Origin of the sequence: Pseudomonas parafulva (assembly GCF_002021815.1) — a bacterium.
Taxonomy (GTDB): Bacteria; Pseudomonadota; Gammaproteobacteria; order Pseudomonadales; family Pseudomonadaceae; genus Aquipseudomonas; species Aquipseudomonas parafulva_B.
In genome coordinates this window covers 2,328,557-2,385,475 of sequence record NZ_CP019952.1, presented here as the reverse complement: position 1 = coordinate 2,385,475, position 56,919 = coordinate 2,328,557, and the positions used below count along the sequence as shown (strand labels likewise).

Here is a 56,919-nt window from a genome sequence, read left to right as displayed (position 1 = left end):
CTCGAGGACGTTGAGCACAGCGCCCAGATGGCCCGTTTCGTTCAGCTGGAGGATGACCCTGAGCAACTTTCAGCCCGACGCGTGCGCCTCCCCAAACCCAAGCCTGAGGCGTTCTGATGCAAGGTGCCTACATCTACATGGAGCATCCCGAGAGCGGCCAAGTAGTCACCCTCAGCCGCCTGAGCCTAAGGGCAGACTGGGCGAATCCGTCTACGCACCCGAATACGTGGCGCAGGGCGGATGGGTACCAGACCCGATCCACTACCCGCTGCGTGCCTGCGCTTCGCGATCACTATGCCACCTTCCTCGCGGGTGCGGACCTGGACAGCGCATGCGCAGCGGCGAGCAGTGATCGGATGCTCAGTTGATTTTGCAGCGGGGTCTTTGCGGCAATCAGACCATAAGGGCCAACAGCGCGGCGGCCAAGGCTGGCGGCATGATCAGCAGACCCAGGCGCAGGAATTGCCAGGCGCTGACAGACTCGCCTTCACGTCGAATCGCCACCAGCCAGAGCATGGTTGCAAGGGACCCGGTAATGGACAGGTTCGGGCCCAGGTCGACGCCGATCAGCAACGCGGCGGTGGTTTGCCGAGGCAGGTGGGCGATATCAACCATTGAGCCGGCAATCAGCCCAGTCGGTAGGTTGTTCATCAAGTTGCTTGCCACGGCCACACCGACCCCAGCGGTCCAGCTCGCAGCGGCCTGAGACCGCTGCTCCACAGTCATGAGCATGTGCGCCAAGTGTTCGATCACGCCTGTCTGGGCCACAGCTTCGACCAATACGAACAGGCCCGCAACCAATGGCAGTACACTCCAGGCCACGTGTCGCATAACGGGCATCGGGCTGCGCCGTTGGCGCAAATGAATCAGCGCGGTGGTCGCGACACCAGCGCTGAAGGTAGGCAGGCCCAAGGGTACGTCCAGTGCCGAAGCACCCAATAACACGCAAGCAGTCAGCGCAATACCCCATGCACACAGATGGGCACCGGCTGAAAGAGGCTGTGTTTGCACAGTCATGGCAAGCGGTTGGCAGATCTGGCGGCGTTGGGTAATACGCAACATGAGATAGGTCGCCATGATGGCTGCCAAGGAAGGCAAAGTGAACTGCCTGAGCCAGTCCCACAAGGGCGGCATCTGGCTGCCGAAAACCACCAGGTTGGCAGGATTGGAAATGGGCAGGACAAAGCTTGCGGCATTGGCGATGAACGCACAGATGAACAGATAGGGCAGGGGCTCAGCCTTGGCGGCCTTGCAGGCTGCATACACTGCCGGGGTAAGCACCACGGCAGTGGCATCGTTCGAGAGAAAGACGGTCACCAGAGTGCCGACCAGGAAAACCAGATTGAACAGGCGCTGGCCAGAGCCCCGGGCATGTCCTACGGCGTAGCGGGCTACCCAATCGAAAAGGCCTTCCTGACGGGCCACTTCGGCCAGCACCATCATGCCAATTAGAAACAGGTAAACGTCGCCGCCCTTGGCCACGGCGGCCAAAGCGTTCATCGGCGCAATCAGCCCAAACAGCACGAGTGCGATGGCGCCACCCAGCGCCCAGATAAATTCCGGCACCTTGAAGGGTCGGAGTATGACGCCGGCGGTGGCCAGGGCCGAGACAATCCAGATGATCAATGAGGTTTGGCTCAGGTGCATGAAGGGTTCAGTTTCCGGCGGCTGACGGTATTGAGGAGGAGGGCGCATCGCCCTGACGCGGGTGGGTTTCGGGCAGGGCTACCAACACAAGCACGAAGGCGCAGGCTGCGATGCCGGCCAGCGTCAGGAACGCTGCATTATAGCCCGCCGCTTGGACGACGAACCCCGCCAGACCAGGGCTTAGCGCTGCACCTAGCCCGAACACGGCGGTAAGCGCCCCAAGGCTCACGTTGAACCGCCCGGTGCCCTCGGTGAGGTCCTTGACGATGATCGGGAACAAAGCCCCGAAAATGCCGGCGCCAATGCCGTCGAGTAACTGCACGCCTACAAGCCAGAAGGGATTGTCCGACAAGGTGTAGAGGGCGCCGCGCAGTGGGAGTATCAGGAACCCCACGAGCATGAACGGCTTGCGCCCCCATTGTTCGGCACGCGCCCCGACCAACAGCGCCATGGGTACCATGACCAGCTGCGCTGCCACGATGCAGGCCGAGGTCAGCGGCGTGGCCAGGCGCAGGTCGACCTGGGAGAGCTTCTGGCTTACCAATGGCAGCATGGCCGCATTGGCTAGGTGGAACAAGGCGCAACAAATCGCGAAGAGCAGCAAGGTGCGGTTATGCAAAAGCAGCGCAAAGCCAGCCGGATTGTCTTGATCGTTCGGGCCATGGGCCAGACCGCGAGCCACGTGGTGGTCGATGGCGGCGCCCGGCACCCATGCTACCGCGATGACGCTGGCCACGGTCAAGACAGCCATCAAATAGAACACCACTACTGGGCCATAAAGGTAGGCGAGCCCACCGGCTAGTAGTGCAGAGAACGCATTGCCAGCATGGTTGAAGGTTTCATTGCGCCCTACGCGTCGCGTGAACGCCTTCGGTCCGGTCAGCCCCAGCGAGATGGCAGCGATCGCCGGCGCGAACACGGAGCCGGCCAGCGCGCTTACAGTTTGGGTAACAGCCACCCAGGTAAATGATGTGATGAAAGGCAACAGCACACAGCTCCCGGTTACCAGGACTGCCGCTATGACCACTACGGCGCGCTTGGCGGGCGTACGGTCAATCAGGGCACCGGCGGGCGTCTGGGCGAGCAGGGCAGTAACACCGGCAATCGTCATGACCAGCCCTATGCTTGCGGGCTGCCATTGATGAACGGCAAGTAGGTAGATGGCGAGGTACGGTCCAAGTCCGTCACGTACATCGGCGAGGAAGAAGTTCAACCAGTCAAGCGAGCGATACGGGGCGGATTGCCTAGGGTTTTCCAAGGACGTGCTCTCGAGAGGGCCACGCAGCCATCTCGCTGGCGTGGGCCGGGGGATGGACGGCAGGCGAGTACTGATGCTGGGGTGTCATTGGCAAAGACTGTGCTTTGCGATAATAGGTTCCAGAGGCGGATTTGAGTTGTCTGGGGTGAAGGCCAAGAATCAGTGAGGGATGAAATAACAGGCCTGGTCATCAGGGCATCATCAGATGAGAACTTGGCAAGGTAGGGCTGGATATACAACGATACGGAGTAATAAATTATAACTAAACTAAATGAATATTTAGTGTAGTTATCACCTGTAGTTATATTAGTTTAGGGCAGGAGGCGCCCTAACCATACGGTTAGTCCTCCAGATTCTGGATCTTCAACGACGTGATCGACTACCTCGAACCCGTTGATGCGCAACTGATCGGCGTATTCCTTGGCATTTAGACTCGCGTGATACAGCGTTTCGCCTTCGAATGTACCCAAGGCCTCACCGTAAGAAGGCCCACTCGTGAACATGAGCAACGCCCCTGGAGCCGCGTGACGACGGAAAACCGGGAACATCCCGCGCTGATCAGAGGGTTTGAGATGGAAGAAGCTGTTCCAAGCAATGATCGCGTCAAATTGGCGTCCCAATGCAAGCGCGCGCATGTCTGCGTGAATCCATTGCTGTTCAGGAAACTGTGCACTGCAAAGGGTCAGCATCTGGTTGGAGGAATCTACACCCACAATGCGAGCGCCGATTCCGACCAGATATCGCGCCACAGGTTGGCCAGAGCCGCAGCCCAGATCTAAAACAGTTGCTGACGGCCTCAACAAGGCCCCGAAACGCTCAATCCATTTGCGATCGGTGAAGTGATTGGCACGTTTTTGGTGCCAGGTGAATGCATGGCGATCGTAGAGGTCGATGATGTGGTCAGCTGATAGATGGTGGGACATGGGAAGAGAGTTTCCGTGAGCGGTCTACAGAAGGACGCTGTATGCGGTTCGTGGGTTCGAATGTACCCCAGGGTGGTATCGAACTGGAAATACCTAGATGCGCATAATGTGTATTATGTTAAATAGTAGGTAAGCTTGTTGGACTGAGCGTGTCACCAGCCCCCGGAAACAGACTTCGCCTGATTAGACCATATACCCCTCGAATCAACCCGTTACGTTCCATACCTCCAGTACCTCCTCAGCTTCACCAGCCCACCATCCCTGATCGCCCGGTTTGAAAACCATAATCCAGCAGCTAGGGATCCCATCCGAAATTTAATCGTCTAGTTGAGCCAGCGCTCTCGGGCTACAGTTGAAACTGAAGTTTCACTGAACTGAACTGAACCGACGACTGCCCCATTTTAGTCTTCTCCTGTCATACCGGTGCTGTGCTCGACGATCGGCGCCATCGCGTAAGCCAGCGCTCAGGACAGCCCAAGCCTATTGACTATTGATCCCCGCGCCTCAAGCGGCCTGAATCTGATTCCGCATCCGTCAACATCCTTCGGCGTCTACAATTTACATCCATGCGCTGGCACTCCACGGCCGAGCTCTGGCATCTCGTCTATGCAGCCTGGGCCAGGCTGCCAGATCAGAACGCCTGCAGGCAGCCGCAGCCGGTGATCCGACCACGTTGCGTGCTTAGTGGCCTTAGCGTGTTTACGGTCACCGCCACGATCAACGACGTCCGCGCACGGCTCGGTACCCTAGAACCCGCACTGGAAGCATTCCAAGCCTGGCGCCTCGGCATCGACTTTCTGGCCAAGCAGTGCCAACGGCCGGAATTCACCCCAAGGCACTATAAAGTCGCATGCCCGATACTCGAGACGATGCGAGAGAAACAGAGACTCGTGAAGCGCTCTCAGGAGCAAGTGTTCTGAGGGAGATAAGGTACTTGTTTAGCCCGACTGATCAATAACCTGGAAAGCACTGTGAAAACAGAACCCTAAAGGCGCGATCTCACTTCAGTTCCAGCCCATAAAGAGCTTGATACCGTCCCATGTACCGCCCGTGAAGACGCCTTTTTTCCACCATCCTGACCTATTCAGCTCAACATGGTGAATGAGGGACACGATGTCAGGGGACAATTGTCGGCTAGCCATCGTGACTGTTCCTTTTCGCGAATACTGCGCGCAGCTGTTGTTCCTTCACACAAGCTCCCTTGAACTAAGCCTTCGATTATTGTTTTCGCATACATCGTTTTCACATTCGAGAGATGGTAAGCGGGGTCATCGGGCCGGGCAGTAACAGAAAATTGCCGCCTGTAAAACGTCAGACACCAGAATAAAGCTGTATATCCATACAGATAAGAGATTCACACCGTAAAAAGGCTCCCCTCCTTCAGCAGAAGCACTCCGTAGTCATAGCTCGAAGCCTTCGATGCCCTGAAGCCCAATGATTCCGGACGCTCCAGGCATTTATAAAGATTTTGTGCTGATACGAGCGCCCTCCTCCAAGGCGTCTTTGGAAGCCGTTCTGTACGCTGGCAAAACTAACGCTGTATGTGCGTACAGGGTATCCGTCATGTATTGCGAAGCCTAGATGACTGCGCCGGGAGCAGATTACTGATGAGGCCACCGCTCACCATACGCTCTCATTCCGGTGATTCAGGCATGATGGTAGATTGCCACTCTTGTAATCGGACTAGGCTCTGTCTGAAATCCCAAGAAACTGAAATGTGGCCGCGGAACAGCCTGGGTTCGGTACAGTCGCCGACCATCAACGGAAAGGAATTCTGTGATGGCAAAGCGTTATGAGCTCTCTGATGAAGCATGGGAGGTGGTCGCCGACCTCTTTACGGCAGTCCACGTCAGGGGCAGGCCCCGCAGCAGTGATCGCTTGATGCTCGATGGTGTTCTCTGGGTGCTCTGCTCAGGAGCAGCCTGGCGAGATATGCCCGAGCGTTTCGGGTCTTGGGCGACTGTCTATTACCGCTTCCGAGTCTGGCGAAACCGCGGAACGTTCGATCAGATGCTCAGACGATTGCACCTCAGACTCAATGACAAAGGCTTGATCGATCTCCACACCTGGATGATCGATTCGACCGCTGTTAGAGCAACCCGTGCTTCATCTGGAGCGCGGAAAAAAGGGGGCCTGACGAGCCTGCCGATCACGCTCTAGGCCGAAGTCGTGGCGGCCTGACAACCAAAATCCACATGCTCTGCGATGCCAACGGGATACCGTTGCGCTTTCTCCTCTCTGGCGGTCAAGCCAGTGACATCAGCTACGCACAACCACTGCTGGACGAGGTCAGCATTCCATCGAGCCGACGTGGCCGTCCGCGCAAGCGCTGTAAGTGGCTACTTGCCGACAAGGGCTACGACGCCGAAGCGCTACGCCGCTACTGCGACCAATATCGAATGCAGCCCGTCATCCCGTTGCGCTCGATGAAGCGCAAGCCCAAGCCTGGCTTACCCAGACTGTTCGACCGGCCCAAATACCGACAGCGCAACATCATCGAACGCATGTTTGGCTGGTTGAAAGAGAACCGCCGGATCGTCACGCGCTTCGACAAGCTCGCAAAAAGTTACGCCGCGATGGTTTCGCTGGCTTGTGTCCTGTGGTGTATGCGACGGCTTTTTTCAGACAGAGCCTAGGTGATACCGCATGCAAGTGGCCCATGAGTAACCTGCATGCAGGGGAGCATTGACCTTACTGACGACATCCTTCGAGGATGACCGTTTTCGACCCATGGCGGCCATTCGCGGAGGCCAATAAACGGCCTATTGCCCCCCTTCGACCCTATCGCTCGATAGGTGATCATGGCGCACTTCGATACAGATATGGCCTAGTTCGAAGCTACCATCTTGGCCCTGTGGGGCTATTCCAAGCGTTGCTACAGTGGGCTCCAACAACCATCCACCCACTACGAGCAACTACCCCATGAACAACCGCCTTGATTACTTCAAACTGTCTCCCCAAGCGTCCAACAAACTGGTGGAGCTCACCCTGCAACTGAGCAAGAAGCCGCTACTGGCCGATCTTGCCCACCTGATCATGTTGCGCGCTTCGCAGCTCAACGGCTGTTCGTTCTGCGTGGATATGCATGTGAAAGAGGCCAAGATCCATGGCGAGCGCGAGCTGCGTCTTCACCACGTGGCCGTCTGGCGTGAGTCACAGCTGTTTTCGCCAGCAGAGCGGGCGGCGCTGGAGTGGACTGAAGCCCTGACCCAACTGCCGCCTCATGGTATCTCCAACAGCCTGTATGCGAGGGCGCGTGAGCAGTTTTCCGAGCAGGAGCTGTCGGATTTGTCGTTCCTAATCGTCGCCATCAATGGCTGGAATCGCCTCAATGTGGCTTTCCAGGCGATCCCGGGCTCGTCCGATGAACTCTTCGGCCTGAACAAGGCCAACCTCAACTGAGTAACTTGCTGATCAACGCGCCAAGCTGCTCGCCTGGAGCAGTCGTGGCGCAGTTGGTAAAACTCAGGAGCAGACCTGACTGACGCTGCGATGAGGCAGCCCAGCGCGACAACGCTTGTACCGACATGCCCCTCGCCAGCACCTGCTCGGCCAGGGCGATGTCGCTTACGTCCTCCGGTAAACGCAGTACCAGGTGCATACCGCCTGGCGAGCGTTCCACCTGCATACCCTTCGGCAAACTCCGCTCCAGTGCTTCGATGGTCAATGCCCGTCGCTCGTTGTAGAGGCGGCGCATGCGTTGGATATGCCGAGCGAAGTGTCCCTCGGCAACGAACTCCGCCACCAAAGCCTGGGTAATTGACGGTGACCCGGCAGCAAACAAGGCCCGTCCGACGCGCTCGAACGCTGCCACCTGCGCCTGCGGCACCACCAGATAAGCCAGGCGAATACCGGGAAACAGCACCTTGCTGAAGGTGCCGGCATACAGCACGCGCCCATGGCGATCCAAGCTGGCCAGCGCTGGAAGTGGACGGCTGACGTAGCGGTACTCGCCGTCGTAATCGTCCTCGACAATCCAGCCACCGGTGCGGGCAGCCCAATCGAGTAGCAGTTGGCGGCGTGGCAGTGACAGTGCCATCGACAGCGGGCTCTGATGCCCTGGTGTCACCATGACAACCTGAGCAGCCCGAGAACCCGCGATGGCGTGTTCTACGTTCATGCCTTCTGCATCAACCGGCACCGCTTCCAGGTCCAGGCCGAACTGGCGAAGCACCTGGCGCGTAGTGGGATAGCCCGGGTCTTCCACCCAGGCGCACTCGCCTGGCTGCAACAGGGTATGTGCGACTAAGGACAGGCTATTGCGCCAACCGCTGGTGATAAACACCTGATGGGCACCGCAATCGATACCTCGGGACACCTGCAGATACGAAGCAATGGCGCTGCGCAACGCTGCCAGGCCGTGGGGTGCTGGATAGTCCAGATCTCCCAGACGCATCCCACGGAGATACCGAGCACCGAGACGCGCCCATATCTTGCGCGGAAATGCATCCAGCGCCGGCACCCCCATCTGGAACGGCAACAGCTGCGGTGGACGCCAGAGCGAATCAGGCGCGTCTTCGATCACTTGGCTGCTGACTGGCAATACGGTAGCCGCTGACACAGGCTTCTGCAGTTCAGGATTGATTACGGTGCCTTTCTGCCCGAGCGCCAGGAGGTACCCTTCGCTGGCCATCAGCGAATAGGCCAGTTCGACGGTGCCACGTGCCACCCCCAGATCCTTAGCCATGGCGCGCGCCGACGGCAAGCGGTCACCGGGTGACAACGTGCCAGCGGCAACGGCAGCCAGCACGCGGTCGTACAGTTGACGATACAGGGGCAAGGCGGACTGCTCTTCCAAGGGAGCAAAAGGCGGCTTGGGGGAGGTCATCATGGCCTAGTTCATATCCCATTTCTTGGCTCAATCAAGTGGGTCAATGGTAGTCCAATATAGCGCCATCACCTACTGATGAGGGCAACTACCATGAAATTCCCTTTGCACAACTTCATACCCAGCGTGCTCGACCTGGCCGACACCGCCCTGCGTCCCTTGGACAGCACCCATGACCTGTGCAGCGCATTCCCGGTAATGCAGCAATTGCGCCCTCATCTGATGAGCGAAGCCGACTTCGTCAGCCGCATCGAGCGTATGCGCCTTGAAGGCTATCGCTTGATCGGCGCTTATGACGCAGGCGTTCTTGTAGCACTGGCTGGTTACCGCTTTCAGGAAAACCTGGTCTACGGCGCATTCCTGTATGTCGATGACCTTGTAACCGCCGAGGCTCAGCGGGGTGGCCAGTGGGGATCGCGCTTATTGCAAGCCTTGGAACGACTGGCGCGCGCCAGCGGTTGTGCACGCCTTGTGCTCGACACGGGTTTGGCCAACGCCCGCGCGCAACGTTTCTACTTCCGTGAAGGCCTGTTGACGGGTGCACTGCGCTTTCAGAAACAGTTCGATACGCCATAACCCGCACGCACATCCAAGGAGGCGAACCTCATGACATCGTCACAACAGCCACTTGCTCCTTTGCGCATTCTTCGCCTGGTCGCCAGCCCCAATGCAGAGGCTTCGGAAAGTCTGAAGCTGTCCCAGCAGATCCTGTTCGCCTTTGCCACCGAGGCCGGCAGAAGGGGTATCCAGTTGACCGATTTAGACCTCAACACCGTGGCCCCAGTCGATGCCCCTTACGCCCAGGCATTAGCGAATCAGCGCGTAGTCACGGCAAGTGGGCGGGACAGTACGTTGAGCCGTTCCAACGAATTGATCGACCAACTGCAAGCCTGCGACGTACTGCTGATTGCCACGCCGATGCACAACTACAGCGTTCCCGCTCCACTCAAGATGTGGATCGACCACGTGGTACGCGTGGGCAAAACGTTCGTGGTCACCGCCAAAGGCAAAGTCGGAAATCTGAAGGATCGTCCGGTTTACGTCGCAATCGCTAGCGGGGGCTACATCAGCGGCCCACAGGCCCGTCAGCCGGACTTTCTGCGCCCCTACCTGTCCGCCGTCCTTGCCACCATCGGTCTCACTCAGGTGCATTACTTCACCGTTGAGGGTACCGCCAAGGGAGTGGAGTCACTGAATACTGGAAGGGCAACAGGGTACGGTGATGTGCAGGCGTACTTTGTTAGGCATAGCTGTCGAGTGGATCAAGTCTAAAGTCCGCTTCAGGGCCGACATCTATTCCAAGCGTTTAGATTTGCATCTCAACTGGGCCGCATGCCAACAAGCGGCCACGCTCTTCATCGCTCATACAAAGGAAAAGAAATCATGAATCGTCTCAATTGGTTTGAAGCTTCGCCTGGTGCAGCTAAGGCCCTCGGCGGCCTGCATCATTTCGTGACCACCGCGACAAATTTGCCAGCCTCGTTGATCCACCTCGTGTTTCTCAGAGTGTCTCAAATCAATGGCTGCGCTCATTGCATTGATCTTCACTCACGCGATCTGATCAAAGCAGGTATGTCAGTGGACAAGGTGCTGTTAGTACCGGTATGGCATGAAGCGCAATATTTGTTTGCGGATCAGGAGCGCTCAGCACTGGCTTGGGCGGAAGAAGTCACCAGGGTAAGCGAGACACAGGTATCCGACGAAGCTTATGCAGCCGCATCGGCGATGTTTGCACAAAAGGATCTTGTTGACCTGACAGCGGCGATTGCCGCAATGAATGCGTTCAACCGTATGGGCGTCAGCTTCCGACTCAAACCTGCGGCTAGGGCTTGATGACGTAGTGACTCGGCCTGGAGAGGTAATACTTCGGAGACGGCACCTCGCTCCTATCGCGTACCGTCTGCTTTAGGCCAATTGCTGCCCTTTCCGAACGACCGCTATGGGTCGAAAGCTGCCGTACGTGACAGGCCGCTATCGACCCAAAGCGTACGTTCGTGGAGGGCAGCAAACGGCCAGAAGCTGCCATTCACCTCAAGCCAGTGCCAGCCAGACTCCCCCCACTAGGCGATAACGCCATACCTAGACCCCGCCTAGTCGTTCATTTAGTAAGCAAAACATCTCCATATGCAGTCATTCCAAGCGAATATTGCGGACGCTCTCCGAGCCTACGGGCGACCTCCTCGTTGGCCCTTTTTGTCGCATGGAGAACTGTCGAGCCTGCTTCCCACTCTCGAAGGAATGGCTCAAGCCAGTTGTAGGTCACTTTTACGTCCAGCGGCCAAGGCGAAGCGATAACCACTCTGCACCCTTTGTCCAAAAGTAGCTTGGGCAGACCTACAGTTGTATTTCCCCAAGGGTGTTTGTCAATTCGGCCTCCGCTGCATACGAAAAGAATCACCACCTCAACCCCTGCAAGTGCAGCGGCGAGTGCTATAGGCGCCTCGAAGAGGCTATCTTCATCCCGAATACTATGGATGTACCGTCCCTCTGCAGTCAGCCCGCCATGCGCCGTAACCACTGCAAGCCCAGCATCAGACAAGTCAGGTGGAAGTCGCCGCCCAGTGTCGACGGTGAATCCGAAGTCTTCGAAGGTGCCACCAAGTCTTTCAAGCGCCTTGCCCAGCGTACCATTTGCCTCAGGGCCTTCTTGAGAAGAGATCCAAGCTCTTTTGCCGCTGCGCATACTGGTCCTAGCCATTGAGAGCCAGGTAAGCGAAGGCGTTATCCCTACCGCTGTCGTAGTGCCCAAGAAATATGGGAATCCCTCATCCTCAGGCGTCACTAGCCCGAGGTTCACGGTCAATTGCTGCAACATCGGTTCTGCTATCACCAAAAGCGATGCGGGGGCAGGAAGCCGCACATCTAACCGCTCCATCGTGATAAAGAACTCGTTGTCTCCATCCGCCGCATCAACATAGCCATATTGGCGCGGATAGTCCTCCAGCCACGCTAGCATCCGCAAACGGAAGGAACGGTCATGCCGAGGTTGCTCAATGAACTGAACGTGTCCGTTGGAAGCGTGGGTTACGACCAGCTCGCCGGCACTGTCCAGCCCCAGAAAAACCACATCTAGGCCCGCGCTGTTAAGCGACTTCGCATAGTGGGCTGGCCAACCAACTTCCATAGCAGGCGGGTGCGCTGGCAATGCAACAGCGTGATCCGCGAGAAGCTCGACGGCTAGCGCTTTGTCCTCCGCAGAGGCAGGTCGTCCAACTTGGTCGTTCAATAGTCGACGAGCCGCCACTCCAACAATGTCAAAATCACCGGCGGCATCTGCTGCATAGAGCGCTCGCTGCACTTGATTGAACATTGCGGTAACGTCCGCCGCAGATGGCGCGTCAGATGAGACAGTTTCCACCAATTGAGAAGCCTGCCGTCCTAATAACGCGAGCCCGGCCTTCAGCAGGTCGAGAGTGCTTTCGTCTACCTGTACAGCTGCTGCTTTGGCTTTCTGAACCGCCTGCCCCAACATGACTACCAACGGGAGTAGTAAGCTTCGGTCAGTCATGGCGCGTTCACAACCGTTAGACAACCCACTCACAATCGCTGCGATTTCGTCATTCTGGCTGCTGCCGACCTCCATTAGCCGAAGGCTCATTTCAATTGCTACGATTCGAGGATCGTTCTCCGCATCGAGCCCTAGATCGCCCGCTAGCTTTTTTAGTGTTGGCAGAAAACCACGTGCTATTTGGAATAGCCCAAGGTCACGCAGAACGCGGATTGCCGCATGAACCTCTTGCCAGAGGTCGGCCTTGCTCACCGGGGCATTGGTAGCCAAGGCACATGCGAGCCCGACTAATGCCTCAGCCATATTGCGGCAGCGGTGACAGGTATCTGCGAAGCCCAGCCAAGCCAGCCTCTGGCGGAGCGCATTTCCCTGCCCCAGCACGAGGCTCTGTCTGAAAAAAGCCGTCGCATACACCGCAGGACACAAGCCAGCGAAACCATCGCGGCGTAACTTTTTGCGAGCTTGTCGAAGCGCGTGACGATCCGGCGGTTCTCTTTCAACCAGCCAAACATGCGTTCAATGATGTTGCGCTGTCGGTATTTGGGCCGGTCGAACAGTCTGGGTAAGCCAGGCTTGGGCTTGCGCTTCATCGAGCGCAACGGGATGACGGGCTGCATTCGATATTGGTCGCAGTAGCGGCGTAGCGCTTCGGCGTCGTAGCCCTTGTCGGCAAGTAGCCACTTACAGCGCTTGCGCGGGCGGCCACGTCGGCTCGATGGAATGCTGACCTCGTTCAGCAGTGGTTGGGCGTAGCTGATGTCACTGGCTTGACCGCCAGAGAGGAGAAAGCGCAACGGTATCCCGCTGGCGTCGCAGAGCATGTGGATTTTGGTTCTCAGGCCGCCACGACTTCGGCCTAGAGCGTGATCGGCAGGCTCGTCAGGCCCCCTTTTTTCCGCGCTCCAGATGAAGCACGGGTTGCTCTAACAGCGGTCGAATCGATCATCCAGGTGTGGGGATCAATCAAGCCTTTGTCATTGAGTCTGAGGTGCAATCGTCTGAGCATCTGATCGAACGTTCCGCGGTTTCGCCAGACTCGGAAGCGGTGATAGACAGTCGCCCAAGACCCGAAACGCTCGGGCATATCTCGCCAGGCTGCTCCTGAGCAGAGCACCCAGAGAACACCATCGAGCATCAAGCGATCACTGCTGCGGGGCCTGCCCCTGACGTGGACTGCCGTAAAGAGGTCGGCGACCACCTCCCACGCTTCATCAGAGAGCTCATAACGCTTTGCCATCACAGAATTCCTTTCCGTTGATGGTCGGCGACTGTACCGAACCCGGGCTGTTCCGGGGCCACATTTCAGTTTCTTGGGATTTCAGACAGAGCCTAGTACCTTCGGTTGACAAACTGCAGCGTGGGCAGACCAAGCGGCAGCCGCCATCCAAGTACCGTCTGCCTATGCTGCGATGGTCGAGCAACTGCTCGATCACTGCATTGCATTGGGTGAGCGGCGATACCTCTTCGGTACCATAGCGGGCGGCAAGTTTTGATCGGCTATCGGCTGTCATACAATTCCTCCAGAACGATAGGAGGCTATCAAAAAACGGCCACGCGCACATAATGGGTGTTGTAGTCTCTGAGCCTAATGGCTGGCTCAAGTGCCATGGGCTAACTGACTTGCAACCCAATCGAGTACGGACCATCAGCGTGACAACACCTTCCCTGGCAACTCGTGAGGTCTACCAGATATTGCGCGATATCGCCCTCGGGATCCGGAACTTACAGCGCGTAAGCGAACCAAGCTGGACAGAAATAGCCTGTGGATCCATGACCGTGCAAGCAGACGGCTGGATACTCACCTTGCGCAATGAAGCCGGCGCGTTAGATCACCTCATCAGCTGTTTCAGCCCCGACGGCCGTGTTTACGCGTTAAACACCCATCACCACTACGGCACCGACCCGGTTGCGTTGATGAGCACTTGGGAGCACGCCCAGTTGCTGCGGTTACTCGGCGCGGCCTAGCCCCTGTACGGAAAGCTTTGCTACCGTCCGTTCCCAGCACTGTGCGATCTCATCACCCACCGCCCCGCAGCGCGCAACTGCCGGCTCGAACGGCCGCACCTTAACGTGCTCGGTCAAGAACTCATCCGTCCAGCCTGCCCACTCACCGGCCACGGACCTGAGGTTCCAATGCAATGCCGGGTATAGTTCATGCCACAGGATGCTGTGCAATTGATCAAGCGTGTAGGGGCTCTGGGCCACGGCCCTAGCCACCCACGCCAGGCTCGACTCTGTCAGTTCGGTGTCCAGAAAGAACTGCGACAGGGCTTGCCAGGCTTGCAGGCGGCTCTGGTCTATCGTTTGCACCGACTGAGCTACCACTGCTCTGCCAGGGTCACGGGGACGCGCAGCGGCGCCAGGGGACCATCGCGCTGGCCGCACATCTCGTCATGCACCACATGCTGCACCAGCATGCATGGCACAGGCGGCACATCGGCCAGTAGCTCGCGCAGCTCCGTCATCGACCGCAGGCGCACCGCCTGCCCCTGGGCATCGCTGAACGTCTGCGGACCGTCGGCCGTCAACGCACGCAGTACGTAAAAACCGCCTTCGAGCGACAGCAGTTCGAGTTCGTTGACGGTGCCGGCAGTGGCCAGTTGCTTCAGTTGCTCTAGGTTCATGGCTAATACTCCATCCGGCAGGCGCTGCCTGCATCGGGCTTGATGGATAACGTCGAGCGCTCGCACTTATACAAATCTAGCGCCTTGTATAAGGATACCGCAGCGCTGCCGTCGTTCCGTCTCGTTTGCAAAACCCGAACACGGGTCGCGAAACTATCTGCACCCACTTGAACTCAATCGTGGCGATGCCGCAGTGCTTCATCCTGCACGCGGCCTACCTACTGAGGAAGATTGACCACCATGATCGCTCGCTGGCGTTGGGCACTTGCGCAAACGACGAAAAGGCTATGGTTTCGCGCCAGCCTGTTTTCCCTGATCGGTGTACTCACCGCGCTGCTGGCCATTGCCTTGCGCGACATGGTGCCGGCATCGTTGCCGGCGAAAGTCGGGGCGGACTCGGTCGACAAGATCCTGGGCATCATTGCCTCCAGCATGCTGGCGGTGACCACGTTTTCGCTCAGCACCATGGTATCGGCCTACAGCGCCGCCAGCAGTGGCGTGACACCTCGCGCGACCAGCCTGGTAATGGAGGACGCCACGACTCAGAACGCCCTGGCGACGTTTATTGGCTCTTTTCTGTTCAGCCTGGTGGGCATCATCGCCCTGAGTACGGGCATTTATGGCGCTCAGGGCCGTGTAGTGTTGTTTGCAGTGACCTTGGTGATGATTGTACTGATCGTGTACACCCTGCTGCGCTGGATTGATCACTTGTCCAAACTTGGCCGCGTCGGGGAAACCATCGACCGCGTGGAGGACGCGGCTCTTGCAGCGCTCAAGCGCCGTGCGCAGTGGCCTTACCTGGGGGCACAACCCTACACGGATGCTACGCAGGTTGACCCGGACGCAGTGCCGATTCCCTGCGATGACATCGGTTATGTACAACACGTCGATGTCAGCGCCCTCGCCCACGCAGCCGACAAGTACAATGCCGTGATCTACCTGGAAGTGCTGCCGGGTAGCTTCGTGCATCACGGTACGGTGCTGGGGCGCGCCGTGTGCAGCGTTCAGGCAGGCAATACCGCAGAACTTGAAGCTGAGATTCTGGCTGCAGTGACCCTCGGTGCACGGCGCACCTATGGCCAGGACCCGCGCTTCGGGCTCTCGGTGCTGGCAGAGATTGCATCCCGCGCATTGTCTCCCGCCACCAATGACTCTGGCACGGTCATCGACGTTATAGGCCGTGGGGTACGCTGCTTTTCCACATGGGCACGGCAAGCGCCGGATACAACGACCGATGGCCAGTTTCAGAACGTGCATGTGCGCGGTTTGACGGTCGACGACATGTTCGATGACTTCTTCACCCTGATTGCACGGGACGGTGCCGGCTTGCTGGAAGTGGACATCCGCTTGGTAAAGGCCCTGGCGAGCCTGGCCCGCATCGCGCCTGATCGTTTTGGCCAAGCATGCATCGCGCATGTGGATTTGTTGCTCAAGCGGGCCGAGGAGGCATTATCATTGGAAGAGGACAAGCAGCGATTGCGGGCGTTGGTCCAGAGTCTGGAATGGCCCAGCGCGACCGTCTTGAAAGCCACTTCATAATCTGACCGTTCATCACCTTTTTCGCCTAATTCAACGCTCCACAGAATGGGGACTTTTATTTCACCGAATTTTCACGTTGCCAAGTGGATTATCAACTCATCCCCATGAGAAAGACTTAAGCCCGACTAGCAGCGGGCTTTCTTTTGCCCGCTCGAAAATCCCCCTCCTGTAAATGCCACCCTCCCTTGCTCGGCCCATGGCGACGCCCACGCTGAACCGTGGCTATTACCCTCAGGTCAATTGATCACAAGGTGGAGATGAGGGGCGCTTGATGGAGTCATTCGATCTGCAAAGGATGCTGCTGGGTGACTTGCCTGTCACGTTTCTGATGGAAGTGATGATGCGCGTGGTTGCGGCCTTTCTCGCCGTGTTTCTGTTTCTGAAGTTCAGCGGCAGGCGTGGCATCAAGCAGCTTTCGCGCTTCGAACTGGTCGTTATCCTCACCTTGGGTTCGGCCGCCGGCGATGTGACCTTCTACGAAGATGTGCCATTGCTGCCGGTGGCCGTGGTGTTCGTCACGCTACTGCTCCTGTATCGCGGTACGATCTACCTGATGCGCCGGAGTAAGACGTGCGAAGCCTGGATCGACGGCCTCCCGATCACTGTCGTCAAGGACGGGCAGTACGAAATTCACTCATTGCGCAACCTGAACATATCCTCCAACGAGTTGTTCATGGAGTTGCGCCAGCAAGGGGTTGAGCACCTGGGCCAGGTGCGGTTGGGTTTGCTTGAGACCGACGGCGAACTGAGCCTCTACTTCTACGAAGCCGAAGACACTCAGCCGGGACTGTCAGTGCTGCCACCTGAACACCGCCTGGAATACGACGCCCCACCTGCAGCAGGTTTGTATTGCTGCGTCAGTTGTGGTCTGCCGGTACAGCATCAACTTCATGACGTCATTGCCTGCCCGCGCTGTGGCCATCGCAGTTGGTCACTCGCCCTGATGACCACCCGCACCCGCTAGTGGCCGGCACCCACGAGATCCGTAAGCAACCATCGAGTTACAACTTGGGCCCGGCGATGCAAACAAAAGCTTAGCGATAACGATTCCCACTCGCTATAATTCTGCACCTTGCTGCAAGGCCATTTCCTGTCGTCCCAATTCCTTCATCAGGTTCTCACATGCCCGTCCCAAATTTTGCCCGCAAGCCTGCGTTGCACACTGTCGTCTGGTTGCCCCTGGGGTTGGTCGCAAGCGTGGCGTCACCGCTCACACTTGCCCAGAACACACTGGAAATCCCGGTGCCGGTCGCACAGCCCGTGAATGCGGCCGGCGCCACCGGTACGGTTCTGGAGCTTGAAGAAACCGCAGTCTCGGCCAGCGCCGACGCCTCCAGGGATGGCTTGGTACCCGAATATGAAGGGGGTCAGGTAGCCCGCGGTGGGCGCGTTGGCATCCTGGGCAACAAGGACTACATGGAGACGCCCTTCACATCCACCTCCTATACCAATCAACTGATCCAGGACCAGCAGGCGCACAGCATCGCGGACATTCTGCAGAACGATCCTTCCGTCAGAGTCGCCCGTGGCTTCGGCAACTTCCAGGAACTCTATGTCATGCGCGGCTTCCCGCTGTATTCCGATGACATCGCCTACAACGGCCTCTATGGCCTGCTGCCGCGTCAATATGTGGCGGCGGAGTTCATCGAGCGGGTCGAGGTATTCCGCGGGGCCAACGCCTTCCTCAACGGCGCTGCCCCCGGCGGCACCGGCATCGGCGGCGCCATCAACATCCTGCCCAAGCGCGCCCCGAACGAGCCCCTCACCCGGCTGACCGCTGGCGTTGAAAACCGGGGCTTCGGTACCGTTTCGGCCGACGTGGCGCGGCGCTTTGGGGAGCAAGACCGTTTTGGCGTTCGCGTGAACGTGGCCAAGCGCGACGGGGAGACGGCGGTACAGGACCAGGACCGCTCCCTGGACATGTTCGCCCTGGGCCTGGACTACCAAGGCGAGCGCCTGCGGCTTTCGGCCGACATCGGCCACCAGTACCATTTCATCGATAATCCGCTGCCCAGCGTCACCCCTACAGGCCGCGTACCCAGCCCGCCGGATGCCGACAAAAACTACGGCCAGCCCTGGACGTACTCCAAGGAGAAGCAAACATTCGGCACCTTCCGTGCCGAGTATGACCTCTCCGATGCACTCACCACCTGGGCTGCCATCGGCATGCGCAAGGGGGAAGAGAAGAACGTGCTGGCCAACCCCTCCTCCGACGCCAACGGCGTGACCCGTTCGACGCGCTTCGACAATTACCGGGAAGAGACCGTGGCCACCGGTGAGGTGGGCATGCGCTACACCCTGCAAACAGGTCCGGTGTCGCATCAGTGGGTGCTGTCCGGCTCGATGTTCGACAACAAGGACCGCAATGCCTGGGCGGGTAATTTCGGTGGTTTTGCCAACGATCTCTATGACCCGGTGTATGTCGCCAAGCCCGACAACACCAGTTTCAGTGGCGACATGTCCGACCCACATGTGACCGCGAGAACCCGTACCCAAAGCCTGGCCATCGCTGACACTCTAGGGTTCTTCAATGATCAGTTGCTGATCACTCTGGGGGCTCGTCGGCAAGGGCTGGACGTGACAGGTTACGACTACAATTCCGGCGACAAGACATCCAAGTACAAACGCTATGAAACCACGCCGGTTGCCGGCGCGGTGTATCAAATCAACGAGCAGTTCTCGGTATACGCCAACTACATCGAGGGCTTGACCAAGGGCGATACCGCCGGCGCCACCACTACCCTGCCTGACGGCTCCAGAGCGCCGGTGCTCAATGCCGGCGCCTCCCTGGCGCCCTACGTGGCCAAACAGACCGAAGTGGGCGTGAAGTATGACGGTGGAGGCCTCGGTGGCAGCCTGGCGGTGTTCGAGACGCGCAAGCCGGTCGGCATCGTCGAGGACCAGGTCTTCAAAGAAGGCGGCGAACAACGCAACCGCGGGATCGAGTTGTCGGTGTTTGGCGAGCCGACGCCCGGCGTGCGTCTGCTCGGCGGCGTCACCCTCCTCGATGCTGAGCTCACCAAGACCCAGAACGGTCAGGACGACGGCAACCAGGCCATCGGCGTGCCCAAGACCCAGGCCAACATCGGTGGCGAATGGGACGTGCCAGGTGTGAACGGCCTGACCCTGACCAGCCGAGTGGTCTACAGCGGCCGTCAGTACATCAACAATGCCAATAACCTCGAGATCCCTTCATGGACGCGGCTGGACCTGGGGGCCCGCTACGGCTTCAAGGTCGACGAGAAGGATGTCACCCTGCGTGCGCGTCTGGACAACGTGGCCGGTCGTGACTATTGGGCTTCCGCTGGTGGGTATCCAGGCTCGAACTATCTGGTACTCGGTGCGCCACGTACGCTGTCTCTAAGTGCGTCGGTCGATTTCTGACCGCGCAGGTCGCACGACCTGCCCCCCCCTACGGCAAGCGTTGTGCCATGCACCGCTTCAGGGCTGCTTCGCAGCCCGTCGCCGTCAGGCCGGGCCCCTCACAACTTAGAGCCAATGCAGGCCTCAGGTTTGAATCTTCGCGCATCGACTACCCTCCCGTTTTCACTCCTGAAAAGAAAGTATTAATCCTCTAAGCCTGTTTTTCTTCACAAACGATAGGAATAGCCTAGGCAGGTACCTTTTCACTCAAGGCCCTGCCCCATGAAATCTGTCGTTTACTCGCAGCCCGGCTTGCCGCTGCAAGACCCTCAATCGCTCTATGATGCAGACCTGCCCAAACCGTCCCCCGGTGCGCGAGACCTGCTGGTCGAAGTCAAGGCCATCGCAGTCAACCCGGTCGATACCAAGATTCGCGCCAGCCGTGGCGGTGACCAGCCACAAGTGCTGGGCTGGGATGCGGTCGGTATTGTCCGCGAGGTGGGCGAGCAGGTGACGCTGTTCCAGCCAGGGGATGAGGTGTTCTACGCCGGCGCCATCGACCGCCCCGGCTGCTACAGCGAATTCCATCTGGTAGACGAGCGCATCGTCGGGCGCAAGCCGTCCAGCCTGGATGCTGCCAGCGCCGCCGCGCTGCCACTGACGTCCATCACGGCGTGGGAGCTGCTGTTCGACCGCTTGCGCCTCGAAGAAAACGGCGGTCAGGGTCAGCACCTGCTGATCATCGGCGCTGCCGGTGGGGTGGGTTCAATCCTGGTGCAATTGGCTCGCCAATTGACCGGGTTGACCGTGATCGCTACCGCATCCAGGGCCCACACCCAAGCCTGGGTGAAGGACCTGGGCGCACACCTGGTCATCGACCACTCGTCCCCGCTGGCCACCCAGCTCAGCGCACACGGTGTTGAAGCGGTCGATCACGTCATCAGCCTGACCCATACCGACACCTACCTTGAGCAACTGATCGAGGTCCTGCGCCCGCAAGGGCAGCTTGCCTTGATCGATGACCCGGCGCAGCTGGATGTGGTCCCACTCAAGCGCAAATCCTTGTCGCTGCACTGGGAGCTGATGTTCACCCGCTCGCTCTATCAGACGCCCGACATGATCAAGCAGCACCAACTGCTCAGTCGTATCAGCGAGATGGTCGACAGCGGTGTGCTCAAGACAACGTTGGGTGAACACTTCGGGACGATCAATGCGAGCAACCTGAAACGGGCGCACGCGGTCATCGAGAGCGGCAAGGCCAAGGGCAAGATTGTGTTGGAAGGCTTCTGAGCACGGCGGCTCGAGGGTCGCGTTCAGGCGTGCAACAGCGGCGTGATGGACTCCATCAACTGGTCGACTGCAGCCGTCACGGTGCCGTCATTCTGACAGAGCAGCCAGCCGTGCTTGTTTGCAGCACGGCTGAACGCCTGGGTGCTTGCGATCTGCTCCTGCAAGGTATGCATCACCGTGCTGCCCAGGCCCCGGCGGCGTGCCGCCGCCCTCGCCCAGGACGTTTGCGCTGTGGTGAGCAGCGCAATGTTCAGGTCAGGCACCTGCACGCCGTGTTCGATGTTCAACCGCAAAACCTGATCGAACGGCACGGTTCGGCGAAACGCTGCGTCCGAGGGGTACCAACGGTCGATCAGAACAATGCTGTCGCCAGGTTGACGCGGCAGTACGTGCCGGGTGATCCAGGCGCGACTTTCGGCCAGTTGTTCGCAGACCTGCCACTCAAGTGCTGGCGAAGGCTGCCTAGCCAGCTGATTGACCAACGCCATGGTCTGCGCGCGCTGTGGATCATTGTTGCGCTCACACAGCCTGACCACCTTGTTGCCCTGGGCTCGCAACGCCTGGGTCAGTGCTTCGAGCAGCGTGGTCTTGCCAGTGCCCTTGGGGCCATCCATAGCGATGAAAAGCGGACGACTCATGCGCGTTTACCTTCACAATCATGGGGCGCATGAAACCACCGAAGCCTGTCATGCACAAGGGCGGGCACCTGGTGCAGACGACCGGCACCCACAAAACTGCTATCCGGGGCACTCACCGGCTTTGCCGTACGCGGGTGTACTGCTAGGCTGACGGCGGCGGCCGCGCAGGCAGCCTCTACATCATCTACAGGCATGGCTAATGACCCTCGACCCACAGGTAAACCTGAGTAATTGCGACCGCGAACCCATTCAGATTCCTGGCAGCATCCAGCCCCATGGCTGCTTGCTGGCCTGCGACGCCACCGCAACCGTGATCTTGCGCCACTCGGTCAATGCGCCGCAGTTACTGGGGGCGGCGCTGCCACTCAATGGCCTTAAACTCGATGACGTGATTGGCGGGGAGCTCGCCCATACCTTGCGCAATGCCCTGGCCCGGGTACGCGAAGGCTCGCGCCCGGCGTTGAGCTTTGCAGTCGCCCTGCCCGATGGCAGGCGTGTGGATGTATCGGCGCACCGCTTCAAGGGCAGCACCATCCTGGAATTCGAGCCTGCCGGCCAAAACGTTGCGGAACCCATCGAGCTCGCCCGCACATTGATCGCGCAGTTGCGTGAAATCGACCAGACCGACCGCCTGTTCCGCGATGCCGCACGGTTTGTCCGTGCAGTACTGGGCTACGACCGGGTGATGATCTACCAACTGGGCACCGATGGCGCCGGCAAAGTGATTGCCGAGGCCAAGCGCAGTACGCTGGAGAGCTTCCTGGGGCAGTATTTTCCCGCTTCGGACATCCCGCAGCAGGCACGCGCCTTGTACCTGCGCAACCCGATCCGGGTCATCCCGGACGTGCAGTTCGAGGCAGTTGCCCTGGAGCCTGTGCTGGACCCTTCGGGCGAGCCATTGGACCTGTCCTATGCGCACCTGCGCAGCGTCTCCCCAATCCACTGCGAATACCTGCAGAACATGGGCGTGGGTGCCACCATGTCCATCTCGATCATTGTCAATGGCGCGCTGTGGGGGTTGATTGCCTGCCACCACTATTCACCGCGCAACCTGACCATGGGCCGGCGAGTGGCGGCCGAGATGTTCGGCGAGTTCTTTGCCCTGCACATCGAAACATTGCGCAGCCGGCAACAACTCGAAGCGGCCGTGCAGGTGCACGACACGCTCGACCTCATGCTGCGCGATGCCAACCATGCCGCCGACATGCACAGCTTCTTCGAAGACCGGCTGCCAAGGCTGATGTCGCTGATCCCGTGCGATGGCATCGGCATCTCGCTGCAAGGGCGTTGGTCGAGTGCCGGTAGCGTTCCGCCCCGAACCTGCGTGCCTGAATTGTTGCGCTTTGCCGAGAGCGTGGCCGAGGCCAGAACATGGGCATCGAATAGCCTGTCCCAGGCCCATCCGGCGGCCCAGGCCTACTTCAGCGACGTATCGGGCGTGCTGCTCATCCCCATTTCGCAGCGCCCGCAGGACTACATCATGTTCTTTCGCAAGGAAGTGGTGCAGACCCTCGACTGGGCGGGCGACCCCAACAAGACCTATACCAGTGGCGCGATGGGCGACCGGCTGACGCCGCGCACGAGTTTTTCCATATGGAAACAGACCGTGCACCAGCAATCTGCGCCCTGGTCGGAGCAGGATCGGCAGTTCGGAGACGCCATTCGGACTGCCATCGTCGAGGTGTTGCTGCACAACAGCGAACTGCTGGCCAGCGAGCGCTCCAAGGCCGAGGTTCGCCAGCGAGTACTCAATGAGGAGCTCAACCACAGGGTCAAGAATATCCTGTCACTGATTGGTGCACTGGTCGCCCATCCCACGGCCGAGGGCCAGACGCTCAAGGGTTACGTGAACACCCTGCAAGGCCGCATCCAGGCCCTGTCGCTGGCCCACGACCAGGTCGTGCGGGGTGACGGTGGTGGGCGCCTGGCGATGTTGCTCGATGCCGAGTTGTCGCCTTATCGCACGGCGATTGCCGACATCGTTATGCAAGGCCCCAACGTAATTCTCGATGCCAGGGCCTACTCGGTAATGGCCCTGGTGCTGCACGAACTGGCGACCAATGCCGCCAAGTACGGTGCGCTGTCATGCCCAGGGGGGCGGCTGTGCGTCAGCTGGGCAATCGACGCTGCGGGCGCCTGCGCCATTATCTGGCAGGAAAGCGGTGGCCCGCCGGTGCAGGTGCCCAGGCGTCGAGGTTTCGGGTCGGTCCTCATCGAGCGCAGCATCCCGTTCGATCTGGGCGGTACCAGTAGCGTGGAATACTACCCTGAAGGGGTTCAGGGCTTGTTCACGCTGCCAGCCCGGCACCTGGCGGTCGCGGAATCCGAGCCTGCGCCTGCTGCTGCCTCGCCCCTGATCGATTCGACAGAGGCATTCGCCGCACGACCTGGCCTGAGCGTGATGATTCTGGAGGATCAGTTGGTCATTGCCATCGGCCTCGAGCAAATACTCAACGATGCCCAAATCGAGCACGTCATCACGGCCAGTTCCGAACAGGAAGCCTTGCAGATATTGGAGCGGCACTCACCCGACGCCGCCATTCTCGATGTGAACCTGGGAAGAGGTACGTCCATTGCCGTGGCCGAGGCATTGGTACGTCGGCGCATCCCTTTCCTGTTCGCAACCGGTTATGGCGATGGCATCAGTATTCCCGCGCACTTGAAGCACATTCCGGTCACGCGCAAACCCTATGACATGAGTACCATCGTGATGAGCCTTCGTGGCCTGCTTGAACCCCAGGACTGAAGACGCTCAAAGCACGGCGGCCATTGCGGCCGCCGCATACAGCGGGAGATTACATCTTCACCGCCTGTTGCATCTGGTCGATGCAACAGGATGAACGACTCAGCGATCAGCCACAGCGTGTGGGTACGCTTCAGATCGCCAGCGCTCGCTCACGCAGCTCGCTGTTGAGAATGCGGTCGTTTTCGCTGTAGTCGACCGGGCAGTCGATCACATGAACGCCTGGGGTAGTGATGCAGTGCTCCAGCAGTGGCAACAGGCCCTCAGCGCTTTCGACACGGTGGCCGGTGGCGCCGTAGGCTTCGGCGTACTTGACGAAGTCTGGGTTGCCATAGTCCAGGCCGAAGTCGGTGAAGCCCATGTTGGCCTGCTTCCAGCGGATCATGCCGTAGCCATCGTCACGCAGAATCACCACGGTGATGTGCATGCCCAGGCGCACTGCGGTTTCCAGTTCCTGGCTGTTCATCATGAAGCCGCCGTCGCCGCACACCGAAATCACCGGGCGGTCCGGATAGACCAGGTGCGAGGCCATGGCCGACGGCAAGCCGGCACCCATGGTCGCCAGGGCGTTGTCCAGCAGCACGGTGTTGGGCTTGTGCGCCTTGTAGTTGCGGGCAAACCAGATCTTGTAGATGCCGTTGTCCAGGGCCACGATGCCCTCGGAAGGCAGTACACGGCGGATATCGGCCACCAGGCGCTGTGGATAGACCGGGAAGCGGTCGTCGTCGCCGCCTTCGGCAATCTGCGCCTCGTTGGCTTCACGAATGGCCATCAGGCGGGTGAAGTCCCAGTGCGCGGTGTCGGTCAGTTGTTCGCTGATCTGCCACACGGCGTTGGCGATGTCGCCGATCACTTCCACCTGAGGGAAGTACACGGCATCGACTTCGGCGGAGCGGAAGCTGATGTGGATGACTTCGGTGCCGCCACGGACCATGAAGAACGGCGGCTTCTCGATCACGTCGTGGCCGATGTTGATGATCAGGTCGGCCGCTTCGATCGCACGGTGCACGAAATCACCGGACGACAACGCCGCGTTGCCCAGGAAGCGCGGGTGACGCTCGTCGACCACGCCCTTGCCCATCTGGGTGGTGATGAACGGGATGCCGGTCTTGTCGATCAGCTGCTTGAGCACCTTGGCCGTCATCTTGCGGTTGGCACCGGCACCGATCACCAGAATCGGGCTGCGAGCCTTTTGCAGTTTTTCCACCGCCGCTTCGATGGCCACGTGCTCGGCCAGCGGACGACGGTGCAGGCTGCGCGGAATAGGCAGGGCGTCGGTCTGCTCGGCGGCGATGTCTTCAGGCAGTTCCAGGTGCACGGCACCCGGCTTTTCTTCCTCGGCCAGGCGGAAGGCTTCGCGCATGCGGGCCGGGATGTTGTCGGCCGAGGCGAACTGGTGGGTGTACTTGGTGATGGGGTCCATCATGCCGCACACGTCGATGATCTGGAAACGGCCCTGCTTGGACTTCTTGATCGGCTTCTGCCCGGTGATCATCATCATCGGCATGCCGCCCAGGTAGGCATAGGCGCTGGCGGTGACCAGGTTGGTGGCGCCAGGGCCCAGGGTGGAGAGGCTGACGCCGGTCTTGCCGGTCAGGCGACCGTAGGTGGCAGCCATGAAGCCTGCAGACTGTTCATGGCGGGTCAGTACCAGCTTGATCTTCGACTTGCGCAGGGATTCGAGCAGGTCGAGGTTTTCTTCACCGGGAATGCCGAACACATACTCGACACCTTCGTTTTCCAGGCATTGCACAACGACATCGGCGGCCTTGGCCATTTAATGTACTACCTCAAGGTCCAGGGAGGATGCAGCCAGCTGGCTGCGTGACGGAGATGTTGCAGGATGTCTCAGTGCCGCGCATCGTAGGCCTTGGCGTTAATAATAGTAAATATATTGTTATGATGCTGAGCATCACAAAACGTTATCAATTCTGGAATGCCCTAAATGAATCTCAAGGCGCTGCGTTGTTGCGTCGAAATCGTCCGCCAAGGCAGCTTCACCAAGGCCGCTCAGCACCTGCATATCGCCCAGCCTGCGCTGAGCATGGCCGTGACCCGCCTTGAAGAAGAACTGGGCGTCAGTTTGTTCAACCGCACCACGCGCAAGGTGGTACTGACCGTGGAAGGCGAGCAATTTCTGCCCCGCATCGCATCAGCCTTGCGGGAGATGGACGTGGCCCGCCAGGCACTGCGTGACATGGCCGACCTCAAGCGCGGCGAAGTGCGGCTGGGGATCCCGCCCATGTTCGGCCTGCACTATGTGCCCGGGTTGATGAACGCCTTTCGCAGGCTTTATCCCGGCATCGCCATGACCGTGTTCGAGGGCAGCGCCGAAGACATTGGCCAGCGCCTAGAGCAACGAGAAATCGACCTGGCGCTGCTCGAGTCCCGCCGCGTGCCCGCGGATAAGGAATCGATCCTGTTGGGCAGCGACGAGATGCTGGCCTGCATGCACCCGGATCACCCCTACGCCGGCAAGGCAAGCCTGACTGCCGAAGACCTGCGCAGCACCGACATGGTGGTGTTCGACCGTACATTCGTGCAGCGCCAGTTGCTCGACGCCTTCTTTGCCGAACACGGCATTACCTACCAAGTGGCATTGCAGAGCAATTTCGTTTCGTTGGTGGTCCAGGCTGCACTGGACAACATGGGCGTGGCCACATTGCTGCGCTCCGTGCAATTACGAACGCCAGGTATCGTCGGTGTGCCGTTCGAGCCTGCCCAGCAGATGAGTTTCCGGCTGTGCTGGCGGTCGGGTGAGTACCTGTCGCTGGCCAGCCAGCGCTTCATCGACTTTGCCGGACAGAGTCAATATCTAGATCGCTAACGCTATGGAGTACATCTGTACTCCACCTCGCATTCGCCCTACTTTTGCGCCCGTTAGAAGACCGCTGGTTGCGTCGGCGAGCGAGTCGGCGCGGCTCGACGCACCGTTCGCGTTGCCATTATCATCCCTTGAACGTTTCAGCATGTTTCAAGGAGCCAGATGTCAGTTTTAGAACCCTCCCCGTTGCCCAGCAAAAGCACGGTCGTAAAAATGGAAGCCGCCATGGCGCTGGGCAGCTTCGCCATTGGCACCGGTGAGTTCGCCATCATGGGCCTGATGCCGGATATCGCCAGTAACCTGAACCTGAGCGAACCTCAGGTCGGACATGCCATCAGCGCCTACGCGCTGGGGGTCATGGTGGGCGCACCCACCTTGGCCATCCTTGGCGCCAAGATCCTGCGCAAGCACATGCTGCTGTTGCTGATGGGCCTGTACGCGCTGGGTAACCTGGCCACCGCCTTCGCACCTTCATTCGGCGGGCTGATCGCGTTTCGCTTTATCAGCGGCCTGCCCCACGGTGCGTACTTTGGCATTGCCGCAGTCGTGGCCTCCAGCATGGTGGCCAACAACCAGCGCGCAGGCGCCGTGGCTCGGGTCATGATGGGGCTTACCTTGGCCATGTTGCTGGGCAACCCGATCGCCACCTTTCTGGGCCAGTACTTTGGCTGGCGTTCGGCGTTCGTGCTGGTCGGGCTGATTGCCGTGTGCACCATCGCCATGGTGTGGCGCTTCGTGCCCCAGCGTCATGATGAGGTGCGCAGTGACCCGCGCAAGGAGCTCAAGGCCTTCACCTTGCCCCAGGTCTGGATGGCGCTGGGCATTGCGTCCATCGGCTTTGCCGGGATGTTCTGCGTGTTCAGCTACCTGGCCCCGACCATGCTCGAAGTGACCCGCGTGGCGCCGCAGTGGATTCCGTTCGGCCTGGCAGCCTTCGGCGTGGGCGGCATTGTCGGCAATATCGTCGGCGGCAAATTGTTCGACCGCTTGCAGTTCCGCGCCGTGGGGCTGGTGCTGGCGTGGTCGGTGTTGGTCCTGCTGTTCTTCACCTTTGCCGCCGCGAACCTGTGGAGCCTGCTGCTGGGCATCGGCCTGGTGGGTACCATGATCGCCCTGGCAGCGCCCTTGCAAATCCGCCTGATGGACATCGCTCACGAAGCCCCAAGCCTTGCAGCGGCCTCGAACCATGCCGCCTTCAACTTGGCCAACGCCCTGGGCCCATGGTTGGGAGGCATGGCGATCACGGCGGGGTTGGGCTGGACCAGTACAGGTTACATCGGCGCTGCCATGGCGCTGCTGGGGCTGGGGCTCTATGTTGTCGCACGGCGCATGAAAGGCGGCGCTTGAGCCAAGGCTACATTCCCGCACGGGCTGGTATCCAAGACGGTGTCTGGCCCTCTCAGACCTATAACTGCCGAGCCCGCTCATGTTCGATTGGGAAGACTTACGCCATTTCTCGACCTTCTGCGCGACCGGGTCGCTGTCTGCCGCCGCCAGGGTACTGTCAGTCGACCACGCTACCGTCGCTCGGCGGATCGCATCTCTCGAGGCTTCGCTCAACCTGAAGCTGGTCGACCGCCGCGCACGGGCCTATGTGCTCACCGAGGATGGCGAGCGCGTGGGCGAGTTGGCCGGTCAGATGGCCGCATCGTCCTTCGCCCTCGAACACTTTGCCAGCGCCGGTCAACAAACGGTAGAAGGTGAAGTGATCCTCTCGGCACCGCCCGCCTTGCTGGGCAGCATCATCGCAAGGCGCCTGGGGGATCTTTACAAGCACTACCCCCAACTGCGCCTGCGGCTGGTGGGCAGCAAATCTCGGGCATCCCTGGCCAGGCGCGAGGCCGACATCAGCATCGTCCTGTCACGGCCCACCGAGCCGACCCTGGTGGTCAGCCTGCTCGGGCACCTGGACTATCGTTTGTATGCCAGTGCCGATTACCAAGCCAGCGGTTCGGCACGCCGGTACATTGGTTATGACGCCTCCCAGGCCCATTCACCGCAGCAACAGTGGCTCAACCGCCAGGCGGGCGAGCAACCCTTCGCCTTGCTGAGCAACGACTTGCGCATCCAGGCCCAGGCCTGTGCCGGAAGTATAGGCATCGCTTGCCTGCCCGCCTTCATGGCCCATGAGCACGGGTTGACCGTGGCTGGCCAGCCTGAGCAGACCATCAGCATCGAGATCTGGCTGGCGGTGCATGAAGACGTGCGCGCCACGCCGCGGATAAAGGCAGTGACCGATTTCCTGCACCAGCAGATCAAGCCCCTGTTGCGCTTGTGAATTCCTGCAGGTCCCACTTGCAGCAACACGGAATTTGCCCGCATGGCCAACGCGGGTACGCTGCACCTATTCAAAGGCTGACGAGGACACACTGATGCAATACGTGAAATTGGGTACCACCGGGTTGGACATTTCCAGGTTGTGCCTGGGCTGCATGACCTTCGGCGAGCCGGATGCCGGCACGCACCCCTGGACACTGGGCGAAGACGCGAGCAGGCCCATCATTCGCCATGCCGTCGAGCAGGGCATCAACTTTTTCGACACGGCCAATAGCTATTCCGCGGGCACCTCAGAGGTGATCCTCGGCAAACTGCTCAAGGAATTCACCCGGCGTGACGAGACGGTGATCGCCACCAAGGTTTTCTACCCGGCCAACATGTGGCAGGGCGCCAGCCGTCCCAATGAGCAAGGGTTGTCGCGCAAGGCGATCATGACCAGTATCGACGCCAGCCTGTCGCGTTTGGGCACCGACTACGTCGACCTGTACCAGATCCACCGCTGGGACTACACCACTCCCATCGAAGAAACCATGGAAGCGCTCAATGACGTGGTCAGGGCGGGCAAGGCCCGCTATATCGGCGCTTCGTCGATGTATGCCTGGCAATTTGCCAAGGCGCAGCAGGTGGCCACCAGCAACGGCTGGAGCCGTTTCGTGTCGATGCAGAACTTTTTGAACCTGCTGTACCGTGAAGAAGAGCGCGAAATGATTCCCCTGTGCCTGGATCAGGGCGTCGGGCTCATGCCCTGGAGCCCCATGGCACGTGGTCGCCTGACCCGCCCCAACGGGCAGCAGACCGAACGGACCCGCACCGATCTGTCCGGGCAGTCATTCTTCGAGAAAACCGAGGCGCAAGACGGACGCGTCATCGACGTGGTCGAACAGATTGCCCAGGAGCGTGGCGTGCCGATGGCCCAAGTGGCGCTTGCCTGGGTACTGGGCAAGCAAGGGGTCAGCTCGCCCATCGTCGGTGCGTCCAAGCCCGCGCACCTGGACGACGCCTTGGCCGCCATCGACCTGCGCCTGACGGCTGAGGAGACCGCTCGACTCGAGGCACCCTACGTGCCCCATGCAGTCACGGGTTTCAAATAGCATCACGCCTTCCCTGCGACCATTGGCCACCCGTTTTCCTACGCGTGGTGGTCAATGCGTGCTGTCTGCTCTGGGTAGAAGTACTACAATGCACGCCCCAGTAATCTGCGTGTTGTTTACCCATGAAATCATTGCGTTACGCCCTTCATCTACTTCTGATTCTAAGTAGCCCTGCCTGGGCAAACCCGCCCTCCACTTTTGCTGAAGCCAAGGTCGTGGCCAAGCAGCAGGTCTACATGGACCAGGACAAGAGCGCCATGGGCGAGCTGTATTGCGGCTGCCAGTGGACATGGGTAGGCAAGTCAGGCGGACGGATCGACGCGGCTTCGTGTGGCTACCAGACCCGCAAACAGCAAAACCGCGCCGAGCGCACCGAGTGGGAGCACATCGTGCCGGCCCATACCTTCGGCAACCAACGCCAGTGCTGGAAAAACGGCGGCCGGGAGCACTGTGTGGACAGCGACCCGGTATTCCGCGCCATGGAGGCCGACCTCTTCAACCTCTACCCTGCCGTGGGTGAGGTCAACGGTGACCGCAGCAATTTCAACTACGGCATGGTCAGTGGCAACCAGGGCGAATATGGCCAGTGCACGACCAAGGTGGATTTTGCCCAGCGCGCGGCCGAGCCCAGAGATGAAGTCAAGGGCCTGGTCGCCCGTACCACGTTCTACATGTTCGATCGCTACCGCCTGAACATGTCTCGCCAACAGCAACAGCTGCTGATGGCATGGGACCGCCAGCACCCCGTTTCAGCCTGGGAAAAAGAGCGCGACAGACGCATTTCCGCCATCATGGGCCACGCCAACCCGTTCGTCACGGGCGAACGCAAGTGGACCCTGAACTACACCCCAACGGGCGATGGCGTGCAGCCAGCGCTGGCGGCGCCTGCCCGTACCACCGTAGCAAGCCAAGCCCCCGTGGGCGCCGTACTGGGCAACCGCAACAGCCACGTGTATCACTTGTCTGTCGGGTGCCCGGGCTATCACCAGGTCGCGCCCAAGAACCAGGTCGCCTTCGCGACCGAGGTAGAAGCCCAGGCAGCGGGCTACCGCAAAGCCGGCAACTGCCGCTGATCAACCATCCTCAGCGGCGGCGCATCAGCCGTTGACCGCGTTGGCTGGGCGTCTACCCGCTAGCGCGGCGAGCATGTTGTCCACGGCGCAACGCGCCATCGCTTGCCGGGTGTCTTCGGTGGCCGAACCTATGTGCGGGGTAGCCACCACGTTAGCCAGCCGCAGCAAAGGCGAGTCGACCGCCAATGGCTCCTGAACGAACACATCCAGGCCCGCGCCGCGGATGCGCCGTGTTTCGAGGGCATCGATCAGCGCCTGTTCGTCCACGACACGCCCTCGGGAGATATTGATCAGGATGGCCGCAGGTTTCATAAGCGCCAGTTCCTTGCGCCCGATCAGCCCCTCGGTAGCTGCGCTCAACGGGACGGTGAGGCAGACGAAATCTGCCTGCGCCAATAGCGCGTCCAGCGCAACGCGTCTGGCCCCGTAGCGGGCCTCGACGTCAGGCTTGGGTCGCTGGCTGTGGTAGATCACCTGCATGCCGAAACCCGCGGCCGCCCGCCGCGCCAGTGCTTCGCCGATACGCCCCATGCCGACGATGCCCAGCGTCTTGCCGTGTACGTCGCTGCCGAACTGCGCAGGGCCAAGGCTTGATTGCCAATGACCATCGCGCACCCAGTTGGCCAGTTCCACCACCCGCCTGGCCGTGGCCAGGATCAGTGCGAAGCCAGTGTCGGCCGTGGTTTCGGTCAACACATCGGGCGTATTCGTGAGCACGATGCCGCGTCGATCAAGGTCGGTGATGTCGTAGTTGTCCACACCCACCGACACACTGGAAATGACCTCAAGCTCGGGCGCCAGGTCGAGCAGGCTGGCATCCAGGCGCAAACTGGCGCCTAGCAGGCCGTGGGCGCCGGGCAGCGCATCACGCAAGCGGGCCATCCCATCGGGGCGGGCCAGGTCGACGGTGGTGACCTCTGCCGCGGCCTGAAGGCGCGCGAGCAAGTCGTGGGACAACGCCTTGTACAACACGATGCGTTTTTTCATGTTGGGTTCCTGAAGGGGGTGGCCGGACGCAGGCAAGGCGTCTTGGCGCGCCCGGAGGTGGTTGAGTTGTTCAGCGCTGCGGTCAGGGCAACGGCACACACCAGCGCGCCACACATGAACAGGTACGACGCTGCGGGACTACCCGTGGCGCCGTTGAGGTATCCCACCAGCCACGAGCCACCGAATGAGCCCAGCGCGCCCATGCTGTTGATCAAGGCCATGGCGCCACCGGCCACGTTGGCCGGCAGAATCTCGGGCACGATTGCGAAGAACGGACCGTAGGGGGCATACATGCAGGCCCCGGCGACCACCAGCAGGGCGTACGACAACCAGAAGTGTTCGGTCCCCAATGCGTAGGAGCCGTAGAAAGCGAGCGCCGCCACCAGCAGCGGTGGCCACACGAAGCGCTTGCGCCGTTGCATCCGATCAGAGGCCCAGGAGACGCCCACCATGGCGATCACCGCCGCCAGGTAAGGCACCGAGGCCAGCCAGCCGGCCTCGACGATGTCGACGTTGGCCGCCTGCTTGAGGATCGAGGGCAGCCACAGCACGAAGCCATATACGCCAATGCTCCAGCAGAAATACTGCAGTGACAGGATGATCACCTGCGGCGAGCGAAACGCCTCACGGTAGTTCTTGACCGGCTTGATGCCCTGCTGCTCTGCTGCCAGTGCCTGTTGCAGATCATTTTTCTCCTGCTCGCTCAGCCAGGAAACCTGCGCAGGCCGGTCATCGACCAGGCGCCACCAGCAAAACGCCCAGATCACCGCCGGCAAGCCTTCGATGATGAACATCCAGCGCCAGTCGAAATGCTTGATCAGGTAGCCCGATACCACCGACATCCACAGGATGGTCACTGGGTTGCCCAGCATCAGGAAGGTGTTGGCACGCGAGCGTTCCGCACGGGTGAACCAATGGCACAGGTAGACCAGCATGGCCGGCATCACCGCCGCCTCCACCACGCCCAGCAGAAAACGGATGCCGATCAACATGTACACGTTGCTGACCATGCCGGTCAGCGTGGCCAGCCCACCCCACAGGATCAGGCAGACGAAGATAAGCTTCTTGACGCTGCGCTTTTCGGCATAGATAGCACCCGGCACCTGGAAGAAGAAGTAGCCCAGAAAGAACAGCGCACCCAGTAGTGAGGACAGCATAGGGGTGATGTGCAGGTCTTCGGCCATGCCCGATGCTGCTGCGAAGCCGTAGTTGGCACGGTCCAGGTAGGCAAGGCTGTAGGTGATGAACACGATGGGGATGATGTACCACCAGCGGCGTGGCGCCAGGCTTGTACGTTTCATGGTGAGTTTCTCCTGAGCTTGTTGTTTTTGTGCGACAGGTGATTCAGGCCGTGCGTATTTCAGGGTTATGTGGGAATTCGTATGCCGTCAGGTCCTGCCGGCGCGGCAAGCCCTCCATGTCACCGCGCGACTGCACGGCGCGGCTGCCGCACCAATTGCCACGGGCAACGGCGTGCTCGACGGGCTGGCCTTCGAGCAAGGCGCTGAGCACCCCGACGGCGAAAGCATCGCCAGCGCCCACGGTGTCGACCACCCATGGCGCGGGTACGGCCGCGACCTGGCCCTCGTCGTTGGCGCTGCGGTAATAGGCGCCCGCCTCGCCCAGCTTGATCACCACCAGGTCCACACCAAGGTCCAGGTAAAAGCCGGCGATCTCGGCAGGTGTCTGACGACCCGTGAGCAGACGCCCCTCCTCCAGCCCCGGCAACACCCAGTTGGCCTGGGCAGCAATGGCGTTGATCTCCTCGATCATGCGCTGCTTGTCGGGCCATAGCGTCGGGCGCAGGTTGGGGTCGAATGAGATGGTGCGACCGGCTGTGCGCATCTGGCTGACCAACGCCTGGGCCAGCGTCCGACAGCCATCCGACAGCGCCAGCGGAATGCCGGTTACATGCAGGTGGCCCGCGCTCAGCCAGGCAGGATCCAGCATCGAAGCACTCATGTGGCTGGCTGCCGAGCCACGCCGGAAATACTCGACGACCGGATCACTGCCGTCATCGCAGCGCGCCTTCAGTTGAAAACCCGTAGGATGAGTGGGGTCAACCTGCACATCCGCGCAGTCGAGCCCTTCTGCACGCAAGCTATCGAGCACGAAGCGCCCCAGCGAGTCGTTGCCTACCCGGCTGATCCAGCGCACCCCAAAGCCAAGCCGCGACAACCCGATGGCGACATTGCTGTCGGCGCCGGCAATGCGTTTGCCGAACCGCCCGACCTGTGCAAGATCCCCCACATCGTCGGCCACGAACATGGCCATGGTCTCGCCGAAGCACAACACGTCATGATCAGGCATGGCTCAGCTCCCGTGCGTGATGGCGCGCACCCAGTGCGGACAGTTGACGTACATGGCTGCGCGTTACGGTCAACAAGTCTTCGCCGAGCAGCGGGTATTCGACCGCGCGTACCACCCCAGGTGTGAAATGGGCCAGTATCTGCTGCCAGTGCTCAAGGTCGGGCGCCTGAGGTGCCGCGGCAGCCAAGCGCCCGGTGGCATGGCGTATCACTGCCTTGCAATGCACGTACTCCACCCAACGTCCAAGCCGGTTGGCGGCCTCCAGCACAGGCTCGTCCAGCCACTGCCAGTTGCCGATGTCGAACGTCATGCCGACGCGCACACCGCATGCCTGTGCCTGTTCGAAGAAACACACAAGCGGCGCTATCCGCCCACCGTGCTCAGTCTGATCGTTCTCGACCAGCAATACCGGGCCGTCCTCGGACAGCAGCGCCCGTAATGCCCGCATGTCGACGTCAGCTCGGTACTGCCCCAAGGACACCTTGACCGCCACAGCCCCAAGTGCCTTGGCGATGCGCAGCTTGGCCTTCAACTCGGGCGCGAGGACCCCTTGGGCGCACCAGAGCTCTAGCGGCGTGGAGTACAGACATTGCAGCCCTGCACCGGCGATGAATGCACCCAGGGCAGTCGGGTCGGGCTGGCATGGGAACAACTCCTCACGTAACTCCACGCGGCTTGCCCCGGCGCTGGCCAGCAGATCGATGAACTGCTCCTGGCCGCGGTGTCGGACGAAGTCTGCGCCGTAGCTGGACAGGCTGATGGAAACAGGATTTGCATGCATTGTTATTGTCCTATGAAACCGGTTTCATTTTTAAGCGGCAGGCATCGCGGGCAAGGCCCAGGCCGCCGTTGTGTTCAGCGTGGGTGGGTGGAACCTCGTATGATCAGCGACGCTTTGAAATCGATGCGCCGGGCGACGCCTTGTTCACCGTGCAGGCGACTGAGCAAGTGTTCGAAGGCTGCCATACCGATGCGTTCGGTGGGCTGCTCCAGGGCCGTGATGCCGTTGCCAACCAAGGGATACCAGTCAAGGTCGTCCAATGCGATCACCCCGACCTCACCGAACAGCGCATGCCCGGCCTCGCGCAATGCGGTGGTCACCGCCAGCGTCGCAACGCCATTGAGGGTGAAAAGTGCCTTGGGACGGGTGCCGTCGCTCCCCAGGAAGCGGGTGAGCGCTTGCGACAGTTCAGGGCCGGTTGGCACCACCTGGCACTGCATGTCAGCACGGGTTTGGACAAGGGCTGTCAACGCCTGGACGCGCTCGGCTCGCGAGCTGGTACCGTCCAGCGGCTCGGTAATGGCGAGAATGTTTCGGTAACCACGGGCGTGTAGATGCTCGATACCCTGCTGCATCGCGTGCGCATTGTCCAGGCCGACCAGGTCGGCGTTGAGCTCAGGCAACTGCCGGTCGACCAGCACGATGGGCAGGTCGCGCATGACGGTAAGCAACTCACCCGGGTGGTGGCCCAGGGTGTTCACGATCAGTCCTTCCACGTTGTAAGACTGCAAGGCGCGCAGGTGGTGGCGCTCTTGCTCGTCATCGCGGTTGGTGTTGCACACGACCAGGCTGTAGCCATGCTGGCGGCACGCCGTCTCCACGCCATGCATAACGGCGACCGAATAGGGGTTGAGAATATCGGCGACCAACATGCCGATCAGCCGTGTCTGCCCGCGCTTGAGCCCGCGCGCCATCTGGTTCGGCCGATAGCCAAGCTGCTCGATCACCTCGCCCAGGCGCTGGGCAGTGGCATCGGCCAGCAATTGGCGATCGCCCCCGATGTACCGGGAAACGGTGGCCTTCGAGACGCCTGCGACACGGGCCACCTCGCTGATGGTGACACGGTCGCGCACTGGCGCGGGTGCTGGGCTCATGATGGGACCTTATGGTTGTTGTGATCATGATGAAACCGGTTTCACTAGAACAAAAACACCTGTGCGCGTCAATCCACCGTTGATCGGGAATCCTCCGTGCCGCTTGTTTCCGGGTAGATACCGTCTTGACCCTCACCTCGCAAGCGCGATTTGAGGGTCGACCGGCTTGCCGGATTTTAATGCTCAGTCACCTGCCCCAGGTCATCACCCGATGTCTGCTTCATGTCGCTCGTGCGCAGCTTTTTCACCGCCTTGACCTCGATAGGCTCCCCCTGGTTACCCCAACTGGTGCGGATGAAGTTGACCACGTCAGTCACCTCCTGATCGCTCAGGCGCCAGCCATAGGCCGGCATGGTGAAGGTCGAGGGCGCAGTGCGGGTCGCAGGCAGGGTCCCGCCCTTGAGGATCAAATGGATCAACGAGGTAGCATCCTGGGTCTGCACCACCGGGTTACCGGCAAGCGCTGGAAAGACGCGCGTGTATCCCTTGCCATCGGTACGGTGGCAGGCGGCGCAATTGTCGATATACACCCCAGCCCCAGGCTTGCTGTCGTCGCCCTTCCACAGCGCATCCGCTACTTGCCGGTCATAGACGTGGGGCGTGTCATTCGGATTGCTGGGCGGCAAGGTCTTCAAGTAGCGCGCGATGGCCGTCAGGTCGGCGTCGCTCATGTACTGCATGCTGTGCTCCACCACATCGCTCATGCCACCGAACACGGCACTGGTGTCACTGCGGCCAGTCTTGAGAAACTGCACCAGTTGCGCCTCGCTCCAACTGCCCAGGCCATCCTTGTGATCGCCTCGCAGATTCTTCGCCACCCAACCTTCGAGCGGCGCGCTGCCGGCCAGGAAGGCATCGCCCTCCTCTGCACTTAACGCTTTTTCCTGCATGGTCAGTGCCCTTGGGGTATGGCAGGCACCGCAGTGGCCCAGGCCTTCGACCAGGTAAGCTCCGCGATCAACCACCGGATCCCGCTCGGGCAATGGCTGCCAGGGTTCAGGGTCCGGGGCGAATACACCGCGCCAGATCGACAACGGCCAACGCATGCTCAAGGGCCAAGGAATGTCCGTGTCCTTGTTCGGCTCCTGCACGGGGGCCACGCCTTTCATGAAGTAGGCGTACAACGCCTGCATGTCGGGTTCGGTCAACCGGGCATAGGACGGGTATGGCATGGCCGGGTACAGCGTACTGCCATCCTTGCGGACCCCATGGCGCAGGGCACGGTCGAAATCTTCGAAACTGTAATGACCAATGCCCTCGGATGAAGGGGTGATGTTGGTAGAGTAAATCGTGCCGATCGGCGTTTCCATCGGCAGTCCACCTGCGAACGGCTTGCCGTCTTTGGCCGTGTGGCACGCCACGCAGTCCCCTGCCCGCGCCAGGTACTCACCCTGGCTGATCAGCGCCGGCTCGTCCTGCGCTGCCTGGGCCGTCATGCCTACACCGATCAGGACGGTGGCGATCAACATTCTGTTCATGCTCATCGCTCCTTACACCGCCACCAGGGGGCCGGGATTCTTCAGGTACCGTTCACGAATGGCCCGCGCCGACCAGTAGGTCAGCGCAGCGACCAGGCCGGTCGGGTTGTAGCCAAGCCCCTGCGGGAATGCCGAGGCCCCAGGCACGAACACGTTGTGCACATCCCAGCACTGCAAATAGCGGTTCAAGGCGCTGGTTTTAGGGTCAGTCCCCATGATCGCCCCACCGTTGAGGTGAGTGGTCTGGTAGGTGGCAGTATTGAAATGCTCGTTCACTTGCTTGCCCAGCACCGCAATGGCCTTGGGGTTCATGGCCTTGGCGATGGCGCTGAGCTTGCCGACCATGAACTGATTCATGCGGATGTCGTTTTCCTGCCAATCGAAGGTCATGCGCAGCAGCGGCAGGCCATAGGCATCACGGTAGGTTGGGTCCAGGTCCAGGTAATTGCCGCGGTAAGACTGGTGCGCGCCGTGCGCATCCATGGAGATCTGATGGGTGTAGTAGTCGGCCGTGGCCTTTTTCCAGGCACTGCCCCAGGCGGGGGTGCCCGGGGGGTTGCCTACACCTGCAATGGGCCGTGTCCCTGCCTGGTTGACCCACATCGGTGAGCCACCGACGAAGCCGTGGGGGCCATGGTCGAAATTGTCGGCGTTGAAGTCGTCGATCGCCACGCCATTGCCACCGGCGCCGATGAAGTTGTTGGTGTGCAAGTCCTTGTCGAAGAAGGCCTTGACGGTGCCCATGTTCTGATAGGCGAAATTGCGCCCGACCACACCCTCATTCTTGACCGGGTCGTAGGGCTTGCCGATGCCAGAAAGCAGCATCAGGCGGACATTGTTGAACTGAAAGGCCGACAGGATCACCAGGTCAGCTGGCTGTTCGACTTCACGGCCTTGGGCGTCGATATAGGTCACGCCGGTCGCACGTTGCTTGCTGTCGTCCAAGTTCACCTTCAGCACGTGGGCATTGGGCCTTAGCTCGAAGTGCTCCACCTGGCGCAACGCTGGCAGGATGTTCACGTTGGGCGACGCCTTGGAATACATGTAGCACACGTAGCCGCTGCAGAAGCCGCAGAAGTTGCACGGCCCCATCTGAGCGCCATACGGGTTGGTGTACGGGCCGGATGTGTTGGCCGAGGGCAGGTTGTAAGGGTGATAGCCCAACGACGCGGTGGCCTTCTGGAAAACCTGGGCCGATACCACGTTCTTCTGCGAGGGCAGCGGGAACGGATTGGAGCGGTCTGGGGCAAACGGGTTGCCGCCTTTGCCCTGCCCGACCAGCTCACCCTTGACCGTCCAGGCCTGGCCAGAGGTGCCGAACACCTTCTCGGCAAAGTCGAAGTAGGGTTCCAGTTCTTCGTAGCTGACGCCGAAATCCTGAATGGTCATGTCCTGGGGGATGAACGATTTGCCGTAGCGCTCTTCGTAGTGGCTGCGCATGCGCAGCTCCATCGGGTCGACACGAAAGTGCACCCCCGACCAGTGCAAACCGGCACCGCCCACCCCCTTGCCAGGCAAGAACGCACCCAGCTGGCGGTACGGCAGCGCTACATCGTTGACGGTATGGCGTATGGTCACCGTTTCCTTGGAAAGGTCCACGAACAGTTTCTTGCGCACGCTGTAGGTCAGCTCGTCGATGACTTGCGGATAACTGCCGTCAGGGTACGTGTCCTGCATGGGCCCGCGCTCCAGCGCAACCACGTGCAGGCCGGCCTCGGTTAGCTCCTTGGCCATGATGGCCCCCGTCCAGCCAAAGCCGACGATCACGGCGTCCACCTTCTTCAATGCATTGGCCATGGCTCAGGCCCTCTCGCCGCGAATGGATACAGGGGGAAACGGGTAGCGCTCGTTGCGCTCGGCCCAATCCATGAAGTCGGCGCGCGCTCCGGGAAAGCCGATGAGCTTCCAGCCGACCATGCCCTGGTTGCCGCCGTGCACTGGATCGCAGAAAAAGCCTTCGCGCGTGTTTTGCAGCAGCAGGCTGAAAAATGCCTTGGCCGGCACGTCCTGCAAAGTCAGCTCGCCAGATTCCAGCTGCGCCAGCACCTTGTCCTGCTGCTCGGGGCTGCGCGCGTGGAAGGCTTTGTTACCGTTGGCCAGGCACCATTGGTGAACACCCGCGATACCTAGGCGGTAAATTTGTTGCGGGGTCAGTTGCAATTGATAGCCAAGCTCTGGCGCCGCATCGGCCTTGAACGGACCTTGCATGTACCACAGCCCGCCACTGGCGTAAGCAGTGCCCATCTGGCGGTCGATATACTGCGCAGCGCCGGCCTCGAGGGCCCCAGGCCCTAGCTCGTCGGCTGGAATGAGACGGCTGACCGCTGCTTGGACAAAAGCGAACTCCTCTGGGGTGAAGAACGCAGGATGGTAGGCAGTGGCAGCGGGCTTGGATTCGGGCTGGTCGGGCTGGCGTACCGGCTCGGCCAGTGCGGTGGCACTGCCCAGGCCAATGCCGGTACTGGCCACCGTTACCACTGGTATCAAGGTCAGGGTCTTGCGCAGGAAGTCCCTGCGGGGGTTGTCCGGTACGTGCTCAGACATGTGTAATCCTCATCATCAATCGGCTACCGCGGCCACGGCACGATGAAGACCATTAACAGACGGATGGCGTTCAGAAACGTTTTGAATTAATTGGTGGCTCACCGATAGTGAACACCCATGAACTCCAGCTTTCCTCTGCTGGGTAACAGGCCAACTGGAATACTCAGACTGATGATTCAATCCGATCTGGACCTGTTCGGGGCCCAACCGCAGCACCTGGCACCCTGCACAGTACTGTTGCCAGGCGTCGCGCTGGAAGATGTCGAGCACGTGCTGGATGCGCTTCGCCCGATACTGCGTTGCGCGCCTTGGCGGCACATGCGTACCCCTGGCGGTTTGAACATGGCCGTGGGCCTGACCAACTGCGGCGCACTGGGTTGGATCAGTGACGAACGCGGTTACCGATACAGCCCCGTGGACCCGCTGTCTGGTAGACCCTGGCCGGCGATGCCGCCCGTACTGCTGACCTTGGCCACGCAGTGCGCTGCGCGTGCAGGATTCGAGGGCTTCGTACCGGATGCGTGCCTGATCAATCATTACCAACCAGGTATTCGCCTGAGCCTGCATCAGGACCGCGACGAAAAGGATTTCAGCCAACCCATCGTGTCCCTCTCGTTGGGTTTGCCTGCCGTATTCCTGATGGGTGGATTGCAACGTTCAGACAGAACCCAGCGTATTGCCTTGAATCATGGCGATGTGCTGGTGTGGGGTGGTGAAGACCGTCTACGCTTTCATGGTGTACTGCCCATCAAGCCTGGCGTGCATCCGCGCATGGGCCCGCGCCGCATCAACCTGACGTTTCGCAAGGCAGGCGCCTGAACACCAACGCAATCGAATTGAACGCATGAAGCAGGATTGAACTCCCATGCAGCCTGCAGCCTCCTCACGTTTCTTCCCTAAAGGAGATCGTCATGACACATCGACATGCCCCAGCACGTACCACGGTCAGAGAGCAGCGTCCATGAGAATGCCAGGCCGCGCTCCTAATGCCTCGGTACAACTTGACTACGTCCGCGATACCCTGTTCGGACCCGTGGCGCAAAGTGTCGAGTGCCAGTGCCAGCTCGCACCGCTCAACCTTCAAGGGCGGCCTGCACTGCGCCTGCACATCTGCCCGCCCCTGCCTAACAAGGTGCACCGAGCGCACAGTGTCGCATTCATCTGGGACGGACGCAGTTACCATGGCGTTGTCAGAGACCAGGGCAAGTGCGGCGACGGTGGGCTCAACCTTCTGCTCGAACTGCAGTGACGGCCGGTTAGAAGCGTCGGTTGCGCCGCGCTGTCAGGCCAACTTCTTCGAGTACACGGGAGCGCCGTCGCGCATTGCGTGTAATTGGCCGACCAGATTGACCAGGTCCCTGCTGCTGTTGAGGCTGCTGAGCGGGACATCACAAAGCGTGACGGCTTGTGTCAGATCCTGACCATTTCCAAGGCGGATGGTCAGGTGTGCGCCGTCGGCGCAGCTGATTTCACACCGATCTGGCAAGCAGGCCTGCTCGATCATCTGTCGCAGTTCCAGTGTCGATACGCCTATCAGAGACATGGCAGAGCCCTCTTTGGATTAGCTGTGGGTGAATAGGCCTGGGTGTCAGGCACAGGATCACAGGAAGAGGAACCTGTCGGGGCGCATGCAACGATGCGGTATCGAAGTGCTGGGTTCCATCTGCACCTTAGTTGAAGAACACGCCGAGTGCTGGGTAGTTCGAGCCGTATCGAATCGGTGCGACGGGTGGTGGTTAGCGCCCTTGGACGGTGCGCGTTCAGGGCATCCGGCCAAACTTCCCTGACTTGAACCCTTCGATGGACTCGATGATTTCATCCCGCGTGTTCATCACGAAGGGGCCATATGCCACCACCGGCTCGTCGATAGGCTCGCCGCTCAGCACCAGCACACGAGCGTCCTGCGGGGCTTCAAGCAGCACGTCGGCGCCGTCACGGGCCAATATCGTCACCGAGCACGGGCCAGCCTCACAGACCTGGTTCAGCCGCACACCGCCTTGGAGGCTCACCACTGCAGCCGTGCGGCCTGCCGGGACGGGCAGCACCAGTATGGCGCCGGCCTCAAGGTTCAGGTCCCACACGTCCATTGGCGTGAAAGTGCGAGCCGGGCCGCTCGCGCCTTGATACTCTCCTGCGATCACACGCAGGCTGCCCACGCCCGCACCCAAGTCCACCGTGGGGATATCGGCGCTGGCCAGAGTCTGATAGCCGGCCGGCGCGCGCTTGAACCGGGCCGGAAGGTTCACCCATAGTTGCACCGACTCCAGCACGCCGCCGCTGCGGGCGAACCCACGTGAATGAAACTCTTCATGAACGATACCGTCTGCAGCGGTCATCCACTGAACGTCACCCGGTCCTATGACCCCGCCAGCGCCAGTGGAGTCGCGGTGCTCGAGTTCGCCCTGGTACACGATCGTGACCGTCTCGAAACCCCGGTGTGGGTGAGATCCGACCCCGCGGCGCGCCGAGGTGGAGGCAAAGGTGTGGGGGCCGGCGTAATCGAGAAGCAGAAACGGGCTGGTGCGACTGACGTCGTCGTCATAGGTGAACAGGCTGCGGACCGGAAAGCCATCGCCGACCCAGTGCCCGGCAGGGTTGGAATGAGTATTCAAAATTGTCTTCATCGTGCGCTCCTCAACGTGCGGGTGCCACGATAACGTTGCATCGACTCACGGGCTAGCTACCTGGAACGGCCCAGCGTGTTCTATGGGTAGGACGCTGGATCGGAGGAAAGCCAGCACCTCCTGCGCCGCAGCCTCAGGATTTTCCTGCATGAAACAGTGTCCGCCAGCGACCTGCTGCGCACTGACATGAGGGTTGAGCGCTGCCAGCCGTATCGCCGAGGCCTGTACATAAGGGTAGGTCTGGCTGCCGTACACCACACGCGTCGGCACGCTGATACGCGCCAGGCTCGACCACAGGTGGGACGGATAGCTACTGAAAATGTCCACTTCGCGGCTTGGACGGCACTTGAGTATTACACCCCCTTCGCCTTCGGCGATCGCGTGCGCCACGTAGGCCTGCAATGCCGCGTCGGTCCAGCCTTTGAAAATGCCCCGCCCTTGCAAGGAAGTCATGGCTGAGGGGCGGTCCGGCCAGGTGCTGCGCCTGCCGGCCGTTTTGCGCGCCAGCGCATGGTGCCGATTCAACCCGAAGCAGGCGGCCAGCTTCATCGAAAACAGCATGCGCCGGCTGAAGATCACCGGGTCGAGTAGCACCGCGCGCTCGAACAGCTGCTGCTCATTGGCCAGCAGCAACCCGGTGAGCACTCCACCGAAGCTATGACCGATGGCAAGCCGGGGTACGTTGCCATACTCAGCCACGTGTGCGCTGAAGGCTTCGGCGGCCAGCGCGGCCGTGCGGTTCCAGCCACGGAATGGGCCGCCGTGGTCACTGTCCCCATGCCCCTGGACGTCGCTGAGCCAAAGATCGAAGTGCAGCCCCAGGTGCATCAGCAACGGTTGATAGGCCAGCGAGCAGAACCCGTTGCCGTGCAGAACGTGCAGCAGGGGTCGCCCTGTAGGCTCGCTGCGCCAGCCGCGCAGGGTGAACCCTTCGCTACAGTCGTGGGACCACGGTGTCAGTTGCATGATGGGCGCTGCCTTCTGCATCAAGGGTGAAACGCCGATTCTACAAACAGCAGCGGGTAGAGAGAAATGACCAGCAGTGCAGCCATCAGGACATTGAACAGCATCAGCCAGCGCGGGTTCTGCAGCAGACCGCGCAGCGCACTGCCGAACATGACCCATACCCCCACGCTGGGCAGGTTCACCAAAGCGAACAAGGCGGAGATGACCACCACGTTCGCGACGTAGCCTTGCGCCGGGGTATAGGTGGTTATTGCGCCGATGGCCATGACCCAGGCCTTCGGGTTGACCCATTGGAAAGCAGCCGCAGCCCAGAAGCCAATAGGCTTGGGCTCTGCCGCAGAAGCGGTGCCAACCGGCCCTGAGGTGGCGATTTTCCAAGCCAGGTAAAGCAGATAGCCCGCTCCGGCATAGCGCAGTACGGTGTAGAGCGCAGGCCAGGCCTTGAACACCTCTCCCAGGCCCAGGCCGACGGCAAGCACCATGACCATGAACCCTACGCTGACGCCCAGCGCATGTGGCACCGAGCGGCGCACACCGAAATTCACGCCCGAAGCCAATAGCATGGTGTTGTTGGGCCCAGGAGTGATGGAAGAAACGAATGCGAACAGGACGAAGGCGATCAGCAGGTCGAGCGAGGCGAGCATGACGGGTATTCCACTGGGTTCAGGAAAGGGTTCACACTAGCCCAGTGCACGCTTCACCCTTGCAGTACAGATACAGAGAATTTTGCAGATACACATAGCTGTACCACTCGCAGCCGATAAAGGATAAGCGTTCGATGAGTCTTGTAATTCGCCCTGCCCTACGCACTGACGCCCAACAGATTCTGGATTTCATTACCGAATTGGCCGAGTACGAGCGCGCCCGCGACGAAGTGCTGGCCACTCCCCAGGACATCGAGCGCAGCCTGTTCGACGCAGGCAGCACCGTTCATTGCCTGATGGCCGAACGTGAGGGCCGTGCGATTGGTTTTGCCATTTACTTCTACAGTTACTCGACCTGGCTTGGGCGCAATGGCATCTACCTGGAAGACCTCTACATCACCCCAAACGACCGTGGCGATGGCGCCGGACGTCAGTTGCTCAGGCACATTGCCAAGCAGGCGGTTGCCCAAGGCTGCGGCCGTCTGGAATGGAGTGTGCTGGATTGGAACGAGCCGGCCATTGGGTTTTATGACGCACTAGGGGCGCAACCGCAGAACGAGTGGCTACGGTATCGGCTCGATGGCGAGCGGCTAATCGCCTTCGCTCAGCAATGATCGAGCGCTTACCCGCCTCGCCTGTGCATTTGACGCAGCGCAGCGCTCGTGCTTCTCTATCGCATTGCGTCAGGTGCCCCAAGAGGGTGAAACGGGAAATCGGTGCGTCGCAGGCCTGTCAGGCAGGCTTTGACTATTCCGGTGCTGCCCCCGCAACGGTAAGCGAGTGAGGCGTCTTTACCACTGTGCCAGGAGATTCGGCATGGGAAGGTGACGCTGCCCAGGAGATACACTCCTCCTCGCAAGCCCGGAGACCGGCCTGGCGTCCATCAACACCCCGCGGTGGGCGGGCGCTGTCGCATTCCTGCAGGTATCGCCTGCAGCTGCCGCGCCTGCCCGTCCCCAACACGCAGAGGAAGGCGCCAATGCCCGTCACAACCCGTCCGCACGTTACCAGTATCGTTGCCCCCGTATCTCTCAGCCAACGCATTGTCGTCGCTGTGAGCGCCAGCCTGCTGGGCTTGTGCCTGGTCTACTTTGCCGGCTTCTCGCACATCGAAGCTGTTCACAACGCTGCGCATGACACCCGTCACAGCGCCGCCTTCCCCTGCCACTGAGTGCCACCCATGATCACGCACATTGCCCGTACGGCGGGCTTCAGCGGACTGCTGGCGGCACTGCTGCTGACCGTGCTGCAAAGTTTGTGGGTCAGCCCGCTGATCCTGGAAGCGGAGACATACGAGGCATCGGCCCCGGCACATGCCCATGCCCATGCCCAAGATACCGAGGCTGCCCATGAGCACAGTGACGAGGCCTGGTCACCCGAAGAGGGTTGGCAGCGCACGCTCTCGACCACCGGCGGCAACCTGGTCGTGGCGGTGGGGTTCGCTTTGATACTGGCTGGCTTGTACAGCCTGCGCCAACCGCGCACCACGGCCAGTGGTGCTGCCTGGGGCCTGGCCGGTTTCGCCGTGTTCTGCCTGGCGCCCACGCTCGGGCTGCCGCCGGAGCTGCCGGGCACCGCTGCGGCGGACTTGGCGCAACGCCAGGTCTGGTGGGCTGGCGCCGCGGGTGCCACGGCCGTGGGCCTGGCACTGCTGGTATTTGCCCGCCACTGGGCCTTGAAGGGGGTGGGCGTCATTGTCCTGCTGCTGCCGCACGTGATGGGTGCTCCTCAGCCTGAAGTGCACCAGAGTTTGGCTCCAGCGGCGCTGGAGACTCAGTTCCAGCTGGCGTCCTGGCTCACCAATGCAGCATTCTGGCTTGCCCTTGGCCTGATCAGCGCAGCGCTGTATCGCCGCTTCAGCCGACCAGAGTGAAGCCGTTCTACGTAGGGTTTGGCTGCCGCAGGGGTTGCCCGATGGACAGCTTGTTGACCTTGCTCGAACAAGGCCTCGCCCAGCGAGGCCTGGACCCTGCGCACCTTCACGGTATCGCCAGCATCGATCTCAAGGCGCACGAGCCAGGGCTGCATGCACTGGCCAGCCACCTGGCGCTGCCCTTGGTGTTCTACCCTGCACCGCACTTGAATCGCTTCGAAACGCATCTGAGCCATCGCTCAGCCGTCGCCTATGCGCACAGCGGGTGCTGGGGCGTGGCAGAGAGTGCAGCGCTGGCCATGGCTGACCAGTACAATGGCGACCCGCAACTGCTGGTCACGCGTCGAACGCTGGGCCCTGCGACCCTGGCCATCGCTCACTGATCCCGCTCACCCTTGTCAATCATTCAGGAATACCATGACGGTTTACTTCATCGGCGCCGGCCCCGGCGACCCCGAGCTGATCACGGTCAAGGGGCAGCGCCTGATTCGCACCTGCCCTGTCATCATCTATGCCGGCTCTCTGGTCCCCCTTGCCGTTCTGGAAGGCCACTGCGCCGATACCCTGATCAACAGCGCAGAGCTGCACCTCGAGCAGATCATCGATGCCATCGAGTGCGCCCATGCGCAGGGCAAGGATGTCGCGCGTGTGCACAGCGGTGATCCGAGCCTTTATGGCGCCATCGGTGAACAGATCCGCCATCTGCAGCGTCTTGGCATCGACTATCAGATTGTGCCAGGCGTCACCGCCGTGGCTGCCAGCGCCGCGTTACTGGGATGCGAACTGACCTTGCCCGACGTCGCCCAGAGCGTGATCCTGACCCGCTTCGCAGACAGCTCGCCCATGCCAGCCGGCGAGCAGCTGGAGGCGCTTGCGCGCCATGGCACGACGCTAGCCATTCACCTGGGGGTCAAGCACCTGGCACGCATCGTCGAACAGCTACTGCCTCACTACGGTGGCGACTGCCCCGTTGCCGTGGTCTACCGCGCCACTTGGCCGGACCAGAATTGGGTGCGAGGCACACTGGACGACATCGTCGAGCGCGCCACTGTCAAAGGTTATCGCCGCACCGCGTTGATTCTGGTGGGCCGAGTACTGGGCGACACGCCATTCGCCGAATCGGCCCTTTACCGTGCGGGGCATGCGCACCTTTACCGCGTCTAGCTTGCCAGCCAGTTCCGGTCCGGAACACACTGCGTGCAGACAGTCCCGACAGGAATCACGCTTATGCTGGAATTGCGCCCCAACTGCGAGTGCTGTGACGCCGCCCTGCCCGGTGACAGCCTCGATGCCTTCATCTGCTCCTTCGAGTGCACCTTTTGCCGAGGGTGTGCGCAGGAACGTTTGCAAGGTCGATGCCCCAACTGCCAGGGGATGCTTGCAGCTCGACCCGCGCGGATTGGCAAATCTTTGGTTGAGCACCCTGCATCGTCAGCACGCGTAAGTAAAGTACACACAGCGTGTAGCTGATCTTACGGTTCGGCGGCCAACAATAGGCCAAACGCCGCTGAATCGGCCTCCTTTTTGTAGGAATTTTCAACAGCCCCTTGAGGGTAATTCAACACCTCATATACTCGGCATTACTAAAGTTCGGTAATGGTCGTATCGTGCTGCGCTTCTGACAACCCGCTTACAGAAGTATTCCTGAGTACCTCAGGAGCTGGACCACATCTGAACAGGAGTTTTCCTAATGACCAACGTGCTGATCGTGGAGGACCACCCCATCGTCCGCTTATCTTTGCGCATGCTGCTCGAACATGAACGTTTCAATGTGATCGCAGAAGTGGGCAATGGCAGTGAAGTCGCGCAAATGGCACGCGAGCTGAAACCGGACGTGGTGATTCTGGACATCGGTTTGCCTGGGCTGGACGGCATGGAAGTCATCAAGCGCCTGCAATCGCTCGATCAGGTGCCCAAAATCATGGTCCTCACCGGCCAGGCAACAGACTTGTATGTACGCCGCTGTCTGGACGCAGGCATCGGCGCATTCGTGACCAAGGAGGAAGATCACGAAGCCTTGCTGTTCGCGCTCAAGGCCCTGGTAAAAGGCTATTCGACGTTCCCGCAGATGTCGGTCAACAGCAATTCGCTGGAAAGCGAGCCGGTGCGCTTGGCGAGCCTTTCCAACCGCGAAATGGAAGTCCTCAGGCGCCTGACACGTGGAGAAAGCAACAAGAACATCGGCAGCTGCATGAACCTCAGCGCCAAAACCATCAGCACCTACCGCGGCCGGATCATGGAAAAACTCAAGACCGAGTCACTGGTGGAGATGGTCGATCTCGCCAAGCGTAACCACGTCTACTGAGCGGCGCATGACGATCAAACGCGTGCTGGCGAGCACCGTCCTGCTGATGGTGCTGGCGTGCGCCGTCGCGCAGTCGCTGGCCAGCGAGACGCGCAGTTTGCTGGCCCGTTCAGTAAGTGCCACGCAGCCTTTGAAGCTGCAAACGGCCGAGCGCCAGTGGCTGGACGCCCGCAAGCGCTTGGTGTTGGGCACTTCCCGGCCCGACTATCCGCCATTCGATATCAATGTCAGTCCCAATGACTACGAAGGCCTGACGGCAGATTACGTCGGCATCATTGCAGATTTGTTGGGTATAGCCGTTGAAGTCAAACGTTTCGATAGCCGCTATCAGGCCATAGAGGCGCTGCATGAAGGACGTGTGGACGTGCTGGGCAGCTCCAACAGCTTTGAGGCTGCAGACGCCGGGTTGAGCTTGACTACAGCGTATGCCGATGACCTGCCGGTGATCGTGACCCGGGAAGGCCAGCGCCTTGCACCTGCCCACGACCTTGCAGGGCTGCGTCTGGCCATGGTTGACCATTATCTGCCGGCCAATCGTGCCCGCGCCCTTTATCCGGCAGCGCAACTGATTTTATATCGCTCTACCCAGGCGGGTCTGGCCGCCGTGGCAATGGGCGAAGCCGACGCCTACCTGGGCGATGCTATCAGCACGGACTATCTGATTGGCAAGACATTCAAAGGCGCACTGCGGATCGATCACTTCTCACCGATTGTTCCTGAGGCGTTTGCCTTTGCAGTGGCACGCGATAACGATGCACTGCGTCAACTGCTCGACAAAGCACTGCGCCGGATTGGCGAAAGCGAGCGCCTGGCCATTCTCAAGCGCTGGAGCAACAGCAACACCAGTCTTTTGTTACAGCGCCACCTGAGTGTACTGACCGACGAGGAGCAAGCCTGGATCACGGCTCACCCGGTCGTAGACGTGTTGATCAATCCGGCCTTGGCGCCCTTGACGTTCTACGATGACCAGCAGCGGCCCAGTGGCATAACCCTGGACCTGCTCAAACAAATTACCCTCAGGACCGGGCTGCAATTTCATATCAGGCAAGCCGAGTCCGCCCAGTCCATGATCGACCGCCTGGGCCAAGGCGACGCAATGATGATCGGCGCGTTGGGTTACGGCGCCGAACGGTCCAAGCACGTGCGCTTTACACGGCCCTACCTGATCAGCCCGCGTGTGCTCGTTACCCGCGCCGATTACCCGTTGCAGGCCGGTAGCCAGCGCTTTGAACCGCAACGAATCGCGTTGATTCGCAGCTCTCCGCAGCGCGCCATGCTGCAACAGCGCTACCCCCAGGCCCGGCTTGTCGAAGTCGACAACCCCCTGGACCTGATGGAGGCTGTGGTCAATCGCAGTGTCGATGCCGCTTTGAGCAGCCATATCAATGCAGCGTACTACATCAGTCACGTCTTCAAGAACCGACTCCAGATCGCAAGCATTCTTGACGAAGATCCGGCCGTTGCGGCGTTTGCCGTCGCGGCCGATCAGCCACAATTGCAATCGATCCTGGACAAAGCCTTACTGAGCATAGCGCCCGAAGAACTCGAGCAGTTGATCAATCGCTGGAGGACCAGCACCGTGGTCAGCGACAGCCCATGGCGCAACTACCGAGAACTGGCACTACAGGTGTTGGTCCTTGCGGCGTTGCTGATCGCAGGTGTCGTCTTCTGGAACAGCTACCTGCGCAAACTGATCCAGAAGCGAGTCGAAGCCGAGCGCGCCCTGCAGACACAACTGGCGCTGAGTCGTGGCTTGCTGGAGCAGCTTCGCCATGCCAAGGATGAAGCCGAGCAGGCCAGCCTCATGAAGAGTACGTTCCTGACCACCATGAGCCACGAGATACGCACCCCCATGAATGCCGTGATCGGCTTGTTGGAATTGGCGCTCGAGGACAGTCGCGACGGTCGATGCGATACCCACATGCTCGAGACCGCGCATGAGTCAGCACTGGGTCTACTAGCGCTGATAGGCGATATTCTTGATATTTCCAGGATCGAATCAGGCCACATCAGTTTGCAGCCGACCCCCACCGACCTGGTGGACCTGGTGCGCGCTACCGTTCGCGTCTTCGAGGGCAATGCGAGGGCCAAGGGCCTTGAGCTTGCCTGTGACCTACCCACCGAACCTGTGTGGGTTCAGGTAGATGCTGCGCGCCTGAAGCAGGTGCTGTCGAACCTGATCAGCAATGCGATCAAGTTCACCGACCGTGGTGAAGTCCACACCTCGATGCACACGTCGTTGCAAGGAGAACGCCAGTGCGTCGAGCTTTGTGTCCGCGACTCGGGTATTGGCATAAGTCCTGCGGACCAGGCGCGTCTGTTCAATGCGTTCGTTCAGGTCGACGGGCCCCGTGCGCGCCAGGGCACCGGGCTGGGTCTTGTCATTAGCCGGGCTCTTGCCGAGCTCATGGGCGGTACGCTGACGCTGCAAAGTGTCGAAGGCGTGGGCACCAAGGTACAGATCGTGATGGCCCTGCCCCAGTGCGCCCCTGAGTTCAGTGCCGACAAGCAGGACGCAGCCACGGACCTTGACGTTTGCACGATGAACATTCTGGTCGTGGACGACTATCCGGCCAACCTGCTGTTGCTTGACCGCCAGTTGCGCGCACTGGGGCATCAGGTGGCCCAGGCGCAGAACGGCGAAATCGCGCTGCAACTGTGGCGTGAAGCGCACTTTGACGTGGTGATCACCGACTGCAGCATGCCTGTGATGGACGGTCACGAACTGGCTCGCCGTATCCGTGCTCAAGAACGCCGGCAAGGATTGTCGCCCGTAACGATTCTAGGGGTGACCGCCAATGCCCAGGCCGAGGAGCGGGAGCGATGCCTGGCCAGCGGAATGAATGACTGCCTGTTCAAGCCTATCGGCCTGCACGGCCTCAAAGCACACCTGCCCCAGTTGGCTGGCAAGCCGCAAGCAGCCCCTGCACCTGCCCGGCCCGTTGGCTTGAACCTGGCCGAATTACGTCACTTGACCCGCGACGACGACGATTTGATCCGGCATCTGATCGAGCAGTTGTCGCAAAGCGTGGCCGAAGACCTTGCAACGCTGCGTACGCTTGACGGGCGAGCCTCGGATGGCGCACTCAAGGCGTTGGCTCACCGTATCAAGGGTGGGGCCAAAATGCTCAAGGTACGTCACCTGGTTGCCGACTGCGAAGCGCTCGAGCAGGCGCTTGCAGCAGGTGGTCCTGTAGACGACTTGCGTCGCGTACTCCAGGGCACCCTGCAAGTGCTGCTGCAAGACCTGATTGCCACTTTGGAGACCATGCCCAAACCACCAGAGCGGAACTGAAGCGGTCGCATCACTTGGGTGTTGAATCTCAGGAGCTTTCTCGCACCATCAACTTAAACCCCAGGTCCTGCCGGGCTGGCGTCACGGCTTTGCCATCGAGCAGCGTCAACAATGCCTGGGCGGCGACCCGCCCCACCGCAGCCCTTGGCGTGCGAATGGAAGTAAGCCTGGGCACCATGTGCGCCGAAGCCGGCAGATCGTTGAAGCCAACCATGGCAACCTGCTGCGGGACATTGATGCCCTGGCGCAGCGCTTGAAGCACCGCACCCTGGGCGAGGTCATCGTTACAAAAGAAGATGCCGTCCACCGCCGGCGCCTGCCGGATCAGGCGGCTGAACAGCTCACCGCCGAGTGCGATGGACGACGGTGCTGGGGTCAGGACCTCTCGCTCGGCCGCGTGCAACCCAGCTTCGGCCAACGCCTGACGAAAGCCCTCGGCCCGCTGCATGACCCGGGGATCGAGCTGTGCCGCAATGAATCCAGGCCGTGTGCAACCACGTTCGATCAGGTGTTGAGCCGCGGCCCGGCCCGCTTGGTGCTGGGAAAAGCCTACCGCCAACGCGTCGGCATCCCCATCCAGTTCCATCATGTGAACGCAGGGGACGCCACTGGCCGTGAGCATCTGACGTGAAGCGTCAGTGCGTTCGAAACCCGTCAGCAGCATCCCACAGGGCTGATAGGCCAGATAGTTGCGGATGAGGTTTTCTTCCTCGGCGGTATCGTAATGGTAGTTGCCGATCAGCACCTCCAGCCCTCGTGGGCGCATCACATCATGGATGGCTTCGAGGGTGTCGATGAACAACTGGTTGGACAGTGACGGTATGAGCACCACGACCGAGTGGCTGCGGGCAGAAGCCAAAGCCCGGGCGGCGGGATTGGCCACGTAGCCAAGGGTCGTGGCCGCAGCCATGACCTTGGCAGCGAGTTCAGGGGCCACGGTCGTGACGCCGCGCAAGGCCCGGGATGCAGTTATGGGGGAAACCCCGGACATTCTGGCGACTTCAGCCAGGGTGGGACGACCAGTAGTGCGCGAACCAATGCGGGCCATAATGTTGTAATTTTACTACTTGCAAGGACTGGGAACGGCCTCTAAGGTAGCGCTGTCTCAGGACGTAGGCAACGGCTGTTTGCACGTTGCCCTCAGGTGATTGCCGCACGGCGTCCATACTGCGTAAGCACAAGATCAATAACACTGGGGAGACTGCGCTGCCCGAGCTTAAGACAGCGCTGTCCCACCCTGCAGGAGGTACAGATGAATTCCCCACTGCCCGCCATCGTGGTCATGGGTGTGGCCGGCTGCGGCAAGAGCTGCATCGCATCGGCCATCGCCGCCTACAGCGGCGGGCACCTGATCGAAGGTGACGCTTTTCACCCGCAGGCCAATATCGACAAGATGAGCGCCGGTATCCCCCTGGATGACAATGACCGTGCTGGTTGGCTGGTCCGTCTGGGCGAGGAAATGCAAGCGATAAGTCAGGCCGGCACTCGACCGATTCTCACCTGTTCCGCACTCAAGCGCAGCTACCGCGACACGCTGCGTTGCGCGATGCCTGGGCTGATGTTCGTCTTTCTTGAGCTCACCCCTGACCAGGCTAGGCAACGGGTTCTGGCGCGACCAGGGCATTTCATGCCGGCCAGCCTCATCCAGAGCCAGTTCGCCGCCCTTGAGCCACCCTACGATGAACCGCTTACCCTGACACTGGATGCCACCCAGCCGATCGTTGCGCTCGCCGAAGCGGTAGACGGCTGGCTCAAGCGCTGCGCCGAGCACAGTGTTGCGCAGACTGCCTGAGCCTACTCGCACTTCGCATCGCCAAGACAGCGCTGTCTTACCAACGACTTACCCACCAAGCTCCGCCAAAAACAACGATAAGACCGAGGCCTACACACCATGTTCGGACTGGCTACTGATACCTTCCTGCTCCTCGACGCGTTGGTTACCATCGTCGGGCTGATTCTGCTTATCACCCATTTCAAGGTGCACCCCTTCGTCGCCCTCACCCTGGCTGCCGGTTTCCTTGGCCTGACCTCTGGCATGCCGGTAGCCAAGGTCATGAAGTCGTTCCAGGACGGCTTCGGAGGCGTGCTGGGGTTCGTCGGCATCGTGCTCGCACTGGGGACGATGCTGGGCAAGCTGATGGCCGATTCCGGCGGGGCTGACCAGATCGCTCAAACCCTGATCAGGGCCTTTGGCAAGAAGAACGTGCATTGGGCGATGATGTTCGCTGCCTTTCTGGTGGGCATTCCGCTGTTCTTCGAGATCGGTTTCGTCCTGCTCATCCCCCTGGTCTTCATCGTCGCGCGGCGCTCCGGGGTCTCGCTGATCAAGATCGGTATCCCCTTGCTGGCAGGCCTGTCGGTCGTGCACGGCCTGGTACCGCCGCACCCAGGGCCGTTGCTGGCCATCGGCATTTTCCACGCCGACATCGGCAAGACCATCTTCTATGGCCTGATCGTGGCCCTGCCCACAGCCATTATCGCCGGCCCCCTGTTCGGCAACTTCATCTCGCGCTATATCCCCGGGCACCCTTCCCAGGAGCTGATGGACCAGATCGCCAAGGAATCGGACCAGGCCAACCTGCCGAGCTTCAGCGTCACCTTGATTACCGTGTTGCTGCCGGTGGTACTGATGCTGCTCAAGACCTTCGCCGACGTGGTGCTGCCTGCCGAGCACATCGTGCGCCAATGGATGGACCTGATCGGGCACCCTATCACTGCATTGCTCGCCGCCTTGCTGTTGGCGTTCTACACCTTTGGCTCGGCGCGCGGTTTCAATCGCCAACAGATCATGAAGATGCTCGATCACAGCCTCGCGCCCACGGCTGCGATTGTCCTGATTGTTGGCGCCGGCGGCGGCTTCAAGCAAATGCTGGTCGATACCGGCGTTGGCAACGTGATCGGGCAGATGGCTGTGCAAGCCGAGATCTCGCCGATTCTGCTAGCCTGGTTGGTCGCTGCGGTCATTCGAATCGCCACGGGGTCTGCCACCGTGGCGACCATTACCGGCGCAGGGATCGTGGCACCTGTGATCGACCTGGTGCCTGGGGTGAACCGTGAACTGCTGGTGCTGGCGACCGGTGCCGGGTCGCTGATTCTGTCCCATGTCAACGATGCCGGGTTCTGGCTGGTCAAGCAGTACTTCAACATGACCGTGGCCGAGACCTTCAAAACCTGGAGCATGATGGAGACCCTGCTGTCAGTGGTCGGCATCGTGTTCATCATGGCGCTGTCGTTGGTGGTGTGACCGTTGATCGGGGTGCTGGCACTTTGAACTGCCGGGCAAGGCCAAAAGGTTACGAACCTGCCCTGCCCGTCGCTAAGGAGATCGCCATGAATCGCCCCAGCATCCTGCTGCTTGCCCTGCTCGCCTCACCCCTGGCCCTCGCTGCCGGGACCGGGCCTACTTACCCGGATGACCCACACAACCAGGCCCCCAAGCCAGGCGCAGACAGCACGCTCAACCCGATTGAAAAGCCTATGCCCCGTGATACGGATCCAAGGCTACAGGGCAACGATCCAGACAGCCCGCCAGCCCAGCAGAACGACAACCAGGATTTACCAGGCATGGACGGCACTGGCTCGGAAGGCACAACCGGCAAGGGTGCAAGCCAGCCCTGATCTGTTGGGGGCGCCTGTAGCGCCCCATCGCAGCTGCCGTATCGCCAGAAGGCGATAAGCGACGGGTTCATATCATTCGCCATGATATTAACCTTCAGCCCATTCGATTCGTTCCCCGCGCGCAACGCACTCACACTCCGCCCATTCCTAATATATTGGCGGAGTTCTCCATGGAGCAGTCACTCAAACCTTTCGGCGTCCCACTTGCAGCCCTTGCAGTGGTAGCGCTCGGCGCTTGCAGCAAAACCCCCGATGCCGCGCAGGCCCCGGCGGCTCCAAAGGTCACCGTGGCCAAGGTGATCGAGCAGCCGATCAACGAATGGGACGAGTTCACCGGGCGCCTGGAAGCGCCGGAAACCGTCGAGGTGCGCCCCCGTGTCTCGGGTCAGATCGACCAGGTGGCGTTCACCGAAGGCGCCCAGGTGCGCAAAGGTGACCTGCTGTTCCAGATCGACCCACGGCCGTTCCAGGCCGAGGTCCGCCGCCTTGAGGCCCAGCTGCAACAAGCCAAGGCCAGTGCCATCCGAAGCGCCAACGAAGCCCGCCGGGGCGAGCGGCTACGAGACAGCAATGCCATCTCCGCCGAACTCGCAGAATCACGCAACAGCGCTGCGGCCGAAGCACGCGCCGGCGTAGATGCCATCCAGGCGCAACTTGACCTGGCACGTCTGAACCTGAGCTTCACCCGGGTCACCTCCCCTATCAACGGCCGCGTGAGCCGCGCGCAGTTCACCGCCGGCAACATCGTCACTGCCGACGTCACGCCTCTGACCA

At 60.7% G+C, this 56,919-nt stretch carries 53 protein-coding genes, 1 pseudogene and 1 riboswitch (2 of these 55 only partly in view); of the genes and pseudogenes, 31 read left to right on the top strand and 23 right to left on the bottom strand.

The window, feature by feature from the left end; translation table 11 throughout:
• Positions 1-117, top strand: partial view of a transcriptional regulator gene (locus B2J77_RS10810; RefSeq protein ID WP_078478616.1) — the 3' end only. The gene continues 228 nt to the left of window position 1, outside the view; only the last 117 of its 345 coding nucleotides appear in the window; its start codon lies off the left edge, out of view; its stop codon occupies positions 115-117.
• A gap of 276 nt (positions 118-393) precedes the next feature.
• Here B2J77_RS10810 and B2J77_RS10800 read toward each other — a convergent pair whose 3' ends face one another.
• The 3 genes from B2J77_RS10800 to B2J77_RS10790 form a co-directional block, all read right to left on the bottom strand.
• Positions 394-1,647, bottom strand: coding sequence for an arsenic transporter (locus B2J77_RS10800; RefSeq protein ID WP_078478614.1), 1,254 nt, complete (start codon positions 1,645-1,647; stop codon positions 394-396).
• 7 nt (positions 1,648-1,654) lie between these two features.
• Complete coding sequence (locus tag B2J77_RS10795) at positions 1,655-2,905, bottom strand: MFS transporter (protein ID WP_078478613.1); 1,251 nt, start codon at positions 2,903-2,905, stop codon at positions 1,655-1,657.
• 311 nt (positions 2,906-3,216) lie between these two features.
• Positions 3,217-3,828 carry a class I SAM-dependent methyltransferase gene (locus tag B2J77_RS10790; RefSeq protein ID WP_058639291.1) on the bottom strand — a complete coding sequence of 204 codons (612 nt, stop codon included), beginning with the start codon at positions 3,826-3,828 and terminating at the stop codon, positions 3,217-3,219.
• A gap of 1,779 nt (positions 3,829-5,607) precedes the next feature.
• Between B2J77_RS10790 and B2J77_RS10780 the strand changes: the two genes are divergently transcribed.
• Positions 5,608-6,464, top strand: a protein-coding gene (locus tag B2J77_RS10780) for an IS5 family transposase (RefSeq protein WP_194286081.1) whose coding sequence is annotated in 2 segments (ribosomal slippage) — positions 5,608-5,956 and positions 5,956-6,464 — 858 coding nt in all. Because the reading frame shifts where the segments join, the coding sequence is not laid out codon by codon here.
• A gap of 286 nt (positions 6,465-6,750) precedes the next feature.
• Positions 6,751-7,230 carry a carboxymuconolactone decarboxylase family protein gene (locus B2J77_RS10775; RefSeq protein ID WP_058639944.1) on the top strand — a complete coding sequence of 160 codons (480 nt, stop codon included), beginning with the start codon at positions 6,751-6,753 and terminating at the stop codon, positions 7,228-7,230.
• Here the strand turns inward: B2J77_RS10775 and B2J77_RS10770 are convergent.
• Positions 7,223-8,659 carry a PLP-dependent aminotransferase family protein gene (locus tag B2J77_RS10770; protein WP_058639945.1) on the bottom strand — a complete coding sequence of 479 codons (1,437 nt, stop codon included), beginning with the start codon at positions 8,657-8,659 and terminating at the stop codon, positions 7,223-7,225. The two genes, B2J77_RS10775 and B2J77_RS10770, sit on opposite strands and share 8 nt — an antisense overlap.
• A 90-nt stretch (positions 8,660-8,749) precedes the next feature.
• Here B2J77_RS10770 and B2J77_RS10765 point away from each other — a divergent pair, with 90 nt between their 5' ends.
• The 3 genes from B2J77_RS10765 to B2J77_RS10755 all read left to right on the top strand — a co-directional run bounded on the left by B2J77_RS10765 (position 8,750) and on the right by B2J77_RS10755 (position 10,489).
• Positions 8,750-9,232: a GNAT family N-acetyltransferase gene (locus B2J77_RS10765; protein WP_058639946.1), complete on the top strand. Its 483-nt coding sequence runs from the start codon at positions 8,750-8,752 to the stop codon at positions 9,230-9,232.
• A 30-nt stretch (positions 9,233-9,262) separates the two neighbouring features.
• A complete protein-coding gene (locus B2J77_RS10760; protein ID WP_078478612.1) occupies positions 9,263-9,928 on the top strand; it encodes an FMN-dependent NADH-azoreductase in 666 nt (221 codons plus the stop codon).
• A gap of 111 nt (positions 9,929-10,039) precedes the next feature.
• The gene (locus tag B2J77_RS10755) at positions 10,040-10,489 is read left to right on the top strand and encodes a carboxymuconolactone decarboxylase family protein (RefSeq protein WP_058639948.1); all 450 of its coding nucleotides are present in this window, start codon (positions 10,040-10,042) and stop codon (positions 10,487-10,489) included.
• A 265-nt stretch (positions 10,490-10,754) separates the two neighbouring features.
• Here B2J77_RS10755 and B2J77_RS10750 read toward each other — a convergent pair whose 3' ends face one another.
• Together B2J77_RS10750 and B2J77_RS10745 are read right to left on the bottom strand one after the other, a co-directional pair.
• Positions 10,755-12,467, bottom strand: a complete 1,713-nt coding sequence (locus tag B2J77_RS10750; protein WP_228385140.1) for a CHAT domain-containing protein — start codon at positions 12,465-12,467, stop codon at positions 10,755-10,757.
• An 89-nt stretch (positions 12,468-12,556) separates the two neighbouring features.
• Positions 12,557-13,401, bottom strand: a pseudogene (locus tag B2J77_RS10745) (IS5 family transposase); the annotation flags it as partial.
• Between the two features lie 413 nt (positions 13,402-13,814).
• Here B2J77_RS10745 and B2J77_RS10740 point away from each other — a divergent pair.
• Positions 13,815-14,129, top strand: coding sequence for a hypothetical protein (locus tag B2J77_RS10740; protein ID WP_058637775.1), 315 nt, complete (start codon positions 13,815-13,817; stop codon positions 14,127-14,129).
• Here the strand turns inward: B2J77_RS10740 and B2J77_RS10735 are convergent.
• Positions 14,112-14,474, bottom strand: a complete 363-nt coding sequence (locus tag B2J77_RS10735) for a hypothetical protein (protein ID WP_078479421.1) — start codon at positions 14,472-14,474, stop codon at positions 14,112-14,114. The genes B2J77_RS10740 and B2J77_RS10735 overlap by 18 nt on opposite strands.
• An 8-nt stretch (positions 14,475-14,482) precedes the next feature.
• Positions 14,483-14,788, bottom strand: coding sequence for a DUF6482 family protein (locus B2J77_RS10730; RefSeq protein WP_058604983.1), 306 nt, complete (start codon positions 14,786-14,788; stop codon positions 14,483-14,485).
• 240 nt (positions 14,789-15,028) lie between these two features.
• Here B2J77_RS10730 and B2J77_RS10725 point away from each other — a divergent pair, with 240 nt between their 5' ends.
• The 4 genes from B2J77_RS10725 (at position 15,029) to B2J77_RS10710 (ending at position 20,980) form a co-directional block, all read left to right on the top strand.
• Entirely contained in the window at positions 15,029-16,327 is a 1,299-nt protein-coding gene (locus tag B2J77_RS10725; protein WP_078478611.1) for a DUF2254 domain-containing protein, read from the top strand.
• Between the two features lie 271 nt (positions 16,328-16,598).
• Complete coding sequence (locus B2J77_RS10720; RefSeq protein WP_078478610.1) at positions 16,599-17,291, top strand: DUF421 domain-containing protein; 693 nt, start codon at positions 16,599-16,601, stop codon at positions 17,289-17,291.
• A gap of 158 nt (positions 17,292-17,449) precedes the next feature.
• Entirely contained in the window at positions 17,450-19,711 is a 2,262-nt protein-coding gene (locus B2J77_RS10715; protein WP_078478609.1) for a TonB-dependent receptor, read from the top strand.
• 261 nt (positions 19,712-19,972) lie between these two features.
• The gene (locus B2J77_RS10710) at positions 19,973-20,980 is read left to right on the top strand and encodes a zinc-binding alcohol dehydrogenase family protein (protein WP_078478608.1); all 1,008 of its coding nucleotides are present in this window, start codon (positions 19,973-19,975) and stop codon (positions 20,978-20,980) included.
• 23 nt (positions 20,981-21,003) lie between these two features.
• On the opposite strand, the gene B2J77_RS10705 is transcribed toward B2J77_RS10710, so the two are convergent.
• On the bottom strand, positions 21,004-21,618 hold the full coding sequence (locus B2J77_RS10705) for a thymidylate kinase (RefSeq protein WP_078478607.1): 615 nt from the start codon (positions 21,616-21,618) through the stop codon (positions 21,004-21,006).
• 199 nt (positions 21,619-21,817) lie between these two features.
• Here B2J77_RS10705 and B2J77_RS10700 point away from each other — a divergent pair, with 199 nt between their 5' ends.
• Positions 21,818-24,364: an HWE histidine kinase domain-containing protein gene (locus B2J77_RS10700; RefSeq protein WP_078478606.1), complete on the top strand. Its 2,547-nt coding sequence runs from the start codon at positions 21,818-21,820 to the stop codon at positions 24,362-24,364.
• A gap of 130 nt (positions 24,365-24,494) precedes the next feature.
• Here the strand turns inward: B2J77_RS10700 and B2J77_RS10695 are convergent, their stop codons facing one another.
• Positions 24,495-26,138, bottom strand: coding sequence for an acetolactate synthase large subunit (locus tag B2J77_RS10695; RefSeq protein ID WP_058604990.1), 1,644 nt, complete (start codon positions 26,136-26,138; stop codon positions 24,495-24,497).
• Positions 26,139-26,306: 168 nt separating this feature from the next.
• Here B2J77_RS10695 and B2J77_RS10690 point away from each other — a divergent pair, with 168 nt between their 5' ends.
• The 5 genes from B2J77_RS10690 (at position 26,307) to B2J77_RS10670 (ending at position 31,626) form a co-directional block, all read left to right on the top strand.
• On the top strand, positions 26,307-27,188 hold the full coding sequence (locus tag B2J77_RS10690) for a LysR family transcriptional regulator (RefSeq protein WP_058604991.1): 882 nt from the start codon (positions 26,307-26,309) through the stop codon (positions 27,186-27,188).
• Between the two features lie 159 nt (positions 27,189-27,347).
• Positions 27,348-28,532 carry an MFS transporter gene (locus tag B2J77_RS10685; RefSeq protein ID WP_178091303.1) on the top strand — a complete coding sequence of 395 codons (1,185 nt, stop codon included), beginning with the start codon at positions 27,348-27,350 and terminating at the stop codon, positions 28,530-28,532.
• A 79-nt stretch (positions 28,533-28,611) separates the two neighbouring features.
• Positions 28,612-29,463 (top strand): LysR family transcriptional regulator, encoded by an 852-nt coding sequence (locus B2J77_RS10680; RefSeq protein WP_058637734.1) that lies wholly within the window; start codon positions 28,612-28,614, stop codon positions 29,461-29,463.
• A gap of 94 nt (positions 29,464-29,557) precedes the next feature.
• Positions 29,558-30,553, top strand: coding sequence for an aldo/keto reductase (locus B2J77_RS10675; RefSeq protein WP_058637735.1), 996 nt, complete (start codon positions 29,558-29,560; stop codon positions 30,551-30,553).
• Between the two features lie 122 nt (positions 30,554-30,675).
• Positions 30,676-31,626, top strand: a complete 951-nt coding sequence (locus B2J77_RS10670) for an endonuclease (RefSeq protein WP_058637736.1) — start codon at positions 30,676-30,678, stop codon at positions 31,624-31,626.
• Positions 31,627-31,650: 24 nt separating this feature from the next.
• Here the strand turns inward: B2J77_RS10670 and B2J77_RS10665 are convergent, their stop codons facing one another.
• The 8 genes from B2J77_RS10665 to B2J77_RS10630 all read right to left on the bottom strand — a co-directional run bounded on the left by B2J77_RS10665 (position 31,651) and on the right by B2J77_RS10630 (position 40,820).
• Complete coding sequence (locus B2J77_RS10665) at positions 31,651-32,613, bottom strand: 2-hydroxyacid dehydrogenase (RefSeq protein ID WP_058637737.1); 963 nt, start codon at positions 32,611-32,613, stop codon at positions 31,651-31,653.
• Complete coding sequence (locus B2J77_RS10660; protein WP_078478605.1) at positions 32,610-33,914, bottom strand: MFS transporter; 1,305 nt, start codon at positions 33,912-33,914, stop codon at positions 32,610-32,612. Before B2J77_RS10660 ends, B2J77_RS10665 begins: the two co-directional genes overlap by 4 nt.
• 43 nt (positions 33,915-33,957) lie before the next feature.
• Positions 33,958-34,923, bottom strand: a complete 966-nt coding sequence (locus B2J77_RS10655) for a sugar kinase (protein ID WP_058637739.1) — start codon at positions 34,921-34,923, stop codon at positions 33,958-33,960.
• Complete coding sequence (locus tag B2J77_RS10650) at positions 34,916-35,704, bottom strand: sugar phosphate isomerase/epimerase family protein (RefSeq protein ID WP_078478604.1); 789 nt, start codon at positions 35,702-35,704, stop codon at positions 34,916-34,918. Before B2J77_RS10650 ends, B2J77_RS10655 begins: the two co-directional genes overlap by 8 nt.
• A 74-nt stretch (positions 35,705-35,778) precedes the next feature.
• A complete protein-coding gene (locus tag B2J77_RS10645; protein ID WP_078478603.1) occupies positions 35,779-36,798 on the bottom strand; it encodes a LacI family DNA-binding transcriptional regulator in 1,020 nt (339 codons plus the stop codon).
• A gap of 176 nt (positions 36,799-36,974) precedes the next feature.
• Positions 36,975-38,276: a cytochrome c gene (locus B2J77_RS10640; protein WP_078478602.1), complete on the bottom strand. Its 1,302-nt coding sequence runs from the start codon at positions 38,274-38,276 to the stop codon at positions 36,975-36,977.
• 12 nt (positions 38,277-38,288) lie between these two features.
• Positions 38,289-40,073, bottom strand: coding sequence for a GMC family oxidoreductase (locus B2J77_RS10635; RefSeq protein ID WP_058637743.1), 1,785 nt, complete (start codon positions 40,071-40,073; stop codon positions 38,289-38,291).
• 3 nt (positions 40,074-40,076) lie between these two features.
• Positions 40,077-40,820 carry a gluconate 2-dehydrogenase subunit 3 family protein gene (locus tag B2J77_RS10630; protein ID WP_078478601.1) on the bottom strand — a complete coding sequence of 248 codons (744 nt, stop codon included), beginning with the start codon at positions 40,818-40,820 and terminating at the stop codon, positions 40,077-40,079.
• Between the two features lie 171 nt (positions 40,821-40,991).
• Between B2J77_RS10630 and alkB the strand changes: the two genes are divergently transcribed.
• The gene (gene alkB / locus B2J77_RS10625) at positions 40,992-41,639 is read left to right on the top strand and encodes a DNA oxidative demethylase AlkB (RefSeq protein ID WP_058605003.1); all 648 of its coding nucleotides are present in this window, start codon (positions 40,992-40,994) and stop codon (positions 41,637-41,639) included.
• A 142-nt stretch (positions 41,640-41,781) separates the two neighbouring features.
• Positions 41,782-42,069 carry a hypothetical protein gene (locus B2J77_RS10620; RefSeq protein WP_049695925.1) on the top strand — a complete coding sequence of 96 codons (288 nt, stop codon included), beginning with the start codon at positions 41,782-41,784 and terminating at the stop codon, positions 42,067-42,069.
• Between the two features lie 33 nt (positions 42,070-42,102).
• Here the strand turns inward: B2J77_RS10620 and B2J77_RS10615 are convergent, their stop codons facing one another.
• The 4 genes from B2J77_RS10615 to B2J77_RS10600 all read right to left on the bottom strand — a co-directional run bounded on the left by B2J77_RS10615 (position 42,103) and on the right by B2J77_RS10600 (position 45,054).
• Positions 42,103-42,363, bottom strand: coding sequence for a DUF1652 domain-containing protein (locus tag B2J77_RS10615; RefSeq protein ID WP_058605004.1), 261 nt, complete (start codon positions 42,361-42,363; stop codon positions 42,103-42,105).
• 217 nt (positions 42,364-42,580) lie between these two features.
• Positions 42,581-43,444, bottom strand: a complete 864-nt coding sequence (locus B2J77_RS10610; protein WP_078478600.1) for a pirin family protein — start codon at positions 43,442-43,444, stop codon at positions 42,581-42,583.
• A gap of 45 nt (positions 43,445-43,489) precedes the next feature.
• The gene (locus tag B2J77_RS10605) at positions 43,490-44,410 is read right to left on the bottom strand and encodes an alpha/beta fold hydrolase (RefSeq protein ID WP_078479420.1); all 921 of its coding nucleotides are present in this window, start codon (positions 44,408-44,410) and stop codon (positions 43,490-43,492) included.
• A 20-nt stretch (positions 44,411-44,430) separates the two neighbouring features.
• Entirely contained in the window at positions 44,431-45,054 is a 624-nt protein-coding gene (locus tag B2J77_RS10600; protein ID WP_058637746.1) for a LysE family translocator, read from the bottom strand.
• Positions 45,055-45,188: 134 nt separating this feature from the next.
• Here B2J77_RS10600 and B2J77_RS10595 point away from each other — a divergent pair, with 134 nt between their 5' ends.
• The 8 genes from B2J77_RS10595 (at position 45,189) to B2J77_RS10560 (ending at position 52,527) form a co-directional block, all read left to right on the top strand.
• On the top strand, positions 45,189-45,668 hold the full coding sequence (locus B2J77_RS10595) for a GNAT family N-acetyltransferase (protein WP_058605007.1): 480 nt from the start codon (positions 45,189-45,191) through the stop codon (positions 45,666-45,668).
• Between the two features lie 54 nt (positions 45,669-45,722).
• A riboswitch (cobalamin riboswitch) is annotated at positions 45,723-45,946 on the top strand.
• 87 nt (positions 45,947-46,033) lie between these two features.
• Complete coding sequence (locus tag B2J77_RS10590; RefSeq protein ID WP_058605008.1) at positions 46,034-46,225, top strand: CbtB domain-containing protein; 192 nt, start codon at positions 46,034-46,036, stop codon at positions 46,223-46,225.
• A 9-nt stretch (positions 46,226-46,234) separates the two neighbouring features.
• Complete coding sequence (locus B2J77_RS10585; RefSeq protein WP_078478599.1) at positions 46,235-46,927, top strand: CbtA family protein; 693 nt, start codon at positions 46,235-46,237, stop codon at positions 46,925-46,927.
• Positions 46,924-47,310 carry a cobalamin biosynthesis protein gene (locus B2J77_RS10580; protein WP_145257402.1) on the top strand — a complete coding sequence of 129 codons (387 nt, stop codon included), beginning with the start codon at positions 46,924-46,926 and terminating at the stop codon, positions 47,308-47,310. Before B2J77_RS10585 ends, B2J77_RS10580 begins: the two co-directional genes overlap by 4 nt.
• A gap of 34 nt (positions 47,311-47,344) precedes the next feature.
• Positions 47,345-48,091 carry a precorrin-4 C(11)-methyltransferase gene (gene cobM, locus B2J77_RS10575; protein WP_058637751.1) on the top strand — a complete coding sequence of 249 codons (747 nt, stop codon included), beginning with the start codon at positions 47,345-47,347 and terminating at the stop codon, positions 48,089-48,091.
• 63 nt (positions 48,092-48,154) lie between these two features.
• Positions 48,155-48,397, top strand: coding sequence for a DUF1272 domain-containing protein (locus tag B2J77_RS10570; RefSeq protein WP_078478598.1), 243 nt, complete (start codon positions 48,155-48,157; stop codon positions 48,395-48,397).
• Positions 48,398-48,617: 220 nt separating this feature from the next.
• Positions 48,618-49,232: a response regulator transcription factor gene (locus B2J77_RS10565; RefSeq protein WP_058637752.1), complete on the top strand. Its 615-nt coding sequence runs from the start codon at positions 48,618-48,620 to the stop codon at positions 49,230-49,232.
• A 13-nt stretch (positions 49,233-49,245) separates the two neighbouring features.
• Complete coding sequence (locus tag B2J77_RS10560) at positions 49,246-52,527, top strand: transporter substrate-binding domain-containing protein (protein ID WP_078479419.1); 3,282 nt, start codon at positions 49,246-49,248, stop codon at positions 52,525-52,527.
• Between the two features lie 28 nt (positions 52,528-52,555).
• Here B2J77_RS10560 and B2J77_RS10555 read toward each other — a convergent pair whose 3' ends face one another.
• The gene (locus B2J77_RS10555) at positions 52,556-53,575 is read right to left on the bottom strand and encodes a LacI family DNA-binding transcriptional regulator (protein ID WP_078478597.1); all 1,020 of its coding nucleotides are present in this window, start codon (positions 53,573-53,575) and stop codon (positions 52,556-52,558) included.
• Between the two features lie 204 nt (positions 53,576-53,779).
• On the opposite strand from B2J77_RS10555, the gene B2J77_RS10550 reads away from it, so the two are divergent.
• From B2J77_RS10550 to mexE, 4 genes are all read left to right on the top strand, one after another.
• On the top strand, positions 53,780-54,319 hold the full coding sequence (locus B2J77_RS10550; protein WP_078478596.1) for a gluconokinase: 540 nt from the start codon (positions 53,780-53,782) through the stop codon (positions 54,317-54,319).
• 99 nt (positions 54,320-54,418) lie between these two features.
• The gene (locus B2J77_RS10545; protein ID WP_027914937.1) at positions 54,419-55,771 is read left to right on the top strand and encodes a GntP family permease; all 1,353 of its coding nucleotides are present in this window, start codon (positions 54,419-54,421) and stop codon (positions 55,769-55,771) included.
• Positions 55,772-55,857: 86 nt separating this feature from the next.
• The gene (locus B2J77_RS10540) at positions 55,858-56,145 is read left to right on the top strand and encodes a hypothetical protein (protein WP_058605015.1); all 288 of its coding nucleotides are present in this window, start codon (positions 55,858-55,860) and stop codon (positions 56,143-56,145) included.
• Positions 56,146-56,315: 170 nt separating this feature from the next.
• Positions 56,316-56,919, top strand: the 5' end (the start) of a protein-coding gene (mexE, locus tag B2J77_RS10535; protein ID WP_078478595.1) for a multidrug efflux RND transporter periplasmic adaptor subunit MexE. The gene runs 638 nt beyond the window's last position; 604 of the gene's 1,242 nt are visible here — the first part of the coding sequence; it begins with the start codon at positions 56,316-56,318; its stop codon lies beyond the right edge, outside the window.

Bases quoted from the DNA above. Each gene is read 5' to 3' on its own strand.
- B2J77_RS10675 (WP_058637735.1), top strand. From the start codon at position 29,558: ATGCAATACGTGAAATTGGGTACCACCGGGTTGGACATTTCCAGGTTG.
- B2J77_RS10770 (WP_058639945.1), bottom strand. From the start codon at position 8,659: ATGATGACCTCCCCCAAGCCGCCTTTTGCTCCCTTGGAAGAGCAGTCC.
- B2J77_RS10725 (WP_078478611.1), top strand. From the start codon at position 15,029: ATGATCGCTCGCTGGCGTTGGGCACTTGCGCAAACGACGAAAAGGCTA.
- B2J77_RS10705 (WP_078478607.1), bottom strand. From the start codon at position 21,618: ATGAGTCGTCCGCTTTTCATCGCTATGGATGGCCCCAAGGGCACTGGC.
- B2J77_RS10700 (WP_078478606.1), top strand. From the start codon at position 21,818: ATGACCCTCGACCCACAGGTAAACCTGAGTAATTGCGACCGCGAACCC.
- B2J77_RS10665 (WP_058637737.1), bottom strand. From the start codon at position 32,613: ATGAAAAAACGCATCGTGTTGTACAAGGCGTTGTCCCACGACTTGCTC.
- B2J77_RS10750 (WP_228385140.1), bottom strand. From the start codon at position 12,467: ATGGCTGAGGCATTAGTCGGGCTCGCATGTGCCTTGGCTACCAATGCC.
- B2J77_RS10655 (WP_058637739.1), bottom strand. From the start codon at position 34,923: ATGCCTGATCATGACGTGTTGTGCTTCGGCGAGACCATGGCCATGTTC.
- B2J77_RS10755 (WP_058639948.1), top strand. From the start codon at position 10,040: ATGAATCGTCTCAATTGGTTTGAAGCTTCGCCTGGTGCAGCTAAGGCC.
- B2J77_RS10620 (WP_049695925.1), top strand. From the start codon at position 41,782: ATGAGAATGCCAGGCCGCGCTCCTAATGCCTCGGTACAACTTGACTAC.
- B2J77_RS10695 (WP_058604990.1), bottom strand. From the start codon at position 26,138: ATGGCCAAGGCCGCCGATGTCGTTGTGCAATGCCTGGAAAACGAAGGT.
- B2J77_RS10585 (WP_078478599.1), top strand. From the start codon at position 46,235: ATGATCACGCACATTGCCCGTACGGCGGGCTTCAGCGGACTGCTGGCG.
- B2J77_RS10590 (WP_058605008.1), top strand. From the start codon at position 46,034: ATGCCCGTCACAACCCGTCCGCACGTTACCAGTATCGTTGCCCCCGTA.
- B2J77_RS10595 (WP_058605007.1), top strand. From the start codon at position 45,189: ATGAGTCTTGTAATTCGCCCTGCCCTACGCACTGACGCCCAACAGATT.
- B2J77_RS10650 (WP_078478604.1), bottom strand. From the start codon at position 35,704: ATGCATGCAAATCCTGTTTCCATCAGCCTGTCCAGCTACGGCGCAGAC.
- alkB (WP_058605003.1), top strand. From the start codon at position 40,992: ATGATTCAATCCGATCTGGACCTGTTCGGGGCCCAACCGCAGCACCTG.
- B2J77_RS10720 (WP_078478610.1), top strand. From the start codon at position 16,599: ATGGAGTCATTCGATCTGCAAAGGATGCTGCTGGGTGACTTGCCTGTC.
- B2J77_RS10730 (WP_058604983.1), bottom strand. From the start codon at position 14,788: ATGAACCTAGAGCAACTGAAGCAACTGGCCACTGCCGGCACCGTCAAC.
- B2J77_RS10550 (WP_078478596.1), top strand. From the start codon at position 53,780: ATGAATTCCCCACTGCCCGCCATCGTGGTCATGGGTGTGGCCGGCTGC.
- B2J77_RS10540 (WP_058605015.1), top strand. From the start codon at position 55,858: ATGAATCGCCCCAGCATCCTGCTGCTTGCCCTGCTCGCCTCACCCCTG.
- B2J77_RS10765 (WP_058639946.1), top strand. From the start codon at position 8,750: ATGAAATTCCCTTTGCACAACTTCATACCCAGCGTGCTCGACCTGGCC.
- B2J77_RS10600 (WP_058637746.1), bottom strand. From the start codon at position 45,054: ATGCTCGCCTCGCTCGACCTGCTGATCGCCTTCGTCCTGTTCGCATTC.
- cobM (WP_058637751.1), top strand. From the start codon at position 47,345: ATGACGGTTTACTTCATCGGCGCCGGCCCCGGCGACCCCGAGCTGATC.
- B2J77_RS10630 (WP_078478601.1), bottom strand. From the start codon at position 40,820: ATGTCTGAGCACGTACCGGACAACCCCCGCAGGGACTTCCTGCGCAAG.
- B2J77_RS10775 (WP_058639944.1), top strand. From the start codon at position 6,751: ATGAACAACCGCCTTGATTACTTCAAACTGTCTCCCCAAGCGTCCAAC.
- B2J77_RS10555 (WP_078478597.1), bottom strand. From the start codon at position 53,575: ATGGCCCGCATTGGTTCGCGCACTACTGGTCGTCCCACCCTGGCTGAA.
- B2J77_RS10690 (WP_058604991.1), top strand. From the start codon at position 26,307: ATGAATCTCAAGGCGCTGCGTTGTTGCGTCGAAATCGTCCGCCAAGGC.
- B2J77_RS10790 (WP_058639291.1), bottom strand. From the start codon at position 3,828: ATGTCCCACCATCTATCAGCTGACCACATCATCGACCTCTACGATCGC.
- B2J77_RS10660 (WP_078478605.1), bottom strand. From the start codon at position 33,914: ATGAAACGTACAAGCCTGGCGCCACGCCGCTGGTGGTACATCATCCCC.
- B2J77_RS10610 (WP_078478600.1), bottom strand. From the start codon at position 43,444: ATGAAGACAATTTTGAATACTCATTCCAACCCTGCCGGGCACTGGGTC.
- B2J77_RS10645 (WP_078478603.1), bottom strand. From the start codon at position 36,798: ATGAGCCCAGCACCCGCGCCAGTGCGCGACCGTGTCACCATCAGCGAG.
- B2J77_RS10715 (WP_078478609.1), top strand. From the start codon at position 17,450: ATGCCCGTCCCAAATTTTGCCCGCAAGCCTGCGTTGCACACTGTCGTC.
- B2J77_RS10670 (WP_058637736.1), top strand. From the start codon at position 30,676: ATGAAATCATTGCGTTACGCCCTTCATCTACTTCTGATTCTAAGTAGC.
- B2J77_RS10680 (WP_058637734.1), top strand. From the start codon at position 28,612: ATGTTCGATTGGGAAGACTTACGCCATTTCTCGACCTTCTGCGCGACC.
- B2J77_RS10710 (WP_078478608.1), top strand. From the start codon at position 19,973: ATGAAATCTGTCGTTTACTCGCAGCCCGGCTTGCCGCTGCAAGACCCT.
- B2J77_RS10605 (WP_078479420.1), bottom strand. From the start codon at position 44,410: ATGCAACTGACACCGTGGTCCCACGACTGTAGCGAAGGGTTCACCCTG.
- B2J77_RS10640 (WP_078478602.1), bottom strand. From the start codon at position 38,276: ATGAACAGAATGTTGATCGCCACCGTCCTGATCGGTGTAGGCATGACG.
- B2J77_RS10635 (WP_058637743.1), bottom strand. From the start codon at position 40,073: ATGGCCAATGCATTGAAGAAGGTGGACGCCGTGATCGTCGGCTTTGGC.
- B2J77_RS10570 (WP_078478598.1), top strand. From the start codon at position 48,155: ATGCTGGAATTGCGCCCCAACTGCGAGTGCTGTGACGCCGCCCTGCCC.
- B2J77_RS10545 (WP_027914937.1), top strand. From the start codon at position 54,419: ATGTTCGGACTGGCTACTGATACCTTCCTGCTCCTCGACGCGTTGGTT.
- B2J77_RS10565 (WP_058637752.1), top strand. From the start codon at position 48,618: ATGACCAACGTGCTGATCGTGGAGGACCACCCCATCGTCCGCTTATCT.
- B2J77_RS10615 (WP_058605004.1), bottom strand. From the start codon at position 42,363: ATGTCTCTGATAGGCGTATCGACACTGGAACTGCGACAGATGATCGAG.
- B2J77_RS10800 (WP_078478614.1), bottom strand. From the start codon at position 1,647: ATGCACCTGAGCCAAACCTCATTGATCATCTGGATTGTCTCGGCCCTG.
- B2J77_RS10685 (WP_178091303.1), top strand. From the start codon at position 27,348: ATGTCAGTTTTAGAACCCTCCCCGTTGCCCAGCAAAAGCACGGTCGTA.
- B2J77_RS10760 (WP_078478612.1), top strand. From the start codon at position 9,263: ATGACATCGTCACAACAGCCACTTGCTCCTTTGCGCATTCTTCGCCTG.